This is a genomic window from Sphingobacterium corticibacter, assembly GCF_003076635.1.
Lineage (GTDB): Bacteria > Bacteroidota > Bacteroidia > Sphingobacteriales > Sphingobacteriaceae > Sphingobacterium > Sphingobacterium corticibacter.
Map to the genome: position 1 here is coordinate 230,686 of NZ_QDKG01000002.1, position 57,671 is coordinate 288,356.

The 57,671-nt window shown below is 43.8% G+C and carries 51 protein-coding genes and 2 tRNA genes (2 of these 53 only partly in view); 18 read left to right on the plus strand and 35 right to left on the minus strand.

From position 1 onward, the window contains the following. Positions 1 to 133, plus strand: partial view of an aldose epimerase family protein gene (locus DC487_RS06965; protein ID WP_116775245.1) — the 3' end only. It extends 1,040 nt beyond the left edge of the window; the window shows 133 of its 1,173 coding nt (coding positions 1,041-1,173); its start codon lies beyond the left edge, outside the window; the stop codon is at positions 131 to 133. A 79-nt stretch (positions 134 to 212) separates the two neighbouring features. On the opposite strand, the gene DC487_RS06970 is transcribed toward DC487_RS06965, so the two are convergent. The 11 genes from DC487_RS06970 to DC487_RS07020 all read right to left on the minus strand — a co-directional run bounded on the left by DC487_RS06970 (position 213) and on the right by DC487_RS07020 (position 11,901). Beyond that, complete coding sequence (locus DC487_RS06970) at positions 213 to 905, minus strand: NUDIX hydrolase (protein WP_116775246.1); 693 nt, start codon at positions 903 to 905, stop codon at positions 213 to 215. Between the two features lie 44 nt (positions 906 to 949). Continuing rightward, positions 950 to 2,647 (minus strand): sodium:solute symporter family transporter, encoded by a 1,698-nt coding sequence (locus tag DC487_RS06975; protein ID WP_116775247.1) that lies wholly within the window; start codon positions 2,645 to 2,647, stop codon positions 950 to 952. Positions 2,648 to 2,875: 228 nt separating this feature from the next. Further along, a complete protein-coding gene (locus DC487_RS06980) occupies positions 2,876 to 3,112 on the minus strand; it encodes a DUF3820 family protein (protein WP_207774333.1) in 237 nt (78 codons plus the stop codon). Further along, the gene (locus DC487_RS06985) at positions 3,093 to 3,860 is read right to left on the minus strand and encodes a glycosyltransferase family 2 protein (protein WP_116775248.1); all 768 of its coding nucleotides are present in this window, start codon (positions 3,858 to 3,860) and stop codon (positions 3,093 to 3,095) included. Before DC487_RS06985 ends, DC487_RS06980 begins: the two co-directional genes overlap by 20 nt. A 30-nt stretch (positions 3,861 to 3,890) precedes the next feature. Then, a complete protein-coding gene (locus DC487_RS06990) occupies positions 3,891 to 4,790 on the minus strand; it encodes a glycosyltransferase (RefSeq protein WP_165799039.1) in 900 nt (299 codons plus the stop codon). Positions 4,791 to 4,871: 81 nt separating this feature from the next. After that, a complete protein-coding gene (locus DC487_RS06995; protein WP_116775250.1) occupies positions 4,872 to 5,729 on the minus strand; it encodes a glycosyltransferase family 2 protein in 858 nt (285 codons plus the stop codon). Beyond that, entirely contained in the window at positions 5,726 to 7,186 is a 1,461-nt protein-coding gene (locus DC487_RS07000) for a lipopolysaccharide biosynthesis protein (protein ID WP_116775251.1), read from the minus strand. Before DC487_RS07000 ends, DC487_RS06995 begins: the two co-directional genes overlap by 4 nt. 12 nt (positions 7,187 to 7,198) lie before the next feature. Continuing rightward, entirely contained in the window at positions 7,199 to 8,353 is a 1,155-nt protein-coding gene (locus DC487_RS07005) for a hypothetical protein (RefSeq protein WP_116775252.1), read from the minus strand. A gap of 67 nt (positions 8,354 to 8,420) precedes the next feature. Next, positions 8,421 to 9,146: a YebC/PmpR family DNA-binding transcriptional regulator gene (locus tag DC487_RS07010; protein ID WP_116775253.1), complete on the minus strand. Its 726-nt coding sequence runs from the start codon at positions 9,144 to 9,146 to the stop codon at positions 8,421 to 8,423. 2 nt (positions 9,147 to 9,148) lie between these two features. Then, positions 9,149 to 10,096 (minus strand): NAD-dependent epimerase/dehydratase family protein, encoded by a 948-nt coding sequence (locus tag DC487_RS07015; RefSeq protein WP_116775254.1) that lies wholly within the window; start codon positions 10,094 to 10,096, stop codon positions 9,149 to 9,151. Between the two features lie 143 nt (positions 10,097 to 10,239). Beyond that, the gene (locus tag DC487_RS07020; protein ID WP_116775255.1) at positions 10,240 to 11,901 is read right to left on the minus strand and encodes a lamin tail domain-containing protein; all 1,662 of its coding nucleotides are present in this window, start codon (positions 11,899 to 11,901) and stop codon (positions 10,240 to 10,242) included. A gap of 137 nt (positions 11,902 to 12,038) precedes the next feature. Here DC487_RS07020 and DC487_RS07025 point away from each other — a divergent pair, with 137 nt between their 5' ends. Then, positions 12,039 to 13,031 (plus strand): aspartate-semialdehyde dehydrogenase, encoded by a 993-nt coding sequence (locus DC487_RS07025; RefSeq protein WP_116775256.1) that lies wholly within the window; start codon positions 12,039 to 12,041, stop codon positions 13,029 to 13,031. A 125-nt stretch (positions 13,032 to 13,156) separates the two neighbouring features. Here the strand turns inward: DC487_RS07025 and DC487_RS07030 are convergent, their stop codons facing one another. Further along, positions 13,157 to 14,167, minus strand: coding sequence for a Kelch repeat-containing protein (locus DC487_RS07030; RefSeq protein ID WP_116775257.1), 1,011 nt, complete (start codon positions 14,165 to 14,167; stop codon positions 13,157 to 13,159). 4 nt (positions 14,168 to 14,171) lie between these two features. Beyond that, a complete protein-coding gene (locus DC487_RS07035) occupies positions 14,172 to 15,548 on the minus strand; it encodes a DUF4270 family protein (protein WP_116775258.1) in 1,377 nt (458 codons plus the stop codon). 116 nt (positions 15,549 to 15,664) lie between these two features. Here DC487_RS07035 and DC487_RS07040 point away from each other — a divergent pair, with 116 nt between their 5' ends. The 6 genes from DC487_RS07040 to DC487_RS07065 all read left to right on the plus strand — a co-directional run bounded on the left by DC487_RS07040 (position 15,665) and on the right by DC487_RS07065 (position 22,273). Then, positions 15,665 to 17,125, plus strand: coding sequence for a sensor histidine kinase (locus DC487_RS07040; RefSeq protein ID WP_116775259.1), 1,461 nt, complete (start codon positions 15,665 to 15,667; stop codon positions 17,123 to 17,125). 1 nt (position 17,126) lies between these two features. After that, positions 17,127 to 17,801, plus strand: coding sequence for a response regulator transcription factor (locus DC487_RS07045; protein ID WP_116775260.1), 675 nt, complete (start codon positions 17,127 to 17,129; stop codon positions 17,799 to 17,801). 12 nt (positions 17,802 to 17,813) lie between these two features. Then, the gene (gene pncA / locus DC487_RS07050) at positions 17,814 to 18,404 is read left to right on the plus strand and encodes a bifunctional nicotinamidase/pyrazinamidase (RefSeq protein WP_116775261.1); all 591 of its coding nucleotides are present in this window, start codon (positions 17,814 to 17,816) and stop codon (positions 18,402 to 18,404) included. A gap of 57 nt (positions 18,405 to 18,461) precedes the next feature. Then, entirely contained in the window at positions 18,462 to 19,004 is a 543-nt protein-coding gene (locus DC487_RS07055) for a TetR/AcrR family transcriptional regulator (RefSeq protein ID WP_116775262.1), read from the plus strand. Between the two features lie 29 nt (positions 19,005 to 19,033). Beyond that, a complete protein-coding gene (locus tag DC487_RS07060; protein WP_116775263.1) occupies positions 19,034 to 20,740 on the plus strand; it encodes a glycoside hydrolase family 3 protein in 1,707 nt (568 codons plus the stop codon). 105 nt (positions 20,741 to 20,845) lie between these two features. Next, positions 20,846 to 22,273 (plus strand): L-serine ammonia-lyase, encoded by a 1,428-nt coding sequence (locus DC487_RS07065; RefSeq protein ID WP_116775264.1) that lies wholly within the window; start codon positions 20,846 to 20,848, stop codon positions 22,271 to 22,273. On the opposite strand, the gene DC487_RS07070 is transcribed toward DC487_RS07065, so the two are convergent. After that, positions 22,270 to 23,142, minus strand: coding sequence for a 1,4-dihydroxy-6-naphthoate synthase (locus DC487_RS07070; RefSeq protein ID WP_116775265.1), 873 nt, complete (start codon positions 23,140 to 23,142; stop codon positions 22,270 to 22,272). The genes DC487_RS07065 and DC487_RS07070 overlap by 4 nt on opposite strands. A 20-nt stretch (positions 23,143 to 23,162) precedes the next feature. Further along, positions 23,163 to 24,215 carry a sugar phosphate isomerase/epimerase family protein gene (locus DC487_RS07075; protein ID WP_116775266.1) on the minus strand — a complete coding sequence of 351 codons (1,053 nt, stop codon included), beginning with the start codon at positions 24,213 to 24,215 and terminating at the stop codon, positions 23,163 to 23,165. Between the two features lie 159 nt (positions 24,216 to 24,374). Here DC487_RS07075 and truA point away from each other — a divergent pair, with 159 nt between their 5' ends. Continuing rightward, positions 24,375 to 25,142 (plus strand): tRNA pseudouridine(38-40) synthase TruA, encoded by a 768-nt coding sequence (gene truA, locus DC487_RS07080; RefSeq protein ID WP_116775267.1) that lies wholly within the window; start codon positions 24,375 to 24,377, stop codon positions 25,140 to 25,142. After that, positions 25,139 to 26,902: an ABC transporter ATP-binding protein gene (locus DC487_RS07085; protein ID WP_116775268.1), complete on the plus strand. Its 1,764-nt coding sequence runs from the start codon at positions 25,139 to 25,141 to the stop codon at positions 26,900 to 26,902. The genes truA and DC487_RS07085 overlap by 4 nt, the downstream gene beginning before the upstream one ends. Here DC487_RS07085 and trmB read toward each other — a convergent pair whose 3' ends face one another. Beyond that, on the minus strand, positions 26,903 to 27,556 hold the full coding sequence (gene trmB, locus DC487_RS07090; RefSeq protein WP_116775269.1) for a tRNA (guanosine(46)-N7)-methyltransferase TrmB: 654 nt from the start codon (positions 27,554 to 27,556) through the stop codon (positions 26,903 to 26,905). 193 nt (positions 27,557 to 27,749) lie between these two features. On the opposite strand from trmB, the gene fcl reads away from it, so the two are divergent. Further along, positions 27,750 to 28,685 carry a GDP-L-fucose synthase gene (gene fcl, locus DC487_RS07095; protein ID WP_116775270.1) on the plus strand — a complete coding sequence of 312 codons (936 nt, stop codon included), beginning with the start codon at positions 27,750 to 27,752 and terminating at the stop codon, positions 28,683 to 28,685. 122 nt (positions 28,686 to 28,807) lie between these two features. Here the strand turns inward: fcl and DC487_RS07100 are convergent, their stop codons facing one another. From DC487_RS07100 to DC487_RS07110, 3 genes are all read right to left on the minus strand, one after another. After that, a complete protein-coding gene (locus tag DC487_RS07100) occupies positions 28,808 to 29,344 on the minus strand; it encodes a hypothetical protein (RefSeq protein WP_116775271.1) in 537 nt (178 codons plus the stop codon). Continuing rightward, positions 29,316 to 29,798: a hypothetical protein gene (locus DC487_RS07105; RefSeq protein ID WP_239016335.1), complete on the minus strand. Its 483-nt coding sequence runs from the start codon at positions 29,796 to 29,798 to the stop codon at positions 29,316 to 29,318. Before DC487_RS07105 ends, DC487_RS07100 begins: the two co-directional genes overlap by 29 nt. 106 nt (positions 29,799 to 29,904) lie before the next feature. Beyond that, positions 29,905 to 30,174, minus strand: coding sequence for a YtxH domain-containing protein (locus DC487_RS07110; protein ID WP_116775272.1), 270 nt, complete (start codon positions 30,172 to 30,174; stop codon positions 29,905 to 29,907). Positions 30,175 to 30,361: 187 nt separating this feature from the next. Between DC487_RS07110 and DC487_RS07115 the strand changes: the two genes are divergently transcribed. Then, positions 30,362 to 31,900 carry a YifB family Mg chelatase-like AAA ATPase gene (locus DC487_RS07115; RefSeq protein WP_116775273.1) on the plus strand — a complete coding sequence of 513 codons (1,539 nt, stop codon included), beginning with the start codon at positions 30,362 to 30,364 and terminating at the stop codon, positions 31,898 to 31,900. Here the strand turns inward: DC487_RS07115 and DC487_RS07120 are convergent. The 4 genes from DC487_RS07120 to rsfS form a co-directional block, all read right to left on the minus strand. After that, positions 31,897 to 32,532, minus strand: coding sequence for a rhomboid family intramembrane serine protease (locus DC487_RS07120; RefSeq protein ID WP_116775274.1), 636 nt, complete (start codon positions 32,530 to 32,532; stop codon positions 31,897 to 31,899). The genes DC487_RS07115 and DC487_RS07120 overlap by 4 nt on opposite strands. A 4-nt stretch (positions 32,533 to 32,536) precedes the next feature. Then, on the minus strand, positions 32,537 to 33,184 hold the full coding sequence (locus DC487_RS07125; RefSeq protein ID WP_116775275.1) for a LutC/YkgG family protein: 648 nt from the start codon (positions 33,182 to 33,184) through the stop codon (positions 32,537 to 32,539). 68 nt (positions 33,185 to 33,252) lie between these two features. Continuing rightward, positions 33,253 to 35,328 carry an ATP-dependent zinc metalloprotease FtsH gene (gene ftsH, locus DC487_RS07130; RefSeq protein ID WP_116775276.1) on the minus strand — a complete coding sequence of 692 codons (2,076 nt, stop codon included), beginning with the start codon at positions 35,326 to 35,328 and terminating at the stop codon, positions 33,253 to 33,255. Between the two features lie 32 nt (positions 35,329 to 35,360). After that, positions 35,361 to 35,735: a ribosome silencing factor gene (rsfS, locus tag DC487_RS07135; protein WP_116775277.1), complete on the minus strand. Its 375-nt coding sequence runs from the start codon at positions 35,733 to 35,735 to the stop codon at positions 35,361 to 35,363. Between the two features lie 45 nt (positions 35,736 to 35,780). Between rsfS and DC487_RS07140 the strand changes: the two genes are divergently transcribed. From DC487_RS07140 to pfkA, 4 genes are all read left to right on the plus strand, one after another. Further along, positions 35,781 to 36,551, plus strand: coding sequence for a biotin--[acetyl-CoA-carboxylase] ligase (locus DC487_RS07140; protein ID WP_165799040.1), 771 nt, complete (start codon positions 35,781 to 35,783; stop codon positions 36,549 to 36,551). A 95-nt stretch (positions 36,552 to 36,646) separates the two neighbouring features. Continuing rightward, positions 36,647 to 37,099 carry a protein-disulfide reductase DsbD domain-containing protein gene (locus tag DC487_RS07145; RefSeq protein ID WP_116775279.1) on the plus strand — a complete coding sequence of 151 codons (453 nt, stop codon included), beginning with the start codon at positions 36,647 to 36,649 and terminating at the stop codon, positions 37,097 to 37,099. A 78-nt stretch (positions 37,100 to 37,177) separates the two neighbouring features. Beyond that, on the plus strand, positions 37,178 to 38,881 hold the full coding sequence (locus tag DC487_RS07150; protein WP_116775280.1) for a protein-disulfide reductase DsbD family protein: 1,704 nt from the start codon (positions 37,178 to 37,180) through the stop codon (positions 38,879 to 38,881). 36 nt (positions 38,882 to 38,917) lie between these two features. After that, complete coding sequence (gene pfkA / locus DC487_RS07155; RefSeq protein ID WP_116775281.1) at positions 38,918 to 39,892, plus strand: 6-phosphofructokinase; 975 nt, start codon at positions 38,918 to 38,920, stop codon at positions 39,890 to 39,892. Positions 39,893 to 39,995: 103 nt separating this feature from the next. Here pfkA and DC487_RS07160 read toward each other — a convergent pair whose 3' ends face one another. The 12 genes from DC487_RS07160 to DC487_RS07215 all read right to left on the minus strand — a co-directional run bounded on the left by DC487_RS07160 (position 39,996) and on the right by DC487_RS07215 (position 57,062). Next, positions 39,996 to 41,600, minus strand: coding sequence for a SusD/RagB family nutrient-binding outer membrane lipoprotein (locus tag DC487_RS07160; protein WP_116775282.1), 1,605 nt, complete (start codon positions 41,598 to 41,600; stop codon positions 39,996 to 39,998). Positions 41,601 to 41,629: 29 nt separating this feature from the next. After that, a complete protein-coding gene (locus tag DC487_RS07165; protein WP_116775283.1) occupies positions 41,630 to 44,884 on the minus strand; it encodes a SusC/RagA family TonB-linked outer membrane protein in 3,255 nt (1,084 codons plus the stop codon). Between the two features lie 48 nt (positions 44,885 to 44,932). Then, entirely contained in the window at positions 44,933 to 46,072 is a 1,140-nt protein-coding gene (locus DC487_RS07170) for an ROK family protein (protein WP_165799041.1), read from the minus strand. Positions 46,073 to 46,315: 243 nt separating this feature from the next. Next, positions 46,316 to 46,390 (minus strand) — tRNA-Val (locus DC487_RS07175). 11 nt (positions 46,391 to 46,401) lie between these two features. After that, positions 46,402 to 46,479 (minus strand) — tRNA-Val (locus DC487_RS07180). A 109-nt stretch (positions 46,480 to 46,588) separates the two neighbouring features. After that, on the minus strand, positions 46,589 to 48,586 hold the full coding sequence (locus DC487_RS07185) for an FUSC family protein (protein ID WP_165799042.1): 1,998 nt from the start codon (positions 48,584 to 48,586) through the stop codon (positions 46,589 to 46,591). A gap of 132 nt (positions 48,587 to 48,718) precedes the next feature. Then, positions 48,719 to 50,692 (minus strand): putative porin, encoded by a 1,974-nt coding sequence (locus tag DC487_RS07190; RefSeq protein ID WP_239016336.1) that lies wholly within the window; start codon positions 50,690 to 50,692, stop codon positions 48,719 to 48,721. 105 nt (positions 50,693 to 50,797) lie between these two features. Next, positions 50,798 to 51,613, minus strand: coding sequence for a purine-nucleoside phosphorylase (locus tag DC487_RS07195; protein WP_116775287.1), 816 nt, complete (start codon positions 51,611 to 51,613; stop codon positions 50,798 to 50,800). A 91-nt stretch (positions 51,614 to 51,704) separates the two neighbouring features. Beyond that, positions 51,705 to 53,213, minus strand: coding sequence for a sodium:solute symporter (locus DC487_RS07200; RefSeq protein ID WP_116775288.1), 1,509 nt, complete (start codon positions 53,211 to 53,213; stop codon positions 51,705 to 51,707). A gap of 10 nt (positions 53,214 to 53,223) precedes the next feature. Next, complete coding sequence (murQ, locus tag DC487_RS07205) at positions 53,224 to 54,048, minus strand: N-acetylmuramic acid 6-phosphate etherase (RefSeq protein ID WP_394341834.1); 825 nt, start codon at positions 54,046 to 54,048, stop codon at positions 53,224 to 53,226. A gap of 41 nt (positions 54,049 to 54,089) precedes the next feature. Further along, a complete protein-coding gene (locus tag DC487_RS07210; RefSeq protein ID WP_116775289.1) occupies positions 54,090 to 55,328 on the minus strand; it encodes an exo-beta-N-acetylmuramidase NamZ family protein in 1,239 nt (412 codons plus the stop codon). Between the two features lie 78 nt (positions 55,329 to 55,406). After that, positions 55,407 to 57,062, minus strand: a complete 1,656-nt coding sequence (locus DC487_RS07215; protein ID WP_116775587.1) for a glycoside hydrolase family 10 protein — start codon at positions 57,060 to 57,062, stop codon at positions 55,407 to 55,409. Between the two features lie 165 nt (positions 57,063 to 57,227). On the opposite strand from DC487_RS07215, the gene DC487_RS07220 reads away from it, so the two are divergent. Together DC487_RS07220 and recG are read left to right on the plus strand one after the other, a co-directional pair. Further along, positions 57,228 to 57,620: a RidA family protein gene (locus tag DC487_RS07220; protein ID WP_116775290.1), complete on the plus strand. Its 393-nt coding sequence runs from the start codon at positions 57,228 to 57,230 to the stop codon at positions 57,618 to 57,620. Positions 57,621 to 57,637: 17 nt separating this feature from the next. Then, positions 57,638 to 57,671: the beginning of an ATP-dependent DNA helicase RecG gene (gene recG / locus DC487_RS07225; protein ID WP_116775291.1), read on the plus strand. It continues 2,072 nt past the right edge of the window; the window shows 34 of its 2,106 coding nt (coding positions 1-34); it begins with the start codon at positions 57,638 to 57,640; its stop codon lies beyond the right edge, outside the window.

The following is a 57,671-nucleotide window of genomic DNA, read 5'->3' on the forward strand; positions in this document are numbered from 1 at the left end:
GCGTTCGGCATTCTGTTTAGAAACACAACATTTCCCAGACGCACCTAATCAAGCGAATTTCCCGTCTACTGTGTTATCGCCAGGCGAGACGTACAAAACACAAAGCACCTACCGCTTCACGACGGCAAAGTAATATCATAAACGTAAAAACGGTCTCCTTCTTTATCAGAAGGAGACCGTTTTGTTTCTAGCTAAATGAGATTAGAAAAGCCTTATGGCTGCGGGATAAAGTGTAGGAATGAACTAAACTTATCCTTATACGTCTCTTGATCCAATTTGTAATAGAAAGCTCCTTTGCGGGAACCTTCTTTATCTTTATCCGCTTGCTTCACCAGCAAACCTGTAGAACGCAGTTTGCGCATGAAGTTGCGCTTATCGAGCTCCACATTATACACTTGTTCATAGAGCGCCATGATCTGTGGAATGGTAAACTTTTCGGGCAATAGCTCGAACAATACGGGATGTAGCGCCGCCTTGTAACGAAGATGTACTTTTGCTGCAGCAACCATCTCATCGTGATCGAAGATCAACGCTGGCACATCCTTCAAGGGAATCCATTCTGCACGGTATGCATCACTCAACTGCGTTTCGTACTCTTTGATGTTAATCAATGCCGAGTACGCCACGCTAATCGTGCGCTCCACCGGATCGCGATTTGGCCGGCCAAATACCGAAAGCTGCTCCATGTACACATCTTTCAAGCCTGTCAATTTGTACAACACGCGTGAAGCCGCATCGTTCGGGTCTTCTCCTTCTTCTATGAAACCTCCCATCAAGCTCCAATTGCCGATCTGCGGTTCTAATGCGCGCTGAACGACCAGCAACTTCAACTCCGCACCATCGAAACCGAAGATAATACAATCAACGGCAATGAGTACGCGGTGTTGTGCTGAATATTTGGCCATGCTGATAATTTATCTCATAGAAATAGTAGGTAGTGAATAAATCACTACCAGAATTTAACATATAATGCCCCTACCACCAATAGTGTAAACACAATTAGTATTAAGGTAGATGGGTCTACTTTAAACATTTTTCTATCGATCTCGAATGCTTTAGGGTTGACTTTCGGCCCTGCTAAACTTAAGATCACCATCAGCAATACGGCAAATACAAATGCCCACCCCATACAGATCAAGAATGGAATCTCATATTTACCATTGGCATTCTGGAATGCGGTGTATAACCACGTTTCCGGACCAAATACCGCTGGCGCAAATTCGTTGAAAAACACCGAAAGTAAGAAACCAGATAACAAACCCGCAATGGCTGCTGTACCGGTAGTACGTTTCCAAAACATACCCAATAAGAACATAGCCAATACGCCTGGACTAACATAACCGGTATATTTTTGAATGAAAGTAAAGCCACCTGCTCCACCAATACCCAACACGTCGTCCCAAGTCAGTAACAAGGCTAATAACATAGATACGACAATGGCCACTTTTCCTACCCAAACCATTTTGGTTTCAGAAGCATCTTTGTCTAGGTATTTTTTATAAATATCAAGTGTAAAAATTGTCGCAATACTATTTGCTTTCCCTGCTAATGACGCTACAATCGCAGCCGTCAATGCCGCTAAGGAAAGTCCTTTCATACCATCTGGCAAGAAACTTAGAATGGCAGAGTATGCATTATCGGCATGAAATTCACCTCCTGGTGCCATCTCTTGTTGTAATGCACCATTTTTGTATAACACATAAGCAGCGATACCCGGCAACATCACCACAATCGGCATTAATAATTTCAAGAAACCGGCAAATAAGATACCTGTTCTAGCGGTTTTTAGATCTGCTCCTAGCGCACGCTGTGTGATGTATTGATTACAACCCCAATAATTCAAATTCACAATCCATTGCCCTGCGAAATACATGGCAATACCCGGCAACATTAGGTATTTGTTGATCTCCTCTTGCGATGCATCAGGTCCCGGTTTCTCGGCAATCATCTGGAAATGCGTCGGCGAATCTTTCATCATCGCCTTAAAACCAGCAATAATATCGGATCCTAAGCCAAAATGCTCACTCACTAAGGTAAGCGCAACATACGTTGTGGCTAACCCACCAATGATCAATACCAATACTTGAATCACGTCGGTGAAGCCAATGACCTTCATTCCGCCCAGCGTGATGATAATAGCAAACACACAAAGGATCGTCATGATGACCTCAAAATTCTCGCCACCAGCGAAGTTGTTGATCGCCATGGATCCTAAAAATAAGATCGAAGTAAGGTTGACTAGAATATAGAGAAACAACCAAAAGATCGCCATGATTAACGCCGTCGTCTCGTTGTATCGAATCTTGAGAAACTGCGGCATGGTAAATATCCCATTCTTGTGGTACATCGGTATAAACCACACGGCCACAATAATCAAGGCAATAGCAGCAAACCATTCGTACGCAGCCACGGCCATACCCACGGTAAATCCGTTTCCGCTCATACCAATAAATTGCTCCGCAGAGATATTGGATGCAATGAGTGAAGCTCCAATAGCCCACCAAGTTAGAGAACCTTCTGCAAGGAAAAAATCTTTGGTTGCAGAATCACTCTTGGTTTTACGACGGTAAATCCAGTAACCGTACCCCGCTACGATCACGAAATATATCAGGAATATAACGTAATCAATTGTTGAAAATCTAGTCATTTGTTTGAATAAAATTGGTTAGAAAAAGAGCGCAAAATCGCGCTTCCTCTTATTGCACTATAGTTTTTTAACGATTAAGTTTATAAAAAATGCTACGCTGACGCAGCACGGTATTACACAGGTATTCAGATTTAATGTTCCAAATATTACAAAAAAAAATGTCAAAATGACATTTATGTTTAAAAACTTTTTTGGGAAGTGATAAAGAGGTGAATAACGCGCGTGAAACTAGCGTTTGATTAAGGGCTGTAACAAGTACTCCAGACCATTGAGTTTGATCTCGTACAAGGTAGCGAGTTGGATTCCAAGCTTTCCGGGAGGAAAACCCTTATTATGAAACCAATTAAGATACGACTCAGGCAGATGTCGTAGGTACGTATCTTTGTATTTTCCGAAAGGCATCTTAGCATTGGCTACTTCGACCAACAGTTGCGGATTAAGCAGATTATTCTCTAGATTTTCCATGTTGCAATCGATAAAATACTAATCTAATCCCAATGATCAGATGGTTGAAGATATTGGTGAGCGTTCCGTAATGTTTTTGGAAGATTTCGTAGCGCTCTTTCAAACTTTGCTGGTGTCGCTTCTGCGACATACCGCCAACAAGATATTTTGCGACGACCGCATGCACATTTTGAGTGGTTTTAGCTTTTTTCGCTGCGCGAATCACCCAATCGATATCCGCACTTAATTGATAGTTGGTATCGTAAGGCGAAGCGATACTTCTACGCACATAAATCGCCTGATGGCAAATACTCATCCCGTAGCGGAAAGAGCGCCAATCGAACTTTTCGGGTGCTTTATGCCGACGATCGCCAATGATGCGACGATCTTCATCCACCAATTTGGTTTCTCCATAAATAATATCGGCATCATTGCCCCGCTCTACCACGGTACGCAAGGTATCCGCATCGCATAGCGTATCGCCAGAATTGAGAAACAACACATAATCGCCTGTGGCGCGTGTCAATCCTTTATTCATCGCATCATAAATGCCTTTATCTTTCTCCGACACCAGAATATCAATGTGCGCAGCATATTGCTGGATCACGTCTAATGTACCATCCGTAGATGCGCCATCGATCACAATGTATTCGATCTGCGAATAACTTTGTTCCGCCACAGATGCTAAAGTATATGCGATATCCCGCGCATTGTTGTACACAATGGTGATAATAGAAATGGTAGGAAATGAACGAGATTGATCGGACATGATTGTGGTCAAAAGCGAATAAATAGACGTTTAACGGAGCTTATTAATCGCGAAGCGGTACGCCCGTTGAAACAAATTGCCTTTTCGATGTTTAAAGAAATGCCGCAGGGCGACATAACCAGCCGGATTTTCTGTCAGATCCAATGGAAACCGCGTTATCGGCGTGGATCGTATGGATGTTTCAAACATGGTGTTGATTCCTGAATGCACACCCGAGCCATCGTGACCGATGTTTTCGATGAGCGATTGGCTAGGTTCGATCGCTAAACCACCTCTTAAGAATACGCTCGCATACCACCGTACCGCCCAAGAATCGACTTGGGCTTTTTGCTGCTGCAAGATCGTCCGCCAAAAATTCATGGTGTGATCAAAGGTAAACGCCGCGATTTTGGCGTCATCAAATTGCGCGATGATCTGATCAATATTCGGTTCAAAATGTTGCCAAGCACGCGACCATGTTGCCCAAGCTTGGCTGGCTACATAACGGGTAACGAATGTTTCATCCAACCCAGAGCGATCTAGCTCGTACATAAATCCACCAATGTGCATGATCTTTTCTTCCTTTTCGTAGCGGATCAAGGCTTCGTTGAAGTATTGCAGCGTATGCGGCGCAAATAGTACATCATCTTCCAATACGATCGCGCGGCCATGTTCTTTCATCACCTGCCCTACGCCATCCATCACATTATTAGCTAATCCCCAATTGCGATCGCGCTCGATGATGTGCACCGCTTTGAACGTCCATGCTCTTTTCAGCACATCTCTTACTTGCTGTACGCTTTGCTTAGCACCATCATGCTTTGCACCATCCGCAAATACATATAAGATGCTGTCCGCAGCACCGACATTTTTCTCCAACGCTTCCAATGCGCGCTGCGTATGTTCGGGTCGATTGTAGGCAAAAAGAATAACGGGACTTAGCTGCTCCATGGGCGTGTTAAATGAATAGACGAAACTCGCCAAAAAAGTCTGCATATGCAAATATGCAACCTAGGACAGATCGCATAATATTTAGGTGTTTCTTTTCCTTGTCTGAATAACGGCCGCTGTCTTCGCCAAAACCTGAATAGCAACCGAAAGATACGAAGTGAAGCCATGATAAGGTGACGCGGAAGGTCGTTGAAAAGCCTTTTTGATCGGTGCTAATACGCCGTAGCCAAATGCCTTCGGAAAGGAATGATTCACATTGGCATATTCCGTCAGGAAATAGATGAATTCTCTTTTGAAAAATTGTGCGCTGGAAATGGTTTTTCGCTCTTGGCGATCGTGATAGGCAATCGCTTTGGTGTTGACCATAATTTTCAAGCCATGGTGCTGTATGCGGTTGGCATAATCGCTGTCTTCGCCATAATGATAGAAGATCGGTGAAAATTGTCCCACTTCTTTGAGAACGGAAACGGGAATCAGCCAGAATGCAGCATTCACAAAGGGTACAGCAAAATGATCAAGATCCATTTGCTCCTGCTTCACATATCCAGCAAAACCTTCATCCAACTGCAAACCCGTGCCATCGTAATGCATCGGCGATATAATTCCTACGTTGGAATCGTAATCTTCCTGCATTAAGTGCGCTAAACATGCTGGATGCAGCCAAGCATCTTGATTGACTAAGAAAACGGCATCATACTCATTCGCGATCGCGTAATCAAAACCGATATTATTGGCACGGCCAAAACCGAGATTTGTACTGCTTTCATGCAAGATTACTTGCGGATAATCTTGCTTAATTCGGGCTACCGTATGGTCGCTCGAAGCATTATCAACCACAAAAATATCGGTGGGATAAGTCGATTGTCCCAAACTATCCAAACATTTGCTGAGCCAAGGCTCGAAATTGTAAGAAACGATAATGCTGAGTACCTTCTTCATAGCTTATTGCGAAAGAAGTTTTGAATTTCTTGAAATGTTTCTCGGGAAAACAGGTAACAAATCCCCAAATAAACTGCTCCCATGGATAATACGGACACCGCTAATCTTAATGCCGCGTGTGGCAATATGTCTATCCAAAAATAGGTCGCGAGAAATCCAACTACGGCGCTAAGCGCGTAAGCGTATACGTCGCGCCACATGAAGCGATAACTGTATTGCAGGCTTTTCCGCGTGATGAAAAACCAGGTATTCAACCAAAGCAAATTCATTGTTGCATAACCCAGCACGATGTAAAGGACGCCCAAGTGTTTGAGCGCAAAGAATAAGCCGACCTGTAAGATGCCAAATACGATCATATTCCACATGTAGGTAGTAGATCGGCCTTTGCTCAAGGTATAGTTTGAAAATGCATTGCTTACGACAGCGAATGCGCCTCCAAACGCTAAAACGCGCAGGTAATCGGCACTTTCCAGCCATTTGGCACCGCCAGCAAGCAAAAGAAAATCAGGCGCGATGAGCGCTAAACCAAACATCAATGGAAAGGTGATGAAAGAGATAAAGGAAAGCAGCTTACGAAACACGCGAATTTTGCGTTCTTCTTCGCTGTGCGACACCTCTGTCATCAACGGTTGGATAATGGTATTGGAAATACTCAAAATCAGGTTTTGCCCCATGAGATTCCATTTATTGCCCGAAGTATATTGTCCTACTTGCGCTACGGGCACATATTTTCCCAGAATGGCGGTCAGGAAATTGTTATTGACGTGGAAAAACACATTGGTAATGATCAGCTTGCTGCTGTAGGACAACAAAGGCTTGACCGGACGAAGATTGATCCGCCATAAAGGACGAAAATGGGAATAATACCAAAATAGCGATGCGGAGATCACGCAGTAAGTCAGGTTTTGGATGACCAAAGACCAGTATTTGAGCCCTTGCAGCGCCGCAATCACCCCGATGACATTACTGATCAGAACTGCAAAAAGCAGGGCGGTAGATCGCTCTTTCACCATTAAATTACGCGTTAGATATGCGCTATGCGCGACGCCAAAGCTACTGATGAGGAAGTTCAAAAAGGAAATTTTAGACAATGGCTCTAATTGGGCCAACTCATAGAAATCGGCAATAAACGGACTCACGGAATACAAAACCAAATAGATTCCGGCACCTAAAAGCACGCAAAACCAGAATACGGCATTATAGTCTGCTTTCGAGACGTCCTTCTTAATGCTGATCGCACTCACAAAGCCGGATTCTGTCAATGCGGACGCAATAGCGGAGAATATCGTGAGGATTCCGACCAGACCGTAATCTTTAGGATCTAGCACGCGTAATAGCACGAGGCCGAAGACTAAGCCAATTACTTGTTGCACACCGTTAGATAGGCCGCCCCACAAAAATCCTTTGGCGGCTTTCTTTTTTAAACTTTCTTCTGGCGCGGGGTTTACTGGATCCATTGCTTTCGTTCGCTACTGATCGTCTTTGGGCTTGTTAGGCTTTGTTACGCCAGCTTTAAAGCGTGGCTTAAACCCAACGGGTTTAGTAATCGGCACAGCCGATTCTTCTGTTGCCGGTTTTTCTTCTGGAGCAGGAGTTTCTTTATTTTCTGCCGGAATGGTTTCTTCTGGCTTTGTTTGGTCGGAAGAAATGGTTTTCGTAGCACCGGCTTTGAAGCGTGGCTTGAAGCCAGCGGGTTTACTAGTCGGCACAGCCGATTCTTCTGTTGCCGGTTTTTCTTCTGTTGCCGGTTTTTCTTCTGGAGCAGGAGTTTCTTTATTTTGTGCCGAAATCGTTTCTTCTGGCTTTGTTTGCTCGGCAGAAATGGTTTTCGTAGCACCAGCTTTAAAGCGTGGCTTGAAACCGGCGGGCTTACTAGCCGGCGCAGCCGATTCTTCTGCTATCGGCTTTTCAGGCGCAGAAGGAGTTTCTTTATTTTCTACCGAAATGGCTTCTTCTGGCTTTACCGATTCTGTAGAAACGGTTTTCGTAGCACCGGCTTTGAAGCGTGGTTTGAAACCGGCGGGCTTACTAACCGGCGCAGCCGATTCTTCTGCTATCGGCTTTTCAGGCGCAGAAGGAGTTTCTTTATTTTCTGCCGAACTGGTTTCTTCTGGCTTAGTTTGCTCGGTAGAAACGGTTTTTGTAGCACCAGCCTTAAAGCGGGGCTTAAACCCAGCGGGTTTAGTAATCGGCGCAGCCGGTTCTTCGGTTGCCGGTTTTTCTTCTGGAGCAGAAGTGGCCTCCGATTTATTTTCTATTGGAGCAGCTTTTGGTTTTTCGGATTCCATAGAAGCACCTTTTGCAGCGCCAGCCTTGAAGCGTGGTTTGAAGCCGGCTGGTTTTACGGCAGTTGTCGATGGCTCAGCAGGCATCACATCCGAAACAGGTTCCAAAGGTGCATCTGAAATCGCTAACGGTTTTTCTGGAACAGGCGCCGGTTCGCCTGCGGCGAGTAAGTATGTTTTTCGGAGCTTATTGAACCAAAACTTTTTACTGTGATCAAAGCTCTTCTCTCCCATTGCCGCGTAATGCTTCGAAAATTCTGCATACAAGGCCGGCTCACCTGCCTGCAAAGCAGTCAGGTCAATCTTTTTCTTATGGAAGAACTCTTCAAAACTGAGCATGATCAAAAGTAAAAAAAAATCCCTGCGAAAGTGGTTTCGCAGGGATTTTTATGCGAATCAATATCGCTTAGTCCATATTATGGTAAACGGCCTGCACATCGTCGTCTTCCTCGATTTTATCGATCAACTTCAATACATCTGCCGCTTGCTCTTCGGTTAATGAAGAATGAGATAGCGAGATCCGCTCCAACTTAGCCGAAGAAACTTCGATGCCTTTCTCTTCTAGCAACTTTTGCATGTTACCGAAATCTTCAAACGACGTTTGTACCACAACAACGTCGTTACCTTCTTCATCGGCCTCGACATAAAGCTCTTCCAAACCGCCATCGATCAATTCCAATTCCAACTCTTCTACATCCAAATCTTCGGGTGCAGGGAAACGAAAGATCGATTTACGCTGAAAAATGAAATCCAACGAACCTGTTTTTCCCAATGATCCGCCCGCTTTGGTAAAATAGCTTCTTACATTGGCTACAGTACGATTGGTATTATCTGTTGCCGTTTCGATAAGCACAGGCACACCGTGAGGGCCATATCCTTCATACACATATTCTTCATAGCCTTTTGCATCTTTTTCCGAAGCGCGTTTTATAGCCGCTTCCACACGATCTTTCGGCATATTGACCGCCTTGGCATTTTGCATTGCAGTACGCAAGCGCGAATTGCTATCTGCATTCGGGCCACCCTCTTTTACCGCCATGGCAATCTCCTTGCCTAGACGCGTAAACTGGACGGCCATCTTCGCCCAACGCTTAAATTTTCTCTCTTTCCTAAATTCAAAGGCTCTACCCATTGTTATATCGTTGATTTTAGATTTTCAATCATATCCTTCGTCATCGTTTCCAGATCGAAGGAAGGTTTCCAGCCCCAGTCTTTCCGCGCATAATCATCGTTAATACGCTTTGGCCAAGAGTCTGCAATCGCTTGTCTCGGATCATTTTCCGTGTAGGACATCTCAAAACTAGGAAGAATTTTTTGGATTTCTTCCGAGATATCCTTTGGCGTGAAACTCATTCCCGCTAGGTTGTAACTCGAGCGAATGCTTAGTTTTTCTGCCGGCGCATCCATCAATTCCAGTGTTCCACGCACCGCATCTTGCATATACAGCATCGGCAATTCCGTTTGTTCGGAAAGGAAACTGGTGTATGCACCATTTCGCAAGGCTTCGAAATAGATATGCACGGCATAATCCGTGGTACCACCTCCCGGTTCTGTTTTCCAAGAAATAACCCCTGGATAACGAATGCTGCGGACATCCAAATTATATTTTTTATGGTAATACTCACACAACCTTTCTCCGGCTAATTTGCTGATACCATAAATACTGTTGGGATCCATCACGCAATATTGTGGTGTATCCACCTTCGGTGAATGTGGTCCAAATACGGCAATAGAACTTGGCCAAAATACCTTTTTAATGTCTAATTCAACAGCCAGATCTAAGACATTCAACAAGCCGTTCATATTTAAATCCCAAGCTTTTTGAGGATATTGTTCTCCCGTAGCAGAGAGCATAGCCGCTAACAAGTATACTTGCGTAGGTTGATATTGCTCGAAAAGATGTTTCACTCTTTCTTTATCCAATACATTGACCAATTCGAAGATTTCTTGCTCAGCGCGTTCGCGCGGCTCGCGGATGTCTGACGTAATGACATTGTCTGCACCAAATTTCAGACGTAATGCGGCAGCCAGTTCTGATCCAATTTGTCCGTTTGCGCCCAGTATTAATATGCGTTCTCCCATGTTTAGATTTATTCACATCCGTTTTCGTTTCAAAAAAGCAGATTTAATGCCAGTCTGAGCTCCAAAACGGTTAATTCAGGTGCAAATATACTGTTTTTTGATCCCTACTTTAAAACGCGGAATGGCTGTTTTTGAAGCGCAGCCTAATTTCTCAATAAAAAGGATTCTTTGAAGGTTTGGCGCTGGCCATTATCCTGATACGTGTCCATCCACATCAAGTATACACCAGAAGGCGCTTGTTCTGCATTTTCCTTTTTGCCATCCCAAGTAAATCTGCCCGTATAACCCACTCCTTGATTGCGAATGAGTCGATTTATCGACCTTCCCTTATCATCATAGATCGTGAGATTTACCATAGTATTCTCCTGCATAAACTCATAATAAATAGATAGCAATCGATCTTCGCTGGTACTATTTGGAAACATCGAACGCGCCGCAAGGAAAACTTTATTCTTGGTAATCGTGCCGGCACGAAAGCGTGAATTCTCATAGCCGGGCGTTGCTCCTTCGCTATAGGTGGATGCCGAAATGAAATTTCCACCAACATTCGTGGGAACATCTGGTGAAATGCGTTCGAGCGAAACGCCGCGTGCATTGCGTATAAAAGGTTGATGCATCGCGGCGGTATAGCGCAAACTATCCATCAATGCTGTTGGGGAAAAAAGTGTTACGATTCCTTGCAGGTTGGCATAAGCAGGAAGGCTGGGAAGCACAATAACATCACGCAATATGGCACTAGGATAATCTCGCTGCAACAGATTCGGATTCGTGGTGATCACCCGATAGGTATTGGGAGGGAAAAGTAATTGGCGATTGGAGATTAAACGGTTTCCTAAAAACCAGTTTTGGAGGTTGACAATCTTGCTTGATCGATTGTAAATCTCGACAAATGTAGGACTGCCCGTGTTGGGGTTGAATAGCACTTCGTTGATGACTACATCATTGTACGATAAGTTCGTTTCCGTAAACACTGTTTGTGATAAGGTTAGATTTCTTCCGCAATATTGTCCCGCAATCGTCACTTCGTATGGAAAACCTTCTGGCAGCTGCTGACCGAAGGAAATATGTATGGTATCTCGGGAAGTCCGCCAACTCGAGATTGGTGGTAACCCGATCGGCATTTGCACTTGCTGAATGGTTAAACTATTCCCAATGTCCATATTAAGTACAAAACTCAGGTCTTGATCTTGCACAATAGTTTGTCGAATTTGCACATCTGGGATCGCATCTGCACGATACACACTGTTTTGCGCGCCCGGCGTACCTCCTTCTCTAGCTTCCGATTCTTGCCAAGCTTGCACAGGATTACAACCAAACTCCGGATTTACACGTTCCAAGCTCCACCCGCCTTGTCTTTTTGCCGTGCTGGCATACCAATTGGCTGCATAAGACACCTGATCTACTGTTCCCAATTCCTGATGATTCAGTGTGATGGTAGCGCCAGCATTACTCATTGTTGGCCAACCTTCAATGCCACATACATTTCCATAACGAAGAAATGCTTGCTCATTCTGCGAAGCAGTAACGATTAGATATTGTTTGGCTGGCAGATACATCTCTGGAAATTGGAAATTCCGATTGTTGTACGAGATCGTATAGTTTTGCAATAGGATCGCGACATCCGAAGGATTGTATAACTCGAGCCATTCACGTGCCGGCAAGTTATCTCCACGGGGATTCATCATGATTTCATTGATGACGGGATGTGGCGATACAAAACGTACTTGATCTTCCAAAAAATCTGTACAGCTACTCGCCAATAAAAGCAAGATGAAAGAACAGAGAGTAAACGTTTTTGACGTCATTTTTGAAGATCATTAAAATCTACTTTCAAACTAGATTTTAGATTAAGAATCCAAATAATTTAGTATGTTTGGGGTTGATTACGTGTTAAATATACTTAATCTGGTTTATTTTTTTAAAGTTAAATGATAATTTATTTATGAAAGTTGCAGTAGTTGGCGCAACAGGTCTTGTTGGGTCAGAAATGTTGACAGTATTGGCGGAAAGAAACTTCCCAGTAACAGAATTAATTCCAGTAGCTTCAGAAAGAAGCAAGGGTAAAGAGATCGAGTTCAAGGGTAAGAAGTATAAGGTGGTAACTGCTCAAGATGCTATTGCACTCAAACCAGATGTAGCACTTTTCTCTGCTGGTGGAAGTACCTCTACCGAATTCGCCCCTTTATTTGCGGAAGCAGGCATCACCGTGATCGATAATTCGTCTGCTTGGCGCATGGATCCTTCCAAAAAACTAATCGTGCCAGAGGTAAATGGCGACGTATTAACGGCGGAAGACAAAATCATTGCAAACCCGAATTGTTCTACTATTCAAATGGTTGTCGTGATGAAACCATTGCACGAGAAATATAAAATTAAACGTGTGGTCGTTTCTACTTATCAGTCGGTAACTGGTACGGGAGTAGCCGCTGTGAAGCAGCTAAATGATGAGCGCGCGGGCATCGATGGTGAAAAAGCGTATCCGCACCAAATTGATCTTAACGTGATTCCTCAGATTGATGTTTTCCAAGATAATGGTTACACCAAGGAAGAGATGAAGATGATCAAGGAAACGAACAAGATCATGCGTGATGATTCTATCCGCGTGACCGCGACGACGGTACGTATCCCGGTTATTGGTGGTCATTCGGAGTCTGTTAATATCGAATTCGAGAATGATTTTGACCTTCAGGAAGTTCGCGACCTGTTGGCAGCTCAAGAAGGTATCATCGTCGTGGATAATCCAGCAAAATTGGAATACCCAATGCCAAAAGATGCACATGGTAAAGACGAAGTTTTCGTCGGCCGTATCCGCAGAGACGAATCTCAGGACAAAACGCTTAACCTTTGGGTAGTAGCAGATAACTTACGTAAAGGTGCGGCAACCAATGCGGTACAAGTAGCAGAGCTATTACATAAAAAACAATTGATCGGGTAATCCGATCAATTTACTTCTTCCCTTAAAAGAGGGATAAACAAAAAAGAGCCGGATGATTATAATAATCATCCGGCTCTTTTTATTGTAAAGTATACTCCGCTATAGTGTATACTTTTTAATCTTACTTATCGTACAGGTGTAAATACCAATGTTTCGCTGTAGAACTGCTCGCGACCTGTACCAGCAGAGCCTGTTGTGATATAGCCGTTATTGCCAATTGCGAATCCAACTGCTTTTTCACGCGCGCCACTACCTTGTACTGCTTGGTGCTCATTTGACCAGATATCACTTCCTGGATCGTATTTCCATACGTTAGCTACCAAACCTGCTGGCCCTCTACCACTCACAACATAACCTTGACCACCGATGACAAATGTAGATGTGTTTTGACGTCTTACATCATATGTCTGACTTGCGTCATTACGATTCAAGTCATTCAACTTAGTCCAAGTTGTTCCATCGAAAGAGAAGAAATCTTCAGGCAATTGATTATTGAAACGACCACCACCAACATATGCCTTATTGCCAATTACGAATGCAAAAGCGCCAGAACGAGTCCAACCGAATTGCGTTGGCACTAATGTCCACGTATCGTTTGTTGGATTGTAGCGGTAAATGTCGCTAAATGTTCTGCCAGCTGGTGTCTCTCCCAAACCAACATATCCATTACCGCCAAGGGAGAATGCAACAGCACCAAAACGAGCTTCTCCTGGAAAATCAGCGATCTGAGTCCATGTATTTGCCGCTGCATCAAAACGGTAAAAATCTTTCAATGCATTGGTACCGTCAAAACCTGTACCTACGAAGCCTGCGTCACCGATTGAAAAACCTACTGCACGGTGACGTGCTGGACCTGAAAAATCTGCTTTAGGTTCCCACTGCGACCCATTGAAAGCCCATGCATCTTGTAAAATAGCACGTGTAGCGTTGTAGCCGCCAACTAGGAATGCCTGATTATTAATCACAAAAGATGCCGCACCCTCTCTAGGATCTCCAGGTGCAACTGTTGATCTGGTCCATTCTGTCGGCCCAGTGTCTCCTGTAGTCGTCTCATCGTCATCACTCGAACAGGATTGGAAAGATGTAGTCGCAATCGCACCAACTAAAAGTAATGCTAGCCAGTTTTTCTTCTTCATATGACTAATTAAATTTTGTGTATAAGATGTTTAATTTGATTTTAGGTTTGTTATTTTCTGTAGCGATCAGCAACGAATTGGCTGTGCCAACTAAAGATGCTGGTGGTAAAGATAAGACTAATCCACTAGGCGCGTTACTCTCGCTATTGATTGTGCGAACATACTCAATTAAATTGAATCGGTATCTAGCATTTTGCCCCGTGTTATTAGCGGGTGTATATTGCCCACGTTGAATATCAGTGGTGAATGGTGCACGAATAAAATTCAACGCTACTCCACTACTATTCGCCAAAAAAAGCGATGGCGCATCCTGTCCTGTCGGTAAAGGATACATAAAACTTTCGTTCGATTCGACTTCTACTTCCAGTTCCAACTTATTCACCGCTATCCCTGGAGTTTGTAAGAAGTTGCGGAGCGCTGGAAAATCTATGCGCACTGCCGCACCCGTGCCCGCTTGCACTACACCAACGCCATTGGTTTGTGTGCCAGCCACTGGATTTAGCGGGGTTAATGATTGAAAAGGCGTGCCAGATCTATCTGCCGAATACTTATTATATTTTAAATTATAGTTGCGAATGACCAAATCCTTTTGCGCAGCTTCACGCAATCCGCCAGCTCCTATATAAGAGTAATGAATTTCTGCCTGAATAGTATCATTGTAAGCAATCACACTAGTATTCTCTTCATCCGGAATCACGGCGAAGCCATTCATATATTCTGTAAAATTGGCGGCCGAGATGACGCGCGAATCGTCCGCTTGCATTTTATCAAACAAATCTTGCCCAAAAGCATTATCCAAACGAATGGATAGACTTTGTCTTCTGCCAGGAGCTGGCAAATAGCTTAGTTCTCCTAATGGAGTTTGATCCACCTGGAAAGATTGATCTCCAAAAATGGCTGGATTTTGCACATAAAAGGGGATCTCCACATTATTGATTCCACCGGCCTGCAACGTTGTTGTTTCCAAACGTTGTGTGATACGGTGTACGCGAATAGTATGTGATTGAGTGGTATCTCCCTGTACATGCAATTGATTATGTCTGCGAAGTACGAGCCTAACAGAATCAAAACGCGCATCTTCTGGAATATCTGTATAGGTATAATCCTCTGGCTCTACCTGAAAATACGGGGCAACAGTGACACTACCAACACCTTCACGTACATATCTTCCTAATAGAATAGCTCCTGCTCCCGAAGTGGGAATATGTTGTAGTGTTAAATTTGTGATCTGCACAGATAAAGAATCCACCGAAGCTAAGTTCAATGCATCGACGTTATCGTTGTTCAATGCGATAGCCATATCTTTCTCACAACTCGACAATAAGACACTCGCGCCGACAAAAACGAACCCGAAGGCAATAAATATGAAATGTTTTAGCATAAAAACCAATGAATTGCAAATGTAACCGAACGTTACTGTTAATCAGTGTTATATTTTGTTAAAAATCAACAATTACCTATGCGGTGCAAAGCTACTAAATTAAATTTGTTTTAATCATGTTAAAAAACCACAAAGTCCTAGCGCTACTTATTGTATTAATCACTGCTGGAATACTATCCGTCCTCAGTTTTTGGTTATACAATTCGTATAGCGATCACCGAGAATTGACTTTTGCAAAAGCCGATCAAGCATTGCTCAGCACCTTAAGTGATTATTACTCACGTAACGACATCACGGGCAATAATACGCGCAACAGCTACCAGAAAAATCTCGCCGAAGATATCAGCAGAGCATATCCCAACATCACGGTTGACAGTATATACGCTTGGATGGAGAAGAATGCTACAAGACGGCAGGATAGTATTCGCAGACAATACCGAGAATCGCACCGAAACAATCGTCAAGAGCGCGGCGAACACCGCAAACCACGAGAAATCAACCATTGGATGCTACAAGGAAGAGACGCGGAGTTATCTCCCGCCGCTTTAGATACGTTATTAAATGAGTACCAACAAGAGCTTGCTTACCAAGGTATAGATCGTGCTAACGTGCAACTTAAAGTGCATGAAATCGCACGCAGAGGATACAACGAACCGCGCGAGATGCGTAGCAATGACGTCCTCACCACACGACCAATACTGATTAATGCAGAAAACAATCTTTATCTATATGCCGAGTTGACCCAAATCTGGAAACATATTATCTCCAATATGCTTGGGCAGATCATTTTCTCGCTTTTCTTGCTCTTCGCATTGATCGGGACCTTTCTAGCCTTGTTCAAAACGATCCGAAAGCAGAATAAGTTGGCCGTCTTGCAGCAATCATTCGTAACCAACATGACCCACGAGCTCAAAACGCCCTTATCCACGGTCAGCGCAGCAGTAGAAGCACTGCAACGTTCCGGAGCGAAGAATGATCCAGAGCGGTGGAATAGGTATTTGACCATATCAAAGCGCGAGCTAGAACATCTCACGCTGATGGTAGAAAACGTGTTGCAGTTTAATAGTAACGTGCGTAGCGGTATAAACTTAACATATACTGAGTTTGATCTTAGTTTACTACTTCGAGAAATAGTTGAATCTTTCCGATTGGTGAGCGCAGCACAAATAGATTTGCTATTGCCTCCGCAGCAAACGGTAATATGGTTGAATGGCGACTTGGCACATCTTCGCAATACATTCTCGAACGTGATAGATAATGCAATCAAATACAATCACTCGCCTTCACCACAGGTGAAGATTAGCTTGACGGCGACGGACAAAGTTATTCAGATCCGCATCAGCGATAATGGTATCGGTATTCCGAAGGCGTATCACAAAAACATTTATGATCTGTTTTTCCGTGTGCCTAACGGCGAACTATATAGTGTGAAAGGATTTGGCTTAGGGCTAGCCTACGTGCAGCAAGTAGTGCATCAGCACGACGGCAACATTACGGTAGATAGCAAATCTGGCGAAGGCACAACTTTTACGATATCATTCCCTCAAAACATCTTTCCCCAACCAAAAAAGAAATAATATGCTGAAAATTTTATATGTCGAAGACGAATTGAGTTTGGCGATGATCGTTGGGGAAAGCCTTGAGGAACATGGTTTTGAAGTGAAGCATGCGGTCAATGGACAAGATGCCTTGCAAATATTGAAAAAATTCAGTCCGCATGTGATGGTCTTGGATGTGATGATGCCCTTGATGGACGGCTTCACTTTAGCGACCGAAATTCGTAAGATCGATACCAAAACACCGATTATCTTTCTAACAGCGATGACGCAGACGGCCGACCTGGTCAAAGGCTTTCATCTTGGTGGCAATGATTATATCCGCAAGCCTTTTAAAATTGAGGAACTTATCGTACGCATTGAATCGGCGCATCGCGCCACAAGACAATACCACGATCAGCAGCATTACGAAATAGGCAACTACCGGTTGGACACCCAGAAGTTTTTATTGAGCTTCGAAGATGAAACCGAGAAACTTTCTTTTCGCGAAGCCGAATTGTTGCGCCGTTTGTTTGAACGTAAAGATCAAGTAGTTCCGCGCGAAGAGATCATCCGCACTTATTGGGGTGATGACACCTATTTCACCGGGCGAAGCTTAGATGTATTTATCAGCCGCATCCGAAAATATTTGTCTAAAGACGAACGTATTAAGATTACAAACATCCGTGGCGTAGGCTATCGGTTAACGATCGATTAGTTATATTTGAGTATGAAAGCACTTATCATTGTCGATGTACAGGTTGATTTTTTGCCCGAAGGCGCTTTGGCTGTTCCAGCCGGCGATACGATTATTCCTGCCATCAATGTTTTGCAGAAAGACTATGATTTGGTAGTTGCTACGCAAGATTGGCATCCGGCAGATCACGGCAGCTTCGCAAGTCAGCATCCCAGTGCACAGGTTTACGACACAATTGAATTACATGGTTTAGCGCAAACACTCTGGCCAGATCACTGTGTACAAGGCACGGCAGGTGCTGAGTTAGCCGACACGCTAAATACAGCTGCTATAGAAGCTATTTTTAGAAAAGGAACAGAGAAAGATATTGATAGCTATAGTGGTTTCTTTGATAATGGTCAACGAAAAGCGACTGGACTACAAGGTTATTTGAAGGAACGAGCGGTAAGCGAAGTACACATTTGCGGATTGGCAGCAGATTATTGTGTTTACTTTACTGCGATGGATAGCTTAGAAGCTGGTTTCAAGACCTCCATCATATCTCGCGCGACCAAGCCGATTGATAAGACGACTTTCATGGACAAAAAGGAAATTTTCTTACAAAAAGGCGGGCGCATACTTTAATCAATATGAAAGACAAGGATTGTCATTTTTCAATATCTTTGCTTCAGACAGTCAACTATGAAAGAAACAGCCCTTAGTAGGAAAGATAGAATTATACAGACCGCCACCTCACTATTCGCTGAAAAAGGTTTTGCCGACACTTCTACTAAAGAAATATCTGTGCAAGCAGGCGTCTCGGAGGCATTGATTTTCAAACATTTTGGCAATAAAGATCGGCTTCTTTCCTTCATCATAAAAACCGGATACAGCCGCGTGGTGATGCACCACAAAGGCATGCTGACCTATAAAGGCGCTAAAGAATTTTTGCGCAACATGATTCTGCTACCCAACAAATTAGTTGCGGAAGAACCCTTGTTTTGGAAAATGCAGGAAAGACTCTCGCACGATGAGTTGTCGCGTACCCAGCACGAGCATTTTATGAAGCCCGTGCAATCGATCATCCTGAAGGCATTTCAGGAATTGGGCTACGCCAAGCCGGAGTTAGAAACACAGTATTTATTATTGGTTATCGATATGCTTTGGAAAAAAGAAGCCTGCGGCGAACTGCAAAATGCTGCAGAGCTCACCCAACTGATCGAAGACAAATACCAGTTGATTTAATACCACCATTGCCTACCTTTATGATACCTATGAAGTATATATTTCTTGTCATTACTTGTATATCTTTGTTCGCCACGTCGAGCAGTTACGGCCAAGCCAAGCGCGATTTTGTGCCATTTATCAATCAATCTCATCCTTGGGTAGAGCGCACGTTTCAGCAGCTAACGCCGCGCGAACGAATTGCGCAATTACTACTGATTAGAGCGCATACCGATCGTGGTACGCGTTATATCGATTCGGTCGGACGCATTGTACGACAAGAAAAACTGGGTGGATTAGTGGTATTTCAAGGTGGGCCAGTGCGACACGCCGACATGTTCAACCGATATCAGAAAGATAGCAAAGTGCCGTTGTTGATCACGTTTGATGGCGAGTGGGGGTTGGGCATGCGCTTAGCCGATTCGACGACGTCGTTTCCTTATCAAATGACGCTGGGCGCTATTCAGCGCGACGAATTGATCTACGACATGGGCAAGCAAGTGGCCAAAGATTTCTTACGCTTAGGCATGCATTTTAATTTCGCGCCAGTAGTAGATATTAACAATAACCCACAGAATCCGGTGATCAACTTCCGGTCTTTTGGTGATAACAAGGAAAATGTGACGCGTAAAGCGAAAGCGTACATGGACGGTATGGTAGCTGGCGGCATTGTGGCTTCACTAAAGCACTTTCCCGGACATGGCGATACCGATGTAGACTCGCATCACGATCTTCCACAATTGGATTTCTCCAAGAAAAGATTGGATGAATTGGAGATCTTTCCCTTTCAGGAATTGATTCGCGCAGGCGCGCCAGCGATTATGGTCGCGCATATGCACATTCCGGCATTAGATAATACGCCAAACATTCCATCTTCCATCTCTAAAAAAGTCGTAACCGATTTGCTGCGCAATGAATTGGGTTTTCAAGGTCTTTCCGTAACCGATGCGATGGATATGAAAGGCGTAACAAAATTTTTCCCCAATGGTCGTGCCGATGTGATGGCGATAGAGGCAGGCAATGATTTGTTGGAAATATCAGAAAATAGTGGCCGCGCGATCCAACTAATCGAGCAAGCCATTAAAAATGGCAGCATCAAGCAAGCAGATATCGATCGTCGCGTTAAAAAAGTCTTGGCGACCAAGTACTGGCTGGGTCTGGACAAATACCAACCCGTATCTACCAAAAACCTATACAATGATTTGAATAGCGCAGCATCCAAACAATTGGTTCAGCGCTTGGCAGAAGCTTCAATCACCGTTTTACGTTCACAGCGTGCTATCAACTCTTTCAATCGTGGCCGCCCTACCTTGCTTATTAGCGTCGGTATCAACAAACCGCAGGCCTTAGAGCAAGTAATTGCAAGTCGCGTACGTGGAATTATGCAAATGTATGTGTCTAACAACGAATCGCCGGAGCGCTTGCAGGAAATTGCGATGGAAGCGCGCAAATATGGCCAGGTAATCGTTGCCATTCATGATGCGCGCAATAGACCGCAAAGCACATTGCCACTTTCAGAAGATGTGGTAGGATTTATCGATAAAGTAACTAACAGAAACACCATTACCATTGTAAATGCCAACCCTTACACGCTCAATAATCTGGATGTGAGCCAAAGCGGTAGCATTATTATGGCTTATCAGAATGATGCTTTCATGCAGCGTGCTGCGGCCAAAGTGTTATTTAAAGATATACGCTCGGAAGGAAAATTGCCGGTAACCATTTCACGCAAGTATAAATTTGGCGCGGGTTTGTAGATAAATGAAGCGTTGAATCGCTGGATTAAATAGTTGTTAATATTTCCTAATTAATAAAAATAGACGCTTTTTATCCCGTATTTTTGAGAAATTTTTAATCTATTTATGGCTAGCGAACAGATTTCTATTTTCGACATGTTTAAGATCGGCATCGGTCCGTCCAGCTCTCATACTTTGGGACCTTGGCGTGCCGCGCAGCGATTTGTACAAACAGTAGATGCCCGAGCGGGAATAGAAAATGTACAACAAGTCAACGTATTATTATACGGATCATTAGCAAAAACCGGTGTAGGCCACGGTACAGACATCGCTATTTTATTAGGCTTGAGTGGTGACGATCCAGTTACATTTGATGTATACGATGTCGTCCCAAAAGTAGATCGTATCAAATCTTCTTGTAAAATAGAACTCGGCGCAAAGCATCAGATCGACTTCGTTTACAATGAACACATGCTGTTTTTATACAGTGAAAGTCTGCCTTTTCATCCGAATGCGGTTACTTTTCAAGCTTTTCTGAACGATGGATCTGCCCTGAGTGAAACGTATTATTCCATCGGCGGCGGATTTGTGGTGCAAGAAGAAGAACAAAGTGCTGGCGCAACAGAGGTGGATCTTCCCTTCCAAATGGACAGCGCCGAAGATGTCTTGTTTTGGTCAAGACGAACAGGCTTGAAGATTTCGGAGTTGGTGCTGGAAAATGAGCTGTCTTGGCGCAGCGAAGAGGAAACCAAAGAAGGCATTCTAAACATATTCTCTACGATGAAAGAATGCATCTACAAAGGTTGCCACACCAATGGCATCTTGCCAGGTGGATTGCAAGTAGAGCGCCGTGCTACCAAACTCAATAAGCGTATTGTTAAAGATCGCCCTTACCATGATTTTGCCTCTTGGTTGGAAGCTATCCGCGCCGGCGGCAAAGATTTTGGTTATATTTTGGATTGTGTGAGTTGTTTTGCCCTAGCGGTGAATGAAGAAAACGCTTCATTTGGTCGCGTAGTCACGGCACCGACTAATGGAGCCGCTGGCGTAATTCCTGCGGTTTTACAATACTACATTACGTTTTACGACGCGTTCAACGAACAGAAAATCATTCAATTCATGGCGACCGCATCCGAAATCGGATCGATTTTCAAAAAAGGCGCTACGATCTCCGCCGCGATGGGCGGCTGTCAAGCCGAAATTGGCGTTTCGTCGGCCATGGCGGCTGGTGCGCTCACCGAATGCCTTGGCGGCTCACAGCGACAAGTGTTGATGGCAGCAGAAATCGCCATGGAACATCATTTGGGGCTGACATGCGATCCAATTGGCGGATTGGTACAGATTCCGTGTATCGAGCGCAATACTATGGGCGCCATCAAGGCGATCACCGCGGCACAATTGGCGTTGCAATCGAATCCAGAAAAAGCAAAAGTAAGTTTGGATGCTGTCGTCGGCACGATGTGGGCTACCGCGCAGGATATGAATGTAAAATACAAGGAGACTGCCGACGGTGGACTCGCCGTAAAAGTGCCGCTCAGTCTCCCTGAATGTTAGATCGAAGCTAAGAATAAGTCTTGCGTGCGCGGAGGTATTAATTCCAACCGCTCCGCTTCGCTAAATAGATAGTTGACGGAAGCACGCCCTTTCTCACCCAGATTCTCGGAATATTTATTGACATACAAATCGATATGTTGGTACATCACCGATTCTTCCATTTCTTGCGCATGACTGCGGATGTAATCAAGCCCAGACTTCGGATTGGCAAATGCGAATCGTACGCTATCCGCGATGAGTTTGTTGACCTGCTGTTTGACCGATTGCGGCAGCGATCGTTTGATCACAATACCACCCAATGGAATAGGATATCCGGTATCTCGTTCCCAGAATTCGCCCAGATCTTGTGCTTTGGATAAACCGCGTTCGCTATACGTAAAACGATTTTCGTGAATAATCAATCCCACATCTACTCGCCCATCCAGTACGGCATTTTCAATATCAGAAAATACCAGCTCCTGCTTATTGGTCAACTGCGGATAAGCCAATCCCAACAAAAAGTTGGCTGTGGTATATTTCCCGGGAATACCAACGCGTAACCCCAACAGATCTGCTGGCAAATCCTGCCCAGCGTAATTTGACAGACGCTCGGCAAGATCTTTATCCTTCGTAATTAATAATGGCCCTACACCAAAGCCCAACGCACTACCGGCATCCAATAATTCGTAATCTTCGGCCGCGTATGCGAATGCATGATAGCTTAGTTTGGTAATATCCAATTGCTGTGCAAAGGCCATTTGGTTCAGCGTCTCCACATCCTGATAGCTCGGTTCGAACGAAAGATCGCCCGTATCAATCTTACCATGAATCAATGCATCGAAGATAAATGTATCATTCGGGCACGGAGAAAAACCCAGACTTAATTTCATACTATTTGTTATCCCTATTATTAAATGCCCAACAGATTGCGGTTAAACGCTTCGTCGGAACCGATAGCCGCAAAATCATCAAATGCTCTTTCGGTTACTTTGATGATGTGGTCGCTGATGAATTGCGCACCCTCGGTAGCACCGTCTACGCTGTTTTTGATCGCACACTCCCACTCTAGCACTGCCCAACCTTCATAATCGTAAGCCGCTAATTTGCTAAAGATGGATTTGAAATCCACCTGTCCGTCGCCAAGCGAACGGAAGCGACCTGCTCTATCCAACCAATTGCTATAGCCGCCATATACACCTTGCTTCCCTGTTGGATTGAACTCTGCATCTTTCACATGGAACATTTTGATGCGCTCATGATAATGATCTATATAGCTCAGGTAATCCATTCCTTGCAACAATAAGTGCGATGGATCATATAATAAACACGCTCTTGGATGATTGTTGGCCGCTTCTAAAAAGCGCTCGTACGAAACGCCATCGTGCAAATCTTCGCCAGGATGTACTTCATAACATAGATCCACACCGTGACGATCGAACTCATCCAAAATCGGCAACCAGCGGTTGGCCAATTCTTTAAAACCTGTTTCGACCAAACCTGCCGGACGCTGTGGCCAAGGATAAACCATATGCCACAACAAGGAACCGCTAAAGGTAGCATGCGCATTCAAACCTAAGTTTGCCGACGCTTTAGCCGCTAATTTTAGTTGATCGATTGCCCACTCGGTACGTGCTTTTGGATTATTGTGTACGGCAGCTGGCGCAAATCCATCGAACAATTTATCGTAAGTCGGATGTACCGCCACCAATTGCCCCTGCAAATGCGTCGAAAGCTCGGTGATCTCTACTCCGATTTCCGCTAACCGGCCTTTGATTTCGTCTGCATAGGTTTTGCTTTCTGCTACCTTTTGCATATCAAAAAATTGCGGATCATTGGTCGGCACTTGCACGCCGACATATCCCAATGATTTTACCCATTTGGAAATATTTTCTAACGTATTGTAAGGGGCGGTATTATCAATAAATTGTGCCAAAAAGATCGCTGGCCCTTTTAGTGTTTTCATGGTCGTTTCTTCTTTTATACGTTTTAAAGGTACTAAAAATATCTGCGTTAAGCCAAGTCATCGCCGGTGTAAAAAGCACACACATATTCATTGGACAGATCGAAGTTTGTACCTGCGGACTTTACATTCAGACAACGTAAAATTGCGTAACTTTGCCCCGTGCAAGTAAACACTCAACGCTACTTTTTGGAAATCGCATACAAAGGCACTGCCTATCATGGATGGCAGATCCAGCAGAATGCTGTCTCTGTGCAAGAGAAATTGCAGCAAGCGCTGCAAACCGTGTTGCGACAGGAAGTCGAGACCACGGGTGCCGGTCGCACCGATACGGGCGTGCATGCCACAAAATTATATGTGCATGTGGATATTCCGTCGGAAAAAATCAGCTCACCGCAAAGATTTGTCCACGCCTTAAACGCCATACTGCCTTCGGATATTAGCGTACAACGCTTGCTGCCCGTACATACAGAAGCTCATGCGCGTTTTGATGCGACATCCAGATCTTACGAATACCACATCCATTTAGGAAAAAATCCTTTTTTGCAAGACGCTTCGTGGTTGCTTCGTGACATGCCGGATGTTGATAAAATGAATGCTGCTGCACAATTGTTGCTGGGCAAAAAGGATTTTGGTTGTTTTAGCAAAGCACATACGCAGGTATTTACTAATATCTGTACTATTACGGAAGCGCGCTGGGTACTAGACGGCCAACGATTGACGTTTCACATTACAGCCGATCGCTTTTTGCGCAATATGGTGCGTGCCATCGTCGGCACATTGTTGGAAGTAGGCTTAAAAGGTAAGCCCGTGGAGCACGTCGCTGAAGTAATTGCCAGTCAAGATCGAAGTCAAGCCGGCGCATCGGTGCCTGCTTGCGGTCTGTACCTTACCCAAATTATCTACCCTTATATCGATCAACCATCGTGAAAAAAGAACAAGTCGCTGGAAAAGCCTACGATTCTAAATTGCTGAGTCGATTGGCACAATATATTCGCCCTTATCGTACCGTATTCTGGATTTCTGTCGTGCTCACTATTTTGTTGGCAGCGGTAGCGCCGGCATTACCGATGTTGGTAGAGCATACCGTAGACCGTTACATTCTGGCTGGTAATCCGGACGGATTAACCAAGATGCTCATCGCCATGATTGCACTTTTGCTTTTACAAACGGTGATCCGCTACTTTCATACTTTAATGACTAATACTTTGGGACAATCCGTGATTCGCGATATCCGTATTCAGGTTTTCGAGCACATTACGAACTTACGTCTTAAGTATTTTGATAATACCCCTATCGGCCGATTGATCACCAGAACCATCTCTGATTTAGAGACGATCGCTAATATATTCTCCGAAGGATTGATCCAAATTATTGGCGATCTGTTGCAGCTGGTAGTGATCTTATTGGTGATGTTTTATACGGATTGGCGCTTGACCTTGGTCGTTCTGATTCCGATGCCTCTGATGATTGCCGCCACGTATATTTTCAAGGAGGCGATGAAATCGGCCTTCCAAAGTGTGCGTACATGGGTTTCGAACCTAAATACTTTTTTGCAAGAGCATATTTCGGGCATGGCCATCATTCAGTACTTCGCTCGCGAAGAGCAAGAAATGCGCAAGTTCAAAGAGATCAACGCTGAGCACAGAAATGCGCATATTCGTGCAAACTGGTATTTCTCGATCTTTTTCCCTGTTTTGGAGGTGATCGTAGCCATAGCGACCGGTTTGTTGGTATGGTATGGTGCGAAGCAGATCTTGGCTGACTCCATTTCGCCTGGTGTGGTGGTGGCTTTCTTGATGTACATCACGATGATCTTTCGGCCGATCCGAGAATTGATCGACAAATTCAACACCTTGCAGATGGGTATGATCTCTGCCGAACGTATTTTTGAGGTACTCGACACACAAGAATTCACGCCGGATGAAGGGAATTACCAACCAGAAACGGTACGCGGTAAAATCGAATTTAAGAACGTTTGGTTCGCTTACAACGATGAAAAGTGGGTGCTGAAAGACATCAGTTTCACCGTGCAACCGGGTGAAACGCTCGCATTGGTGGGTGCTACTGGCGCCGGAAAATCATCGACGATCAATATTTTGAGTCGTTTTTACGAAATCCAACGTGGACAAATTTTGCTCGACGGAGTCGATATCCGGGAGTACGATTTGGCGTATTTGCGACAAACCATTGCGACAGTATTACAAGATGTGTTTTTGTTCTCAGACACGATCCTCAACAATATCAATCTGTACGATACGACGATATCGATGGATGCCATCGTAGATGCTGCGAAGAAAGTTGGTGCGCATGAATTTATTGAAAGACTGCCTGGCGCTTATGATTACCAAGTGCAAGAGCGCGGATCTACCTTGTCGGCAGGACAAGGTCAGCTAATCTCTTTCATCAGAGCGCTGGTACACGATCCTAAAATCTTGATCTTGGATGAAGCCACCTCTTCTGTAGACACGGAAACAGAACAATTGATCCAATCGGCTATTGAAAACCTCATGGATGGACGAACCGCGATCGTGATTGCGCATCGCTTATCTACTATTCAACGAGCCGATAAGATTATCGTGCTAGAAAAAGGAGAAATGCTGGAAGCGGGATCGCATCAAGAATTATTGGCTCTCGATGGCGCGTACAAAAAGTTGTACGATCTACAATTTAACTCGGCTGGATTATAACTACTGTGGGAATTGCCACTGCACGTAGTTGATGTTCTTGTCGTCTGCCAAATATTTCTTCTCGTAATAGGTTTTGATGGATAATACCTCGTCTACTAAATCAGACACGTATAGATCTGTCGTTTCCTTGGTTACCGGCATGTTGGCGGCTGCGATTTGCTCCAATGTATAGGCATAAAAACCATCATTATCGGTTTTGAGATGCATTATCCCATCATTTTTCAAAATGATTTTGTATTTCTCTAAGAAACGAGGGCTTGTTAAGCGCTTTTTCTCGCGACTATCTTGAGGTTGAGGATCAGGAAAGGTAATCCAGATTTCAGAGATCTCATTTTCGGCAAAGTGCTCCAAAATGCTTTCGATCTGAATACGCAAAAAGCCAACATTGTCGATCCCTTCTTCCAAAGCTGTTTTTGCACCACGCCAGATTCGGTTTCCTTTAAAGTCGACACCAATGAAATTGGTCTGCGGAAAAAGCTTCGCCAAGTTCACGGTATATTCTCCTTTACCGCAAGCCAATTCTAATATGATCGGCTTATCATTACCAAAAAATTCTTTGGCCCATTGGCCTTTATAATCTTTACCTGCATCTAGCTGTACTACATTTTTGAATGTAGCCACCTCTGCAAATCTGCGTAGTTTGTCTTTACCCATGGTTACTGTTGTGCGTCTTGTTTGCCTGCGAATGAATGCTATTACTAGACAATAATGACTAGAGGCTGGTCACCCGACAAGATAACTGGCGCAAAAATAACCTTATATTTGTGGTAATACGAATAGCGCAGAAGTATATTCTCAAAAAAAGGATGAAATCCTACTTCTGATAAGCGTGAAATAATAAAGTTGAATGGATAAAAAAGCTAAAATATATGTGGCCGGACATCGCGGTATGGTGGGCTCTGCAATACACCGAAAACTGCAACAATTAGGCTACGAAAATATCTTGACGAGAACTTCCGCTGAATTGGATTTGCGCGATCAAGCGGCAGTTGCAGCCTTTTTTGCGACAGAAAAACCAGACTTTGTATTTATGGCCGCGGCCAAAGTGGGCGGTATTGTCGCGAATAATACCTATCGGGCAGATTTTATCTATGAGAATTTAGCGATCCAAAACAATGTGATTCATCAAGCGCATGTGCACGCAGTGAAAAAGTTGATGTTTCTGGGATCTTCATGTATTTATCCTAAAATGGCACTACAACCATTGAAAGAAGATGCTTTGTTAACTGGTTTGTTAGAGCCCACAAATGAGCCTTACGCGATTGCGAAGATTGCAGGTATCAAAATGTGTGAAGCGTATCGCGCTCAATACGGTGACAACTTTATCTCGGTGATGCCGACTAATCTATATGGTTTGAATGATAATTACCATCCCGAAAACTCCCATGTACTGCCGGCATTGATTCGCCGATTTCACGAAGCCAAAGAGCAACAGTTGGAAGAAGTGGTGATATGGGGCTCGGGTACGCCGATGCGCGAGTTTTTGTATGCCGATGATCTGGCAGAGGCTTGTGTTTTCTTGATGGATACCTATAGTGAAAGCGGGTTTATTAATGTGGGTGTTGGTGAAGATATTAGCATCAAGGATTTAGCGCAGCTGATCAAACAAATTGTTGGCTTTGAAGGCGCTTTACGCTATGACAGCAGCAAGCCAGATGGCACACCGCGTAAACTGATGAATGTAGAGAAATTACACAATCTAGGTTGGAAGCACAAAATTGAACTGGAAGAGGGAATACGATTGGCGTATCAGGATTTTCAAAATAAGCAAAAAGGGAATTAATTCTCACCGCGCTATTCGGTCTGAGAACTTCTTTTCAGCGATAAAGGTTTTTATAGCACAAAAAAAAAGCGTTCACTAGATAGTGAACGCTTTTTTGTATCTATTACAAATATTTTAAAAACCTAATAGGCTTCGCTATCTTTTGGGATTCCGTATTTATTACCTTCCACCGCTTCTTCTGCCGTGATTTCGCCTTGTACTAAATTCGCTTTCTTAGTTTTCTTCTTCGGGCGAATAAAGCTAGCGATGCCGGAGACAGCGTTGGATATGCTATTTTGATTCACCTGTGCAACTGCTGTTTCGGATGCGACGGTGACCACTGCTTTTTTGAACCAACCTGCATCTTTCAGCAATGTGCGATTAAGCACTAATGGTGTTGCTAAGCGCAAAACTTTCGTAATCCAATCGGATTTACCCGTGCTCTTTCCACTGTTGGCAGAGATAGATGATACGACGTCGCGTACACGATTTACCCCTGGTACGTGTGCCGTAATCATATTAACGAATCGAATTGGAGCTTCAACCTTATGTTTCAGCAGCTTGTACTGCGTACCGAAGTATAACTCCTGCTCATCACGAAGGACACTGATACGATCGATCTCGTTCAACAGATCATTTACGTTAGCTATCTTACTTCTCAACTGTTTGTTCGTGTTCATCTTCTATGATTTCTATTTCTTCCTTAATCTTAGCGGCAGCTTCTTCCGCCTTTGCTGCCTTTTTGCGTAGTCTGCTCAAGCGATCTTCTTCCAAATGATCGTCTTCCTCATGCCATTTGCCCAATACCTTACGAATGGTTAAATCCATCAAAAGCAGCTCAAGTTTACCTTTTGTTACGTTGATAATCACAATAATAAGCGCAAAGGCGATACCGGCGGCCAAAAAGCCTAGTGCATAGTTATTAAAAAGCTGGCCGAGATAAAAAGCTAGTGCCATTGCCAGAAAAAACACCACCAATAGCATGAGTAAAATCTTACTAACGTCTAATATTAGCGATGCTAAAATTCTAGAACCACGTGCGATCGAACGCAATTTGACCAATTCAATTTGCGTATCGATATACTCTTTTAATTTATTGAATGACCCAGAAAATGAAAATTTTTGATCCATCATGCAAATATGGGTTTGGAGGAATCTGTCTATCCAATTTATATCGGCGAAGACTCCCCTAACTTGTGTTAATAAATATGCCTATGCTCATAGCATAGATGAGTGCAGGTTACGCGTGCTCTTCGATCTCTTCGTCGATCACCGCTTCTGCTCTTGCTGCTTTCGATTTCAATGAAGCAACTAGCTTTTCGCGTAGATCACTTAATTGATCCAATTGTTCTTCCGCGCGTTCTTTAATGGCATCACCCAAATCTGCTAGCGATTCATTAAGCTTGTCACGAGTCTCTGATCCTTTTTCCGGTGCAAATAATACACCTAATACTGTTCCTGCTGCCAAACCTGTTAACAATGCTGTTAAAACTTTTCCGCTATAATTCATGTGTAAAAATATTAAAATGTGACAATTGTGATGATTGACTTACTAAAATAACACCAAAGAATACAAAGTGTTTGTATTAATTGAATCCAAAACCTCAACATATTGTTTTAAGAAAATTATTTTATCTAAACAAACAATACTATCTTTATTAACTCTAAACAATGCTGTCCTATAAATATACCGAATTATGCTCGTAAAAACGCACGCAAGCTCCTGTTATGGCATTGATGCTACTGCTATTGGGGTCGAAGTAAATATAACCACAGGCACGAAATACTATATTGTCGGTTTACCCGATAACGCTGTACGGGAAAGTTTACAGCGTGTTGAAAGTGCGATCATGGCCGTAGGCTTTCGCATGCCTCGGCAAAAGATCGTTATTAATCTATTTCCAGCCGATATCAGGAAGGAAGGTTCGTCTTACGATCTTTCTATTGCGGTAGCGATTCTTGCTGCATCGAATCAAATACGACCTATCAATCTCCACGAATACATCATTATCGGCGAATTATCCTTAGATGGCTCGCTTCAGGCGATTCGCGGTGCTTTACCGATTGCCTTGCAAGCCAAGAAAGATGGATTTCGCGGACTTATTCTTCCTGAAGCCAATGCTCCTGAAGCTGCTGTGGTCGACGGACTGGAAGTGTTTGGCGTAAAACACCTGCGTCAGGTCATCCATCATTTGGAGGAAAAGGAGAAAATCCCGCCTTTACAAATTGATATTCAAGCGCAGTTCGCAAAGCAATTGGACGCACACGAGGTGGATTTTGCCGACGTGCAAGGACAAGAGAATATCAAAAGAGCGATGGAAATTGCGGCAGCTGGCGGACACAATCTCATTCTCATCGGCCCACCGGGAGCCGGCAAAACCATGTTGGCAAAACGATTGTCGACCATTTTGCCGCCACTCACATTGGAAGAATCGTTGGAAACTACCAAGATTCATTCTGTAGCAGGACAATTAAATACCAAAGATGCGATCCTGACCATTCGGCCATTCCGAGCACCACACCATACCATATCCAATATTGCACTGGTTGGCGGAGGCACCAACCCTCAACCTGGCGAGATATCTTTGGCGCATAATGGTGTGCTATTTTTAGATGAATTGCCCGAATTCAAACGCAACGTACTGGAGGTGATGCGGCAACCGCTGGAAGCGCGCAACATCACGATCTCTCGCGCAAAATTTACCGTGGATTATCCTGCGAGCTTTATGCTCATCGCTTCAATGAACCCCTGCCCTTGCGGCTATTATAATCATCCAGAGAAAAGTTGCACGTGCAGCAGCCAAACCGTACAACGGTATTTGAGCAAGGTGTCTGGCCCACTCATGGATCGGATTGACCTTCACGTCGAGGTAACGCCCGTTGCTTTCAAAGAGCTGAGCGCGCAAAAAACTAGTGAGAAAAGTACAGCCGTTCGCCAACGTGTCGTATTGGCTAGAGAAAGACAAGCTATGCGGTTTACCAAACATCAGAACACATACAGCAATGCGCAGATGAGTCCAGCATTAGTACGTAAGATGTGTCGATTAGATGAAAGTAGTCAACAGTTACTCAAATCTGCCATGGAACGCTTGGGGTTGTCTGCGCGAGCATATGATCGCATTTTGAAAGTGGCACGTACGATCGCAGATATGGATGCCAGTGATGATATCCAAGTGCAGCACATTGCAGAAGCGATCCAATACCGAAGCTTAGATAAAGCGAATTGGGCGAACTAAAAACCGAATTGCTCGGCAAAATGCCTGAAAATCCAAGGGTACAATAACAAGGTGACCAGTATTCCCGTTAATGCGCCGTAGAGATGCGCATCGTGATTGATGCCATCACGTGCATTTTTGGAAGCCCAGATGCAATAACCTAAATACAGAAAGCCGAACACAAAAGCGGGAATCGGAATAGCCATAAACAGGTAAAGCATGGTGCGCGGATAGAAAAGGATAAAACTAAATAACACGGCACTAATAGCTCCAGAAGCACCTAAGCTATGGTAGTTATAATTGTCCTTTTGCTGCATGATCGTAGGGATATCGCTTAGAACTAACGCCACTACGTATAAACCTGCAAAATAGATGTGTCCGATAGGGCCACTTTGCACAACTAAAAGGCTTTCCAATGCAAAGCCAAAGAAGTAAAAAGTTAGCATATTGAAGATCAGATGCGTCCAATCTTTGTGAATCAGCCCACTAGTAATTACCATTGGCCACTTGCTGCGATCGCGATATACGGTATAAGGATGCAACATCATCCGCCCATATATTTGTGGATTTGAAAACGCATAAATACTCAAACCAACGGTAAGCGCAAAGATAATGCTCGCAACAGGCGTGTTGATGATATAATCTGATAACATATTTTTAAAATCTATCTTCTGTCAAAAAAACATAGCACTGCTCAGGGCCGTGCCCTCCATCCATAGCAGTATAACCGATCGCATTGCTGGCACTTGGTCCCGTAATCGTAGTGAGCATCGAAGGTATTTCATTCGGATAACGATCTTGCACTTTTTTGTAGGCGTGCTTGAGATCCATCACCAACTGTGAAGCCGTGGCAAAAACGATGTGCACTGGCGCAAATATGCTCAACCTACGACCCGAAGGGCTAGCATTTGATAGCAATACGCTACCCGTTCTGGCGATCAGCGATTCGCAAGAGGTAATACCGATTTCCACTTGATCTAAATCTTGATCAGAGCGCAAGCACGGAAAACCATACTGATCCAACAAACTTTGCAGCTGCGGCTCCCAAACGGCAATCTTAGTTAACTGCAACTTCTCAACTAGCACGACCAAGTTTTCGATCAGATCTACCTCGCCATCACAGTAGATGAAGTGCCCACCTGCTGCCGTAAATTCATGCGCAAAAGTGACATCCAATGCTTCTTCTTCATCGGCGTACAAAGGCGTATCTTCAAAATCAGGGTATGGATTGTCCCGTTTATGGAGCAATGCTTGTCTGATTTGTTTCAGCATCTTTTCTTTGGCGGTGGTGTTTCGGATATTCATAGTAAAAAAGGTGCAGCAAAGTTATTCGGCTGCACCTTCCATTTTATATGTGAACGTTTTTTATACTTCTATTCTTTTACAGAATCACTAGTTTCAGGTTGATCGCCTTCCACTATGTCATCCTGAATTGGCGGAAGCTGCAAGTCGGTCTGTGGCACGCCACCACCGTCTACTCCGCCATTCACAAATTCTTCGTAGGTAGTTTTGTTCGCAAAAGGTCTTTTCCCTAATAATTCTTCTAAATCGGATTGGAATAAGATCTCCTTTTCTAACAATTTCTCAGCAACTGCCACTAAGCCTTCTTGCTTATCCAACAGCAATTGACGCGTGCGCTCGTATACCGTCGAGATAATGGTGCGCACCTCGACGTCAATTAATTCGGCCGTCTGATCAGAATATGGTTTCTGGAATTGTGCGTCGCCAGATGCATCTCGGAAAGACACATTGCCCACTTTATCATTCATACCATATACAGCAACCATTGCATAAGCCAATTGGGTAATACGCTCTAAATCGTTTTGTGCACCCGTACTGATTCTTCCAAACGTGATATCTTCTGCTACACGACCACCTAAAGTCATGGACATACTATCTACTAATTGTTCCGTTGTATACAAGAACTGCTCTTTTGGCAAATATTGCGCATAGCCTAATGCGGCAACACCACGTGGTACTATGGATACTTTCACCAACGGATCGGCATGCTCCAAAAACCAGCCTGCAATAGCGTGACCCGCCTCGTGGTAAGCCACAATCTTCTTCTCTTCTGGAGAGATGATTTTATTTTTCTTTTCTAAACCACCAATCACGCGATCGATCGCATCTTGAAAATCTTGCATATCAATCGCTGGCTTATTTTTACGTGCCGCGATCAAAGCTGCTTCATTACATACGTTGGCGATCTCGGCACCCGCAAAACCTGGTGTTTGTGCAGAAAGCTTTTTCGCATCAACTTCTTCCGCCAATTTCAACGGCTTCAAGTGTACTTTGAAGATATGCTCACGACCGATTAAATCTGGTTTATCAATGGAGATTTGACGGTCAAAACGTCCTGGACGCAGTAATGCCTGATCTAATACGTCCAGTCTATTTGTCGCAGCCAAGATAATAACGCCGACATTGGTACCAAAACCATCCATCTCGACCAGAAGTTGGTTCAAGGTGTTTTCACGCTCATCATTACCACCCATTACGGAGTTTTTACCACGAGCACGACCGATCGCGTCAATCTCATCAATGAAGATAATACACGGTGCTTTTTCTTTCGCTTGCTTGAATAAGTCACGCACACGCGACGCACCCACACCAACAAACATTTCGACGAAGTCGGAACCCGAAAGCGAGAAGAATGGCACTTGCGCTTCACCAGCAACTGCTTTAGCCAATAGAGTTTTACCTGTTCCCGGAGGGCCTACAAGCAACGCTCCTTTCGGAATTTTACCACCTAGATCGGTATATTTTTTCGGATTTTTCAGGAAATCTACGATTTCCATCACTTCCGTTTTTGCTTCTTCTAAGCCAGCTACATCATTAAAGGTGATGTTGATCTGCGATTCTTTATCAAAAAGCTGCGCTTTGGATTTACCGATGTTAAACAGCTGTCCGCCACCGCCAGCACCGCCGCCACTCATCCGACGCATCAAGAACATCCAGAGTGCGACCAAAATAACCAATGGCAAGATGAAAGATACTAACCAACCCGCCCAAGGATTGGAACGGTCTTCATAGTTGACCGATACTTCAGCATGATCGGCAGCTAAGCTATCTTGTGACACCTTTAACTTGGATTCTAATATCTCGGCAGAAGGTTCGGTAAACAAATATTGCGGACCTACATTTGGAGACAGGGCTAATGCATTGTCTCTCGGCGCCACGTCTTTGTATTTGTCATCTTCTTTTAGCTTGTCTTTTTTGATATAGACTTCTACTTCCAGAAGATCATTATTCTTGTAGGCTACCAAGCGATCGACATCACCCGGAATCAACATTTTCGTTTCAAACTCTCTATAAGTGATCCGCTTCGAAGGCTCGGAACGGAAGAAATACTGTAAGCCTATAAAACCAATAATCATGGCAATCCATATCCAGATCATACTGAATCTTGGTGGCACCGGAGTAATCTTTTTATTTGGTATTTTCTTCATTTTCTACATTGATAGATGAGACATTCGTCTCGTTAGGCACTCTGATAGGCTTGGGTGACGGCATCACCCCAAAGATCTTCGATTCCATAATGGTTACGTTTTTCCGTTTTGAAAATATGCACCACCACATCGATAAAATCCAACAAAATCCATTCGCCATTTCCTTGGCCTTCTTTATGCCACGGGTCTTGGCCTAAAGCTTTATATACTTCCTGCTCGACACTGTTGGCGATAGCATTGACCTGTACATTGGAGTCGGCATGGCAAATCACAAAATAATCCGAAACAGATCCATTCACTTCACGCATATCCAAACGCACAATCTCATTTCCCTTTTTCTCCTGCATCCCCAACACGACTATCTCTGCCAGATTTTCTGATGACAATAACTTTTTGTCTTTACTCATTAAAAAATATTCTATTTTTGGTGTGAGTCACTCATCTTTATTCCTTTGCAAAATAACACATTTTCGGGAGATTTCGCCGGTCAGAACATAATTATCGTAGATGAAGTTGCATCTACGAATGACTTCCTAAAAGCAGAAGCTTCAAATTTCAAGCCATGCGACAACTTTACTGCCATTATGGCAAGGCATCAATCCAAAGGCCGCGGGCAACGTGACAATTCATTTCATAGCGCCAAAGGTGAAAGTCTGACATTTAGTTTCATTTTGTTTCCTAAACAATTAGTGGTGGATGATGTTTTTGCGATTCAAACATTGATTAGCCTTAGTCTACACGAATGGTTTAGCCAATACACGGATCACTGCCGAATCAAATGGCCCAATGACATGATGTTGGGGGACAAGAAAGCGTGCGGCGTGCTAATTGAGAACACGATTAAAGGCCAGGAAATTCGATACAGTATTGTGGGAATAGGTGTAAATATCGGCCAGCGGGAATTCCCCAAAGATATCGCACAAAAAGCAACTTCACTATTCTTGGAAGTACCCGGTTTGACAGAGCGTCCGATGGAGGCGCACTGCGCCGACATCATTTCTATTATTCAGCAGAAGTACGCCAACTATTGGTCTGAGCCGGAGCAGATGTTGTCGGCGTACAACGAGTTGCTTTATCGCAAAGGCCAATTGACGCTGTTCGAGGCGAATGGTGAAGTCTTTGAAGGCAGCATATCACATGTGGATAAGCGCGGCATGTTACATATTGATCATGGCACTGTAATGAAGCCCTATTACTTCAAAGAAGTTACCTTATTAAGGTGATTTTATTTCCTATATTTGGCTTATCATTAAACCCATTTATTATTTCGTGGTCTTAAATGATATGGCAACACAAGCCGCTTAACAGAACAATACGTATGAAAAAAGCATTATTAGCATTCACCCTTGTATTTTTTGCGCTTTCAGGCGCTTTTGCACAGATACACAATCCTGTAAAATGGACGGTAGCAACGAAGAAATTGAATAACAACGAAGCGGTCGTATTTATCAAAGCTACGATCGAAAACGGATGGCATATCTACAGTACTTCGGTACCTAGCGGTGGCCCAATAGCTACCAGCTTCACCTTTGCGAAATCCAATGATTTCACCTTGAACGGTAAAACGATGGAGCCAAAGCCTCAATCAAAGTACGAAGAGACTTTTAAAATGGATGTACCTTACCATAATAAAGAGGTGGTATTCCAACAGAAAATCAAATTAAATGGTAACAAAGCAACGAAAGTATCGGGCACAGTAGAGTTTATGGTGTGTGACAAAACAAAGTGCTTGCCACCAGACGAATACAGCTTTTCAGTTACCGTAAAATAATCATTCGGTAAATATCTGAATATAAAAGGCAGCCTTATCTGCCTTTTTTTTATTTTTACGATGTTTTCAATTTTGCATATGAACCGTGTAGCAATTTACCTACCTATTATTACGCTCCTGTTTAGCTTATCATTTGGTGCATTGGCCACCAAGGCACAGGACACATTAGTTCCTTTCGAGGATATTGAATTTACCGAATCGCCTGCTTCTGAGGAGGAAGCGGAATTATTAGAAGTTCCTGCAGACATACAATTTGAGGATGGCGCAGATACCACTGTTGATGAAGATCAATTAATAGATGAAGCGCAGGCAGTGCAAACCCAAGATGCAAAACAATCTTTGTGGGGCGTTTTTATTGCGGGATTGTTGGGTGGCTTCGCGGCTTTCATCATGCCTTGTATCTTTCCGATGGTGCCTTTGACAGTTAGTTTCTTCACCAAACAATCCAAAACACGGGCTGCTGCCATTTCGCAAGCGCTCTTATATGGGGTATTCATTATCGCGATCTATGTGGCGCTTGGGATGTTGATCACAGTCACTTTTGGTTCCGACGCGCTTAACGCCTTGTCCACAAACGGTATCTTTAACTTCTTCTTTTTCTTATTGCTCGTCTTCTTCGCCGCATCATTTTTTGGCGCATTCGAGCTGACATTGCCTAGCTCATTCGTGAATAAGATCGATGCAAAGTCAGATCAAGGTGGTTTTATCGGGCTATTCTTTATGGCCGCGAGTTTAGCGGTTGTTTCTTTTTCGTGTACAGGACCTATTATCGGTACACTTTTGGTTGAGGCCGCTTCTAAAGGCGAACGCCTTGGGCCAGCCATCGGAATGTTGGGCTTTGCTATCGCATTGGCCATTCCATTCGTTTTATTTGCGATATTCCCTTCAATGTTGAAGTCTATGCCAAAATCTGGCGGATGGCTAAATAGCGTAAAGATTGTATTGGCATTTTTAGAGTTAGCTTTGGCGCTTAAATTCTTATCCAATGTGGATTTAGCGTACCACTGGAACTGGTTGGATCGCGAAGTATTCTTGTCTTTATGGATTGCGATCTTCAGCATGATGGGCTTGTACTTGATTGGCAAAATTCGCTTCTCGCACGATAGCCCTTTGAGCCATCTTTCCGTACCTCGCACCATTATTGCCGTTATTGTATTCGCTTTTGTGGTATATATGGTGCCTGGATTATGGGGCGCACCGTTAAAATCAATTTCGGCATTCCTGCCGCCAAGTGCTACACAAGATTTTGATTTGAGCACCGGTGTTAGTCAGGCACACAGTGCATCATCACCCGATTCTGCTAAGAAGAAATATTATGAGATCTTCCACGAACGTGGTACACCAAAAGGTTTTGATCCGTACTATGATTATGAAGAAGCTTTGGCTGCCGCAAAAGTGGCCAACAAACCAGTTCTTATTGACTTCACTGGGTGGAATTGTGTAAATTGTAGAAAAATGGAAGCCAACGTATGGACCGATCCTAAAGTGGCGCAGATCTTGCGCGAACAATTTGTGATGGCCGAACTTTTTGTGGATGACCGCACCGAGCTAGCAGCAGAAGAGAAATATACCTCTACATATAGTGGTAAAAAAATAAAAACAATAGGTAATAAATGGAGTGATTTTCAAGCAGCTACCTTCAATAGCAATTCGCAGCCTTTGTATGTCATTGTAGATACACAAGGAAATGTGTTGGTACCACCAACTGGCGCAGACTACGACATCAGTAGTTACACCGCCTACTTACAAAGTGGTATTGATGCGTTTAATGCGAAGAAGTAGGTTGCTTACTTTTCATTACCTAACAAACAACTTTTGATGAGTCAAATAAAAAATATAGCAGTATTAACTTCCGGAGGAGATTCTCCGGGTATGAATGCGGGAATCCGCGCCGTGATACGAACTGGTATCTACCATGGCTTGACTATGTACGGGGTGCGTAGAGGATACGATGGCCTTGTAAATAACGAAATCGAAGCAATGGACGCGAAGTCTGTTGCCAACATCATCCAGCGCGGTGGTACGGTTTTGAAAACAGCACGAAGTGATGAATTTCGCACCTACGAAGGCCGTCAGCGCGCGTATGAGAATCTAAAAACATTTGGAATAGATGCTTTAGTAGTAATCGGTGGTGACGGTACATTTACTGGAGCCTCCAAATTTATCGAAGAGTTTGATATTCCAATCATCGGTATGCCCGGCACGATTGACAATGATTTGGCCGGAACAGACTTTACGATCGGATATGATACGGCAATTAATACGGTCGTAGATGCGGTGGATAAAATTCGGGATACGGCAGAATCTCATGATCGTGTTTTTGTGGTGGAAGTGATGGGACGAGATTCTGGTCTGATCGCACTACGTTCTGGTATTAGCACAGGAGCAGAAGCGGTATTGATCCCAGAGCTAAATGTAGATTACGACGCGATTATGAAGCGTCTGGATAAATCTCGTTCTAATAAGTCTTCTCGTATCATCATCGTAGCCGAAGGTGATAAAGAAGGTGGTTTAGTCGTTGCAGACAAGATCAAAGAAAACTTCCCTCATTACGATGTGCGCGTATCCATCTTAGGCCATATCCAACGCGGTGGTAAACCAACTTGTATGGATCGTGTGTTGGCCAGTAGATTGGGCGTGGCTGCGGTAGAAGGATTGCTAGAAGGTCGTCGTGGAGAAATGGCAGGCTTGATCTGTGGACAGGTGGAATACACTCCTTTTGAAAAAGCAATCAAACACATTAAGCAGGTGAATACCAATCTAACTCGAATTGTAGAGATTCTATCTTTATAATGATTTATAGATGCTGCTTCAAGCAGCTATTCGATACTAAAAATGGCTGCTTCCAATATGGAAGCAGCCATTTTATTTTTAACTGTTTGGTAGGAGTTGACAATTAGTCAATATCCCAGAAGATACGGGTAGTGCGCGTATCTTTTGATCTTACGGCTTCGTAATTCATACTATTATTTGTTACCTCATTAGATGGGTACAACAAACGTAGCGGAGGATTTTGGAAACCATTTAAGTTCGAAATTGGAAACGCTGGCAAAACGGGATAACCTGTTCTGCGGTAGTCTGCCCATGCTTGCTCTGCTTGCAACCAACCAAAATGCAACCATTTTTGCGTTCCGATCAATTGCAGTTTTGCCTGTGCAGCACCTGTGTAAGCGATGTTAGAGTCTTTAATAAAAGCTTGAACCGCTTCAGCAGAAGGTCTGGCTACCTTTGCCCCTGTGTTAGACGAAGCGTTGTTCAAATAGTAGTAGAAATCTATTGACTGCGCTACGGCTGTTTCATAGGCAGTTTGTGCCGATGCTGTGCTACCCCAGCGTTCTTGCGCTTCAGCTTTGATGAAGTTTACCTCAGAAGTCGTCATCAATATACCTGGAAGATTACTATTAATCCAAGATGTAGTCGAATCCACAATGGCATAACGACGCAATGCAGCATTACTATACTCTGCATCAGCAGCTGCCTCAGTTGTAGTAATTGGCAAAGCCTGAAACTCTGCATTTGGCGTAAATACGTTTTGTACAGTCTTTCCATATTTACCAAACAACATATCCATACGAGGATCATTAGCTGTCTTCAACACGGTATTCAGCATATAATCTGGTGCATAATGACTGTTCAACTCGCGCACCGCATCTAATAAACTAGATGTATAGGTTGTCAATTTCTGGTTCAATACATCATGACGACCACCTTCTTCAAGTGAGGTTTGTGTACCATCTATTAATGGGTACATCTCTGGGGCGTTCAGCATAGTCATAATGTCTGTCCGAGCTCTTCCCTCATCCGATTTCGAGATTTGCATCAATGCACGAAGTCTCAAAGAATTGGCATATCTGCGCCATTTATCAGAATTTCCTCTATTAATAATATCCGCCCGCACAAAATCATTAGTTGTCTGATATGTTCTAAAGTACTCCGCCGCTTCGGTAAATGCCGTAATAAATTGATCGTACAATTCTTTCTGGTCATCAAATTTACCTAAAGCAATTTGGTCAGTTGCTGGCAAGCTTCCTGCTTCGCTGAAGGGAATATCACCGAAGTTGTTGACCAATTTCGCCGCTTGACCGTAGACAATCACACGTGTCGCGTGCATAAATGCATCATATTCTGCACGCTCTGCTTCTGGTAAGGCATCATAAGTACGCTCCATGGCACGATATACACCCAACATACCTGGGGAATAGAAATCTCTCCAATAATCGTTGGTGTAAGAATCTGATTGTTGGTACATCGTATTGTTATTCGCGAAATACGTGGTTTGTGTATAACGTGCGTGATGTGGCAATACGAAAGTACGGTAGTGCCAATACTCGGAACGAAGGCGCGAATTGTTTAATATCTGGGTCATAAATGCCCGAATATTGGGAATGTCCGTTTGTTCTGGATCTTGATAACGATCCTCTAGCTCAGTCTTACAAGATTGCATTGCCGTTAAAGAAAGCGCGGCAACTAGTAGACAGATTATGTTTCTTAACTTTTTCATGTTGTTTCCTTTTTTAACTGCTGTATGTCCTAGAAATTAGCATTTAATGAGAAGCCAAAACTTCTAGTGGCTGCGGTAGAACCGATATCTATACCTTGAGAATACCAGTAGTTTCCGACAGGTGACTCTGGATCAATATCTTTGATCGATCTGTAGAAGTAGAACAAGTTACGTCCAATCAGTGATACGCGTAGGTTATTCATCTTCAAGCGCTCGCTGAATGCGCTAGGTAGGCGATAGCTGACAACGAGTTCACGTAATTTGATGAAGTTATTGTCCAATACAGCTGCTTTTTCATTCCAAGCATCATTACCCCAGTAGAAATTGTTCATGTAATACTCCGCACCACTCAATTTCACATCATTTGGCTGACCTGTATTTTCATTCACCCCGTCTAGTGTGATTCCTGTTTCGCGGTATTCCAATGTGCTCTCCAAACGACCTGCACCGTACGCATATTTATGAGGCGTCGAAATCATTTGTCCACCAAAACGATAGTCTGCAGTAAAATCTAAAGCGAAGTCTTTGTAAGCAAAAGTATTGCTCAAACCACCAATCGCTTTTGGCATAATGTTACCCGCTTTTACATACGTACTTTTGTCTATGATGTAGTTACCTTCATCAGAGATCAACAATTGACCATCTGCATTGGTAGCGCGTGGATACACATAGATATTTCCTAAAGTTTCTCCCGGACGCGCTTCCATACGAATGGAGCTTTGATCCGCATCATAGAAGATTAGACTAGGTATTCCTGTCGTTAGTTCGTCTAAGCGTGAACGGTTGTTCGCGAAATTCAAACGTGTATTCCATGTGAAGTGCTCTTTGCGAATCGGCGTACCTGTCAAGGAAACTTCCCAACCCCGGTTAGAGATATTACCTACGTTTACGATTTGCGTAACTGCTCCTGTAGAGTAAGCATTAGACAATGGCATGATCTGATCTTTGATCTTATTGTTGTAATAAGATACATCTAAGCCTAAACGGCTATTCAGAAATTTCAAATCCAAACCAAACTCCACCTCCGTTTTCATCTCTGGCTTAAGTTCAAAATTACCATAGTTCTCATTCACATTCAATGCTGGTACTGGACCAGAACCTGTGATAAGAGCCGTCTGCTTGTAAGCGATATTAGAAACATACATCGCTGCATCATTACCCACTACACCGTAAGAAGCACGCAACTTACCGTAATTGAAGAATTCCGGTGCTTCAAATGCTTCCGTGAATACAAAACCAGTGTTTACTGACCCATATAGGTACGGGCTATTTTTTACTGGCAAGGAAGAAGAGTATTCTTGACGACCTGTAGCCTCTAAGAATAGGTAATTGCGGTAGCTGAAGTTTGCTAATCCGAAGTAAGCATATTTAATCAGCTGCTTACGAATACTTGTGGTAGTGGCTTGCGCAAAAGTGTTGCTCAAACTAAACCAGTTCGCGGTAACCAAACCACCTTCTGTGCTAGATGATTGATCATTGTAGTCTTCCATACGAGATTGGAAACCTCCACTCAGGCTAAAATCTACATCGTCCGAGATTTTATCAGCATACGTTAATAACGCATCTCCGTATACGATAGAGTATAATCCTTTGTTGACAGCATATCTACCAGTACTATTCGTCCCATTGAAACGTGTAGCATACTCATTATGCTCTTTGTTTTCGATGTTCAAAGAAGTCACATCCGTTCCAAGACGTCCTCTCAAACTCAACTTGTCAATAATCTTCCAGTTCATCGTCGCACTAGACAGGAAACGATCTTCTTTTTCCGTGTACTCATTGCGATTTTGTTGCCAGAAATAGTTCAATAAGTTTACCCCACGGAAAGCCAAAGGAAATTCTTCAGGACGGTTTGATCCGACGGTCGAGAATTTGTAACCATCTGAAGTACGGTACAATTGGTCACGCATTTTGGCAACATCTTCCGCACCACTGAAAAATCCGCCGTAAGAGGCTAATACATCACCCATCAATCCTGGACGATTATTTGTCTTTGTAGAAATATAAGATGCAACCACATCCAAAGACAAGTCTTCATGCATTTTTACAGTACTATTCAAGTTGAAAGTGCTTCTATTCTGCTTGCTTCCAGGCACGATGGCTTTATAGTCCATATTAGTAGCTGAGAAACGGTAGTTCAACTTCTCTGTTTGATCAGATATACTTACATTGAAGTTACTGTTATGCCCTGTCTGAAAGATATCACCGTAGTTGCCTTTATTAGGCGAGTAGGCACGTACTGAACCATCCCACCAACGTACATCTCCACCGTCATATTTAGGGCCAAATTGTCCCCAAGCATTGTAATTCAACAGGCGCTCACCTGGGTAAGAAGGATTATTCGTAATCCAACCTTCTTCGTTAGCACCGGCTTGCACATTAGTCGCAGCATCATATCCTGGACCATACTCATATTGCAAGCGTGGTAGAAAAGCAGCCGATTCTACAGAACCCGTGTAATTAAAGTCAATGCCCAATCCACGACCTTTAGTGCCTTTTTTAGTCGTAATCACGATTACACCACTTGCCGCATCCGATCCGTATAAAGCTGTAGCGCTGGCACCTTTCAAGATCGTCATGGATTCGATATCGTTTGGATTAAGATCCAACATACCATTACCACGGATTCTATTGTCAGACCAGATCGCCTGTCCACCTGGATTGGTAATACCACCAGTATTATTCACACCAGCCGCACCACCTTGCTGATCGTTACGGATCATGACACCGTCTACCACAAATAAAGGCTGGCGATTGTTGCTCAATGAATTGATACCACGAATTTGCATGTTCACCGCACTAGATGCACCTCCTGGAGCGGCACTAACCTGCACACCTGGCGCTTTACCGTATAAGGCAGAACCAATGTTGGTTGTACCTGCTTGGGTCAATTCTTTCGAAGTAATCGTACTTGCGGCATAACCCAATGCTTTTGCTTCTCGTTTGATACCCATTGCGGTTACCACAACCTCACCAACGTCTCCTGCCTCTTCTCTTAGCACGACATTGATCGAGCGGTTCGTACCAATGGTGAAATCTTGCGATACGAAGCCAATCATTGAAAAGCGTAGTACTTCTCCTGCAGCTACATTAATGCTGTATTTTCCGTCGGTATCCGATTGGGTTCCCCGACTAGTCCCCACCACACTAACCGTCACACCCGAGAGTGGACCATCTGCCCCCGTCACGCGACCGTTGACAGCTTGCTGTGCGAACGTAACTGTGGTGCATACGGATAGTAGCAACAGCAGTAGAACGCAACATTTGTTGTGAAATTTGCTCATTTGTTGTTTGTATTTATGGTTAATTGTTATTTAGTTTTTTACAGGAATTTAGATGTTCCATTTTGCTTTTTCCAAAGCCACACATGCCCCGCCGAGTAATTGTACCTGAGTTAAATCTGAAATCAATAAGCTGGTATGTTTGGACAGGCGATCTATACTGTACTTCATCAAAGCACTCTGAATCTGCGGTAGTAATATGCGGCCCACCTTCGCGCCGCGGCCGGATATGACGACATATTCAGGATTGATAATATGGATTAGTGTAGCTACGCCCTTGCCTAGCATAAAACCTATTTTATTGAGCGATTCCATCGCCAATTGATCGCCCTCATTTGCGGCATCCATCAATTGATCACCGTGGATACTTCCTTGTTCGCTAAAAATGCTTTGCAAGGAGGAAATCTCTCCTTCACTCAACCGTATGCTAGCCGATTTTACCGCAGCAGTAAGCGATGCTTCTACTTCGAGGCAACCTCTTTTACCACAAGAACACAAGGTATTTTCGTCCGATAGTGGAATATGGCTGAATTCGCCTGCATAGCCACTATGTCCTTTGAAAAGTCGATCATGGATAATCATACCCAAACCTACACCCCAGTTGAGGTTTACGACCAACACATCTTGCGATCGCTGCGCTTCGCCAAAATTCTTCTCTGCAATAGCAATGGCGGTCGAATCATTCTCCATCCAGGTCTGGATGCCGAAGTGATCTTGAATGGTTTGACAGAGATCAAACAAAGGATGATTTGCCGCATAAGAATGATTTTGTCCGGTAGCTGAGTCCACAAATCCAGGAATAGTCAATCCGATCGCCATAATCGGCTGACCAACATGCGCTTCCAATGCCTCCCCAATAATAGCTTTGATCTCAGCCATACACGTATCACCCGCTGCAACCGGATTGCGAATCGTCTTGACAGTCCCTAAAATATCGAAGGATAAATCGTAGATCGCAATACTAGTGTAATATTGGTCTATGGATACTGAAAGGATGTTTGGTAGGTTTTGATAATTGAGTCTATATTGTAACGGTCTTCTGCCACCGCTTGATATAGCATAACCGCATTCGAGCACAATACCCAGCTCTGTAAGTTGATTAATAACCTTGGTGACATTTGGTATGCTTTTACCAGTACGAACGGACATGTCTGCAACCGTTTGCATTTTACCAAAACATAAACTCTTCATTACCAATGTTTGCGCCGCATTCATAAATAGGTATTCATAGGACGCACCAAAGATATTGAATTTAATATTTAATTAACAAAGGCTTTTTAATTTTTTTACAAACTATTGCATAGTTAAAACAGGAGGCAAAAAAGACAAAGTTGAAATGTTGATAAAATTTTAGGATTTTCATTTTTTAGCACGGCGGAGTATATGTGCCTTACGTAAACGTAAAAAGCATCAATTTCTTGATGCTTTTTGGGGTGGAGGATACTGGGTTCGAACCAGTGACCCCCTGCTTGTAAGGCAGGTGCTCTGAACCAGCTGAGCTAATCCTCCTTTTTTAACTTTGGTGGAGAATACTGGGTTCGAACCAGTGACCCCCTGCTTGTAAGGCAGGTGCTCTGAACCAGCTGAGCTAATTCTCCTTTTTGTTTGCGTGTGCAAATATATGCCTAAAATCTGATTTTCAAAATTATTTATCTAAATAAATAGAACAAAAAAACCAATCATACGGATTATCAAGGAGATAGATTTCTACAATTCCGTAGACAGCTTCATAAGATCGGCATGTAATGCGTCAACAAAAGCTGTACGCGGCAGCAATGCCATAGCATCCTGCTCGTTGCCTACTTCTGCAGCCGCGACCGATAACCCTATCATTAACGAGTTGGCGCGATATGCCAGAGAGTGGAATGTATACAATCGTCGCCAATTCCAGCGCTTTGCGCCTGGTTCGCGACGCACCTGATCCATCGCCGAAGAGAATGCTGCTAGCGCACCATGCGCCATCTTTCGAGCCAACCGAAGATCATTGGCATCCACATCTACACAACTTATCTTTTGCTGTACCAACTCGCGATACTCCTCTGCTCTATCCACCACATCAGCCGCTAATTTTTTCAGACTTTTGCTTTGCCGTACCGGAATGAAAAACCATCCTGCCAAGGCTAATAAACTTCCAATTAATGTAAAAACGATACGGCTTCCCAATATATCGACCATATTGCCTTCATACACATGCAGAGCTATAATAATTCCTGGCGTTAAACATAGCACGCTCAGCATATAATTGATCCTATTGAAGAAGAAAAAACCAAATAATCCGCACACAGCTAACAATAGCAATACCACTGGTGACGATATCAATAATAACAATAGCGAACCTAACAGAACACCGACAAGCGTTCCAATTATTCGCTGGGCATTCCGAATATTGGTATTAGCAAATCCAGGTCTGGCCACTACGACCAACGTAATCAATATCCAATACGTATAATGATACTCTGGCAAAAGCAATCCAATACTGCCGCCAATGCCAAACATCAGCGCCAAACGTAAAGCGAATGGAAATACAGCTGTACGAAAGGAAAACTGGTTGCGCAGCGCACTTACACCTCGGGGAGCACGTGCTATATAACGTGAGTAACTATACTGACCATATACGCTTTGCTGCGTATCTTGCCGATTTAGCACCAATCGGATTCGGCCGATACACGCTATTATGGAGCGAGAATTGCGAATAGTTGCCCCTAATACTTGTGCTTCTTCCCCAGATAGGGTTTCGAATTCTGCGGATAATTTACGCATGATTTGCGCTATTTCCGCTTCCTTTGTATGGCGCTTAGTCACTGGCAGATTGCCCGCACTTTCCCGAGATAGGAAATCCACTTCTTCCGATAATAATAGTATTAAGGCTCGAATAGATTCTAATACGCGCAAAGGCGCCAATAGCTTTCGAATCGAATCGTAATCATGATCCAATGCAGCTAACAATTCATATAAGTCGGTTACACCCACTCCCTGTTTTATCCAATATTCACTGATATCGGAGGAAGAATTGGTCAAGCGTTTTTCCCGAAGCAACAGGTTTCGTACGTTCTCTTGTTGTTCACTCACTTGCAAATGCAACGCTCCCAACTCCTTGTAAGCTTTCTCTAGTGGCACGTTTTCATCATAGAACTGTGCTTTATTTTTTAGCATCACAGCCATTCGGTAAAAACTATCTGCAATCGCGTACCGCAAGGAGCGATATGGAAATAAAAGCACTTGTAATACGCTGATCAGAAAATACCAAAATACACCCAAGGCGATGTACAGTGCGTACGTTAACGGATCTGCCGGCCAAAGACCGACCGTAAACGTCACCAATATCAACCCCATCAATCCCATCGCAGCGAAGCGACCGCCGTAGATGGAAATCATCGTGAATACGAACGCTGCCATCATCAGCCACAAGATTAGTACAATCGGAATGGCAATCGCACTAGCGGTGATAAACGCCGTGATTCCGAACAATGGGATCGTCCATAGCGAAGACCGCACTTTGTCTTTACGATTGCCTGGCAAATCGGTGAGAGCAGCAAACAATGCACCTAACCCAATCATGATCGCCTGATCCAGAAACCCAAAATAAAAAAGTATCAAACCGGGCAGTATGACCGCTAATGTATTTCGCAAAGCATCGCCACCATGTTCTCCCAACAGAAATAAGTGAATATGTTGAAAATCAAATTTTTGTTTTGATTTTGACAATAAATTAAAAACTATATTCTGCAAATTATTCATTATTCCACAAAAGTACGCATATTAATTTGATAACCTGATGTGTGGCATCACACCATAGCTAAACAAGATCAAAGCATAAATTGATTGAGGTTTAATAAATTAATCGTAGAACTTCCACGATAATCCGAAGCGGATATTAGCATCCTGCATCGGATACCTTCTAACGGTATAGAACCCGTTCGGCGCGATATGTTGGTTTACAAAGTTGTAACTCAAAAAGAGGTTGACACGTTTGATATTGGCCGTTGCCCAGATATCAAAAATTGGGTAAGTGGAGAATTCTATTCCTGCATTGTCGTTATAAAACTGACCCGCATTCATTGCATACGAAGGATTTCGAAAAGGCGTATTGAAGCGAGCATCCAATCCTAACCTAAAGTCTAATACCTCACTGAGCACGTCTGCATAGTAAAAGCTATGCCATGTGTATAATTCTGGAATAGCCAGCACATCCATGGCGTCAGATTTCTGATAGACCGCTCTATTGTCCAAATGAAATTTTCTAAAGCTAAAGTTTTGTGTCACCGTTAGTTTTAGCAAATTAAGTGCTCCATGCTGCGCTGGCTCAATCACACGGCTCAAAGCAGGATCATCTTGCGGATTAGCCACTTCTCTAAAATAGAGAAATCCATCCATCAGAAAATACTCGGCCTTACCAGAGAATCGCAACTTCGGATTTACATAGGAAAACGAAAGATTCTGCGTCTTTGTATTGTTAAAGTTAGTCTGGTCTGGACGCCATTGATGGTATGACAAGTTGGCTCGCTGAAAAATCATTTCTGGAGATTTACTTTGCGTATATGCGCCTAATTGGATATGCCCCAAATTATCCCCTCCAGAAATATTGGCTTGTGCTTCGTAGAGAAAATCTCCAAAGTTTTCACCCAATACAATTTGGTTCACACCCAAGCTGACATCTACCCGATCCGAGAATTGATAACCTAAACGTCCCTTAATCATACTATTTTGAAACGTTGTTCGATAGACCGTATCCTGCGGTAGTGCAATACTATTAGTGTCACGTTGCCTATCTTCGCCATACCAGATCAGGTCATTTTGAAAACCCAAATCCAACTTAATCTCGTTAGCTAGCGAAGGGCTACGAAGAAAAAAACTATACGTAAATTCATTCGTCAATGTGGTCACTCTCGTGGTATCCCCTACCTCCACCAAGTTGTTGAGTGGAAATATTCCGTTGGCATCAGCTTCATTCTTATAAAACATATAACGCCGATTTTGCAAATAGAGGTTGTGCGCCACCACATTGGTAGGCCGGACCTCCATTTCAGGAAGATTTTTATTGATTGTATCAATACGACCAAGATAAAGCGATTGCCTCATAAATAAGCCAATATCCTTCCACTTCGTTCGCGGACGATTAGCATTCGCACCCCGAAGGTTAGGAATTTCACTATAAGATCCCCTACTTTCTGAATTATTGGAGAATACTTCATCATTCACAATAGAGCCATTTTCTGAAGCATCTAATGTATTGAAGGTAAAGTTTGTTAAGAGATTATACCGCAAGCTAGGCGATTCATACCAGGAAAATATGCTACCTTTTCGGTCACTATATTGTTGATTCTGATAAAAACCATCTGTGTTGGCCGCGTTATATTCTGCGCCGATATTGAGGCGAGAATGAAGATTCTGCGCTAGTTTCGCCCGAAAAATCTGATCATTGAAGAAAAATCCAACGGCATACAACTCTGAATAACGAGCGCGCGCACGATAATACTGCACCGAGTCGGCCTTCACTAAATAACGGTCTAATGCATTATATCCAGTCTGAAAACCAATACTCTTATTCGGGTTGAATAATAAGTCACGTGTCGCTAAACCGTAGGCACCCAGATTGATACTAGGGTTCCAGGGTTGCAGTTGCTTATTATAATACTGAAAATTGTGATGCGTGGTATCGATCTGAAAAGTCTGTGTGCGTTGCTTCAGTGCCGCCAAAGTAGTGTACCGCACATAACGCGCCGAAAAAACGACCGAATCTTGCTTATTATCCTCTGCCGCTCGTGCAGAATCCAATGCCGAACTGAACTCTTGCTCTTGTGCAACAGCCACAAAAGACAAACAACAAAACACGACACACAATAGAAACGCCCTCAACAAGATCATCTTTAGTAAATTCCCGGCAAATTGAGACAAAAATACATCTTATGCGCCAAATTATTGCAACACAATTAGTTCTTTTAACAGTCGCGTTAATTTAGGTTCCGCCTCTGCAGCCACCGAAACAATTTCCTGCAAAGAAACCGGATGCAGATTCGCATGAAATCCTTCGTCGGTAACCACGGAAATAGCACAAACGGGCACACTCATATGGTGCGCAACGATTACTTCAGGCACGGTACTCATCCCGACAATATCGCCCCCAATAATGCGCATATAACGATATTCGGCACGGGTCTCTAAGTTTGGACCTGGCGCAGCTACATACACGGCTTTATGTGCTTTGTAACCCAAACTATGTGCAATCGACAAGCTTTGCTCGATCATTCCACGATCGTAAGGTTGGCTCATGTCAGGAAAACGTGGCCCAAAGTCTTCATTATTTGGTCCGCGCAGCGGATTATCAGGCAATAGATTGATATGATCGTCTATAATTGCGAGGTCACCTCTTTTAATATCAGGATTTAACGAACCCGAGGCATTCGACAGAAACAATTTCTGGATACCCAACAGCTTCATGATACGTACTGGAAAAGTGATCTCTTGCATACCATACCCCTCGTAATAATGCAGTCTACCTTGCATGGCTACCACATTGCGACCATTCAATTGCCCAAAGATTAACTTTCCAGAGTGAAACTCTACGGTAGAGATCGGAAAGTTTGGAATATTGGAATACATCAATTGGTAAGAGACATCAATTTCATTGACCAACTTTCCTAAACCAGTACCTAAGACAATACCAAATTCAGGCACAAAATCACCTATTTTCCGGCGGATGTAGGCAATCGTTTCATTATAACTATCGTGCATACTCAAAATATAGATCTATTCTCAAACATAAACGAATTTTGCTAGCCACGCAATAAGGCATCAGGTACTTTAAGTTCTTTTAACGATCTCATTATCGCTTTGGCACCTCTTGCACCACCTCAGGATCTAATCTCAATCTGCCCGGCGAACTTAACAGTAGCAGCAGAAACGTGAGCAAACCGTTGTAAATAATCAACTCAAATCCTACTTGGTAGTTGCCCAATGAAAACAGATAATCTGTATTGATGACTAGAAAAATAACCGTCGGCGAAATCACACTGATGAAAGGAACCAGCTGGTCGCGAACGCGCAATCGGGTTAAAATTCCAAAAGCAAATAAGCCCAACAAAGGCCCATAGGTATAGCCGGCCGCCGTGAAAATCGCATTTACCACCGAGTCATCATTCACGATCCGAAAGATCATAATCACCAATAGCATAATGACGGAAAACCCTGCGTGAACGTAGTTTCGTTGGCGAATCAAATGCGGCGCATTCGGATCTGTTTTCTTATTAAATCCTAGAAAGTCCACGCAGAATGACGTTGTCAAGGCCGTCAATGCAGAATCTGTGGTAGCAAACGTCGCCGCTGTAAGTCCCAACATAAAGATAATCCCGGGCAGCACCGTCAAATAATTAAGCGCAATCTCTGGATACAGATAATCTGGTGTGCGCATTGCCGTAAGATCGATTTGATTCTTCGCGGCATAGATATATAACAGCGCACCAACGCAGAGGAAAAACAAATTGATCACGATAAATATACCAGTAAACGTCAGCATGTTTTTCTGCGCTTCGCCAATAGTGCGCATACTCAAATTCTTTTGCATCAGATCCTGATCCAGCCCTGTCATCGCAATCGTAACAAATGCGCCGCCAATCACATGTTTCCAGAAATGGTTGCGAGATCCTAAAAAATCTTCCCACACAAAAATCTTAGAATAACTACTTTCCTTGACTGATTCAAAAGCCTCCATCATAGACAGGCCCAATCCATCTGCCATAAAATAGATAGACAGCACAACCGCCAAAAGTAGGAAAAACGTTTGCAGCATATCTGTGATGATAATGGTTTTCAGCCCACCTTTATTAGTATACAGCCAGATGAGCAAAAGACACAAAGCAATGGTAACGATGAAAGGTACATTCCACGCATCAAAGATGAATTTTTGCAGGATAATGGCCACCAGATACAATCGAAAAGCCGAACCAATGGTTCGCGAAATCAAAAAGATCATGGCGCCAGTCTTATAGCTTTTATGGCCGAGTCGCTCTTCTAAATACGTATAAATCGAGGTAAGATTTAGCCGATAATAGAGCGGCAACAATACATAAGCAATTAGTACAAAACCGATAGCATTGCCCAGCACAAACTGAAAATAACTGAAATTATTGGCGCCGACAGCTCCGGGCACGGAAATAAAGGTCACGCCAGAAAGCGCGGTGCCAATCATCCCGAAAGCCACCATATACCACTTCGCATTGCGGTTTGCTACGAAAAAAGTGGCGTTATCAGAGGATTTTCTGGAGGTAAAATGCGCAATGGATAGCAGCACGGCAAAATATACAATCAGGAAACATAATAAGATAATCGGCGACATCATGAGGGCGTTAAGAGTTTTTTAAATCTGCTTCGTAATGCGTAGCCGCAGCGCGCACGCTGCCATATTTGTCTAGGTATTCCTTTGCAGTGGTTTCGTTCGCTCCCGTTTCATCCATCACCATCTGTACCGCACGGCCGACCAATTTATGATTGGATAGCTGCATATCTACCATTTTATTTCCTTTAACGCGGCCAAGTTTAATCATCACAGCCGTGCTCAACATATTCAACACCAATTTCTGTGCTGTTCCCGCTTTCATGCGCGTCGATCCAGTCACAAACTCAGGACCCACCACCACTTCTACTGGATAGTGCGCTTCAGCAGCAATAGGCGATCCAGCATTGCACACAATACATCCCGTCGCCAAACCGGCAGCGTTGGCACGCTGCAGTCCGCCGATGACGTATGGCGTCGTGCCCGAAGCAGCAATGCCGACCACAGTATCTTTCGTATTAATGTCATATGCTTCCAAATCTCGCCAAGCTTGTTCCGCATCATCTTCTGCATTTTCGACCGCTTTGCGAATGGCCGTATCGCCACCAGCGATCAATCCCATCACCCAATCGGCTGGTACACCAAATGTCGGCGGACATTCCGATGCATCCACCACACCCAATCGACCGCTCGTGCCCGCTCCAATGTAAAAAAGTCGTCCACCCGCTTTCATCCGATCAGCGGTGATATCCACTAATTTTTCAATAGCTGGAATAGCCAACGCCACCGCATGGGGCACCGTTTGATCTTCTTGGTTGATATTGGTCAACAATTCGGTGGTCGACATGTTATCTAATCCTTGGTGATTCGATTCTTTTTCGGTCGTTCTAATGATCATAATATGGTCAATAATATATCGTGATGCCGCAACTCGGCCTCTTATTCAAAATCTGGATACAGCAAATATTTCTTGCGCATCGTTTTATAGGCGGTCAATTCTTCTTTCCACGATTCTCGGATTTCCGCTTCGCTCTTACCGGCGATGATTTGCTGCCGCAATTGATCGGTACCCGCCAGCTTATCGAAGAAATCCGGACGGGTAAAGAATCGCTTCTTATCCGGCATTTTATGATAAAAATCTAATAAGTATTTCAACGTAAACTGCTGTTGACCGGGATCGACACCGCGCAGATCCAATCCATAGTTGACCTGCCCTTTCCCCTCCACATGCTTAGCCATGCCCGATTTCTCGCCGGGTGTAAATTTAAAGTCGCCAAATATAGGATCTGGATAACCTACGACTTGAAAGGGCCAGTCCGTACCTCGACCGATGGAAAAATCTGTCGCCTCAAATAAACAAAGGGAAGAATATAATCTCACCGAGACGTCATTCGGTAAACTTGGCGATGGCACGACAGGCAACACATATCTGGTTGAATGCGTGTAATGCTGTACCGGAATAATATGCAGTTCACACGTACGACCTTTTTCCAGCCAGCGTTCTCCATTGATCATTTGCGCCAGCTCACCAATAGTCAAGCCATGCACCATCGCAATTTTGTGAAAGGAAACGTCTGCTTTATATTTATCATCTGATCTTACCGGACCATCGACCTGATCGCCACACGGATTCGGGCGATCCAACACGATGAGTGGTTTATTGTGCTTAGCACACAGCTCCATCACACGATGCAAGGAAGTAATGTAGGTATAGAATCGCGCTCCCACATCCTGCAGGTCGAAGATCATCACGTCAATAGATTGCACGATCTCATCCTGCTTATCATTGCCACCGTACAAGGTCGGCAGTGGAATACCCGTTTTGGCGTCGACTTCATTGTCGACTTTTTCACCGCGCTCTACTTGCCCACGAAAGCCATGTTCTGGTGCGAACACGAATTTCACATCGACATTTTGCGTCAACAAGTAATCTACCAAATGCGTACTCGTATCGCCAACAATGGAAGTTTGATTGGCCATGAGTCCAACCTTCTTCCCTTGAAGCAAAGGCAAATAGGCCGCCTTCTGATCGGCTCCGGTGAGTAATTGCTGAGCCTCGGACTCCACAGAATCTATCGATTCCAACGAAGAAGCCGATTGTTTGCTAGCGCCAGAAGAACAGCTTACGTGATAAAGACCGCCTAATAGGAAGATGATAATAAGTCGAGCGTAGATCATATCAACTTTTGTTTTTTATAAATCTATTCAAAAAAATCAACTTCTTAAAGGACAGCACACACCGCCGTTGTAAAGTCGCTATTTTACGTCGTAAGCCAGATAATCACTGGCATTACCCAAACGATCAATCGCTTGCACCGCTACACCGCGCAACTTAGCACCTTGTTTATTTGGCGAGAATTCGCTCGACGTAATGTCGCGATCGTAGATCGTGTATTCCCAATTATCGCCGTACTTAGCATATACCACCCAGTGATTCACATCTTCTGGTGTACGGTGTTGCCATTTGGCAAAAACAGATCCGGATTTTTCTTTCGTCAGCAACAACGTTGGTGTGATTAATGGTGTTGTTTGCAGCCAAGGCGAGGCAGGAACTAATGCTTTTTCTTTGTAAGGGCCATTGACCAATGCTTGCACCATGGCTGGACTTTTGGTTAAGCCCGCGATACTCCAGTGAATAACACCTTGGCTGTTCGGCACAATTTGACGCGTTAATTCAACTTGGCGGACGATCTCTGTCGGACGATCTGCCGTACGTACTTCCACCGTATTTAAACCTGGCCAAAGGTGGCGATTGTGTTTGTTTTCGGATTGCCACCAACGCAATAAAGCCGGGAAGCTTTGACGCGGCGGATCAATCGCCCAATACAATTGCGGCGCAAAATAATCCACCCAACCTTCGTTCAACCACAACTTGGCATCGGCATATAATTCATCGTACTGCGATGACCCCGTGATCCCGGATGGATATCCCGGTTTCCAGATTCCAAACGGACTCAATCCAAATTTCACATGCTTCTTTTCGGCTTTGATCTCTCCGTAAACACGCTTGATAAAGCGGTTTACTTGATCGCGGCGCCAGTCGGCACGCGATAAATTACCGCCGCGTTGGCGATAAGCATTCCACGAAGTGTTGTCTGGAAAATCGGCACCACCATTATACGATGCATATGGATAAAAATAATCATCGAAATGCACGCCATCGATATCATAGCGTTTTACGATATCGCGCACCACCATCGAAGCATGATCTTGTGTAGTTTGATCCGCCGGATCAAACCAATACATACCATTTTTTAGACGAACAACATTTTGAGGGAATTTCTTCACCAGCGAAGCACTTCCCACCCCCCCACCAGAACTGTGATGTGCCCGATACGGATTAAGCCATACGTGTAATTCCAAACCCCGCTTGTGTGCTTCCTCTACCCAAAACTCCAACGGATCATAATACGGATAAGGCTTACGACCTGTCTCACCCGTTAGGAAATAAGACCAAGGCTCTAAGGAAGAATTATATAATGCATCTGCCGATGGTCTTACTTGAAAGATCACGGCATTAAAATTATTCTCTTGTAACAGATTCAAAAGCGCAATCGCTTCCTGCTTTTGTTGATCTGTCGATAAGTTGTTTTTCGATGGCCAGTTGATATTGGCTACGGTGGCGATCCACGCTGCGCGAAATTCGCGACGAACTTCTGGCAATTGCGCGCGTATCGGCTGCGGAACTTCTTTCTCGGCTACTTTCGTCGCTTTTACGACTTCTGCGGCGCGCGATGTTTGCGCTACCTCCGCTTCCTTCGGCCCTTCGAGCTCCGGTTTACCCTGCGCTACGCCTGTTACTTCGGTATTTGGTTTTACCAACACTTTATTGCGTCTTTTCTTGCTTCCGCAAGAAAACAATACCAACATCATCACTAATCCTACACATAAAAAACCAATTCGTTGCCTCATATTCCAAAAGTTCATAACAAGCAAAACTACAACTTTATCCGTCAAAAAAAAGAATCGTCCCACAAGGTCTTCGACAATTAAATTTTAGATTTTTGCCGCGGTGTCGTACATTAGCTGTAAGCATACAAAACCACAAAATATTTATATCACTACACCTTATATCCCATGTCTGAAAAGAAGATTTTTAACACAGATGCTGCACCCAAAGCCATTGGCCCTTACAATCAAGCGGTGCAAGCCGGAGATACGTTATATGTTTCTGGGCAAATTGCTTTCTTGCCAGAAACCATGCAATTGGTCGCTACAGGCATTGCCGATGAAACCCATCAGGTCTTGAAAAATGTATCGGCCATTTTGGAGCACGCTGGATACAGCTTCAATGACGTAGTCAAAACGTCGATCTTCATTAGCAATATGGATGACTTTGCGACCATCAATGATGTCTATGCGCAATACTTTGTGGAGAACCAGCCCGCGCGCGAAACCGTAGCCGTGAAGACTTTACCAAAAAATGTAAACGTGGAGATCTCCGTCATCGCTTGGAAAAAAGGCTCCTAAAAATCTGATTTCCTGATATGGCTGTATTGACAGCGATCACTCCCATCGAAT

What these genes read in the sequence shown, in the direction of transcription:
- DC487_RS06970 (WP_116775246.1), bottom strand. Translation starts at nt 905, where the DNA reads ATGGCCAAATATTCAGCACAACACCGCGTACTCATTGCCGTTGATTGT.
- DC487_RS06975 (WP_116775247.1), bottom strand. Translation starts at nt 2,647, where the DNA reads ATGACTAGATTTTCAACAATTGATTACGTTATATTCCTGATATATTTC.
- DC487_RS06980 (WP_207774333.1), bottom strand. Translation starts at nt 3,112, where the DNA reads ATGGAAAATCTAGAGAATAATCTGCTTAATCCGCAACTGTTGGTCGAA.
- DC487_RS06985 (WP_116775248.1), bottom strand. Translation starts at nt 3,860, where the DNA reads ATGTCCGATCAATCTCGTTCATTTCCTACCATTTCTATTATCACCATT.
- DC487_RS06990 (WP_165799039.1), bottom strand. Translation starts at nt 4,790, where the DNA reads ATGGAGCAGCTAAGTCCCGTTATTCTTTTTGCCTACAATCGACCCGAA.
- DC487_RS06995 (WP_116775250.1), bottom strand. Translation starts at nt 5,729, where the DNA reads ATGAAGAAGGTACTCAGCATTATCGTTTCTTACAATTTCGAGCCTTGG.
- DC487_RS07000 (WP_116775251.1), bottom strand. Translation starts at nt 7,186, where the DNA reads ATGGATCCAGTAAACCCCGCGCCAGAAGAAAGTTTAAAAAAGAAAGCC.
- DC487_RS07005 (WP_116775252.1), bottom strand. Translation starts at nt 8,353, where the DNA reads ATGCTCAGTTTTGAAGAGTTCTTCCATAAGAAAAAGATTGACCTGACT.
- DC487_RS07010 (WP_116775253.1), bottom strand. Translation starts at nt 9,146, where the DNA reads ATGGGTAGAGCCTTTGAATTTAGGAAAGAGAGAAAATTTAAGCGTTGG.
- DC487_RS07015 (WP_116775254.1), bottom strand. Translation starts at nt 10,096, where the DNA reads ATGGGAGAACGCATATTAATACTGGGCGCAAACGGACAAATTGGATCA.
- DC487_RS07020 (WP_116775255.1), bottom strand. Translation starts at nt 11,901, where the DNA reads ATGACGTCAAAAACGTTTACTCTCTGTTCTTTCATCTTGCTTTTATTG.
- DC487_RS07025 (WP_116775256.1), top strand. Translation starts at nt 12,039, where the DNA reads ATGAAAGTTGCAGTAGTTGGCGCAACAGGTCTTGTTGGGTCAGAAATG.
- DC487_RS07030 (WP_116775257.1), bottom strand. Translation starts at nt 14,167, where the DNA reads ATGAAGAAGAAAAACTGGCTAGCATTACTTTTAGTTGGTGCGATTGCG.
- DC487_RS07035 (WP_116775258.1), bottom strand. Translation starts at nt 15,548, where the DNA reads ATGCTAAAACATTTCATATTTATTGCCTTCGGGTTCGTTTTTGTCGGC.
- DC487_RS07040 (WP_116775259.1), top strand. Translation starts at nt 15,665, where the DNA reads ATGTTAAAAAACCACAAAGTCCTAGCGCTACTTATTGTATTAATCACT.
- DC487_RS07045 (WP_116775260.1), top strand. Translation starts at nt 17,127, where the DNA reads ATGCTGAAAATTTTATATGTCGAAGACGAATTGAGTTTGGCGATGATC.
- pncA (WP_116775261.1), top strand. Translation starts at nt 17,814, where the DNA reads ATGAAAGCACTTATCATTGTCGATGTACAGGTTGATTTTTTGCCCGAA.
- DC487_RS07055 (WP_116775262.1), top strand. Translation starts at nt 18,462, where the DNA reads ATGAAAGAAACAGCCCTTAGTAGGAAAGATAGAATTATACAGACCGCC.
- DC487_RS07060 (WP_116775263.1), top strand. Translation starts at nt 19,034, where the DNA reads ATGAAGTATATATTTCTTGTCATTACTTGTATATCTTTGTTCGCCACG.
- DC487_RS07065 (WP_116775264.1), top strand. Translation starts at nt 20,846, where the DNA reads ATGGCTAGCGAACAGATTTCTATTTTCGACATGTTTAAGATCGGCATC.
- DC487_RS07070 (WP_116775265.1), bottom strand. Translation starts at nt 23,142, where the DNA reads ATGAAATTAAGTCTGGGTTTTTCTCCGTGCCCGAATGATACATTTATC.
- DC487_RS07075 (WP_116775266.1), bottom strand. Translation starts at nt 24,215, where the DNA reads ATGAAAACACTAAAAGGGCCAGCGATCTTTTTGGCACAATTTATTGAT.
- trmB (WP_116775269.1), bottom strand. Translation starts at nt 27,556, where the DNA reads ATGGGTAAAGACAAACTACGCAGATTTGCAGAGGTGGCTACATTCAAA.
- fcl (WP_116775270.1), top strand. Translation starts at nt 27,750, where the DNA reads ATGGATAAAAAAGCTAAAATATATGTGGCCGGACATCGCGGTATGGTG.
- DC487_RS07100 (WP_116775271.1), bottom strand. Translation starts at nt 29,344, where the DNA reads ATGAACACGAACAAACAGTTGAGAAGTAAGATAGCTAACGTAAATGAT.
- DC487_RS07105 (WP_239016335.1), bottom strand. Translation starts at nt 29,798, where the DNA reads ATGATGGATCAAAAATTTTCATTTTCTGGGTCATTCAATAAATTAAAA.
- DC487_RS07110 (WP_116775272.1), bottom strand. Translation starts at nt 30,174, where the DNA reads ATGAATTATAGCGGAAAAGTTTTAACAGCATTGTTAACAGGTTTGGCA.
- DC487_RS07115 (WP_116775273.1), top strand. Translation starts at nt 30,362, where the DNA reads ATGCTCGTAAAAACGCACGCAAGCTCCTGTTATGGCATTGATGCTACT.
- DC487_RS07120 (WP_116775274.1), bottom strand. Translation starts at nt 32,532, where the DNA reads ATGTTATCAGATTATATCATCAACACGCCTGTTGCGAGCATTATCTTT.
- DC487_RS07125 (WP_116775275.1), bottom strand. Translation starts at nt 33,184, where the DNA reads ATGAATATCCGAAACACCACCGCCAAAGAAAAGATGCTGAAACAAATC.
- ftsH (WP_116775276.1), bottom strand. Translation starts at nt 35,328, where the DNA reads ATGAAGAAAATACCAAATAAAAAGATTACTCCGGTGCCACCAAGATTC.
- rsfS (WP_116775277.1), bottom strand. Translation starts at nt 35,735, where the DNA reads ATGAGTAAAGACAAAAAGTTATTGTCATCAGAAAATCTGGCAGAGATA.
- DC487_RS07145 (WP_116775279.1), top strand. Translation starts at nt 36,647, where the DNA reads ATGAAAAAAGCATTATTAGCATTCACCCTTGTATTTTTTGCGCTTTCA.
- DC487_RS07150 (WP_116775280.1), top strand. Translation starts at nt 37,178, where the DNA reads ATGAACCGTGTAGCAATTTACCTACCTATTATTACGCTCCTGTTTAGC.
- pfkA (WP_116775281.1), top strand. Translation starts at nt 38,918, where the DNA reads ATGAGTCAAATAAAAAATATAGCAGTATTAACTTCCGGAGGAGATTCT.
- DC487_RS07160 (WP_116775282.1), bottom strand. Translation starts at nt 41,600, where the DNA reads ATGAAAAAGTTAAGAAACATAATCTGTCTACTAGTTGCCGCGCTTTCT.
- DC487_RS07165 (WP_116775283.1), bottom strand. Translation starts at nt 44,884, where the DNA reads ATGAGCAAATTTCACAACAAATGTTGCGTTCTACTGCTGTTGCTACTA.
- DC487_RS07170 (WP_165799041.1), bottom strand. Translation starts at nt 46,072, where the DNA reads ATGAAGAGTTTATGTTTTGGTAAAATGCAAACGGTTGCAGACATGTCC.
- DC487_RS07195 (WP_116775287.1), bottom strand. Translation starts at nt 51,613, where the DNA reads ATGCACGATAGTTATAATGAAACGATTGCCTACATCCGCCGGAAAATA.
- DC487_RS07200 (WP_116775288.1), bottom strand. Translation starts at nt 53,213, where the DNA reads ATGTCGCCGATTATCTTATTATGTTTCCTGATTGTATATTTTGCCGTG.
- murQ (WP_394341834.1), bottom strand. Translation starts at nt 54,048, where the DNA reads ATGATCATTAGAACGACCGAAAAAGAATCGAATCACCAAGGATTAGAT.
- DC487_RS07210 (WP_116775289.1), bottom strand. Translation starts at nt 55,328, where the DNA reads ATGATCTACGCTCGACTTATTATCATCTTCCTATTAGGCGGTCTTTAT.
- DC487_RS07215 (WP_116775587.1), bottom strand. Translation starts at nt 57,062, where the DNA reads ATGAGGCAACGAATTGGTTTTTTATGTGTAGGATTAGTGATGATGTTG.
- DC487_RS07220 (WP_116775290.1), top strand. Translation starts at nt 57,228, where the DNA reads ATGTCTGAAAAGAAGATTTTTAACACAGATGCTGCACCCAAAGCCATT.